The sequence below is a fragment of the Streptosporangium sp. NPDC002721 genome (assembly GCF_042888905.1).
Taxonomy (GTDB): domain Bacteria; phylum Actinomycetota; class Actinomycetes; order Streptosporangiales; family Streptosporangiaceae; genus Streptosporangium.
The window spans coordinates 24726-81290 of the sequence record NZ_JBIAQI010000001.1 but is presented as its reverse complement, the minus strand read 5'-3'; the positions used below and the strand labels follow the sequence as shown (position 1 = coordinate 81290).

51 protein-coding genes and 1 pseudogene are annotated in these 56565 nt (G+C 72.2%); 23 read left to right on the top strand and 29 right to left on the bottom strand.

All coding sequences use genetic code 11. The annotated features are described in order from the left end of the window. Positions 1–337: 337 nt before the first annotated feature. The 3 genes from ACFYWM_RS00365 to ACFYWM_RS00355 all read left to right on the top strand — a co-directional run bounded on the left by ACFYWM_RS00365 (position 338) and on the right by ACFYWM_RS00355 (position 3997). Positions 338–1582, top strand: a complete 1245-nt coding sequence (locus ACFYWM_RS00365) for an arginine deiminase (protein WP_389906814.1) — start codon at positions 338–340, stop codon at positions 1580–1582. 572 nt (positions 1583–2154) lie between these two features. Next, a complete protein-coding gene (locus ACFYWM_RS00360; protein ID WP_329424589.1) occupies positions 2155–2649 on the top strand; it encodes a transcriptional regulator in 495 nt (164 codons plus the stop codon). Between the two features lie 217 nt (positions 2650–2866). Further along, on the top strand, positions 2867–3997 hold the full coding sequence (locus ACFYWM_RS00355; RefSeq protein WP_389906811.1) for a PP2C family protein-serine/threonine phosphatase: 1131 nt from the start codon (positions 2867–2869) through the stop codon (positions 3995–3997). 274 nt (positions 3998–4271) lie between these two features. Here the strand turns inward: ACFYWM_RS00355 and ACFYWM_RS00350 are convergent, their stop codons facing one another. Both ACFYWM_RS00350 and ACFYWM_RS00345 read right to left on the bottom strand, forming a co-directional pair. Further along, positions 4272–4718 (bottom strand): SAV_6107 family HEPN domain-containing protein, encoded by a 447-nt coding sequence (locus tag ACFYWM_RS00350; RefSeq protein WP_389906809.1) that lies wholly within the window; start codon positions 4716–4718, stop codon positions 4272–4274. Positions 4719–5324: 606 nt separating this feature from the next. Next, positions 5325–6146 carry a L,D-transpeptidase family protein gene (locus tag ACFYWM_RS00345; protein ID WP_389906807.1) on the bottom strand — a complete coding sequence of 274 codons (822 nt, stop codon included), beginning with the start codon at positions 6144–6146 and terminating at the stop codon, positions 5325–5327. Positions 6147–6265: 119 nt separating this feature from the next. On the opposite strand from ACFYWM_RS00345, the gene ACFYWM_RS00340 reads away from it, so the two are divergent. Together ACFYWM_RS00340 and ACFYWM_RS00335 are read left to right on the top strand one after the other, a co-directional pair. Then, entirely contained in the window at positions 6266–6742 is a 477-nt protein-coding gene (locus ACFYWM_RS00340; RefSeq protein ID WP_389906805.1) for a YbaK/EbsC family protein, read from the top strand. A 313-nt stretch (positions 6743–7055) separates the two neighbouring features. Beyond that, positions 7056–7604, top strand: coding sequence for a GNAT family N-acetyltransferase (locus ACFYWM_RS00335; protein WP_389906803.1), 549 nt, complete (start codon positions 7056–7058; stop codon positions 7602–7604). A 119-nt stretch (positions 7605–7723) separates the two neighbouring features. Here ACFYWM_RS00335 and metF read toward each other — a convergent pair whose 3' ends face one another. Further along, positions 7724–8656 carry a methylenetetrahydrofolate reductase [NAD(P)H] gene (gene metF / locus ACFYWM_RS00330; RefSeq protein WP_389906801.1) on the bottom strand — a complete coding sequence of 311 codons (933 nt, stop codon included), beginning with the start codon at positions 8654–8656 and terminating at the stop codon, positions 7724–7726. Between the two features lie 430 nt (positions 8657–9086). On the opposite strand from metF, the gene ACFYWM_RS00325 reads away from it, so the two are divergent. Next, on the top strand, positions 9087–10154 hold the full coding sequence (locus ACFYWM_RS00325; RefSeq protein WP_389906799.1) for a polyprenyl synthetase family protein: 1068 nt from the start codon (positions 9087–9089) through the stop codon (positions 10152–10154). Positions 10155–10370: 216 nt separating this feature from the next. On the opposite strand, the gene thiE is transcribed toward ACFYWM_RS00325, so the two are convergent. The 3 genes from thiE to ACFYWM_RS00310 are packed head-to-tail and all read right to left on the bottom strand — an operon-like array spanning position 10371 to position 12593. Beyond that, entirely contained in the window at positions 10371–11012 is a 642-nt protein-coding gene (gene thiE / locus ACFYWM_RS00320) for a thiamine phosphate synthase (RefSeq protein WP_389906797.1), read from the bottom strand. Continuing rightward, entirely contained in the window at positions 10990–11364 is a 375-nt protein-coding gene (locus tag ACFYWM_RS00315; protein WP_389906795.1) for an Rv2175c family DNA-binding protein, read from the bottom strand. Before ACFYWM_RS00315 ends, thiE begins: the two co-directional genes overlap by 23 nt. Positions 11365–11414: 50 nt before the next feature. Then, positions 11415–12593, bottom strand: coding sequence for an NAD(P)/FAD-dependent oxidoreductase (locus ACFYWM_RS00310; protein ID WP_389906793.1), 1179 nt, complete (start codon positions 12591–12593; stop codon positions 11415–11417). 326 nt (positions 12594–12919) lie between these two features. On the opposite strand from ACFYWM_RS00310, the gene thiO reads away from it, so the two are divergent. The 4 genes from thiO (at position 12920) to pknB (ending at position 17235) form a co-directional block, all read left to right on the top strand. After that, positions 12920–14158 (top strand): glycine oxidase ThiO, encoded by a 1239-nt coding sequence (thiO, locus tag ACFYWM_RS00305; protein ID WP_389906791.1) that lies wholly within the window; start codon positions 12920–12922, stop codon positions 14156–14158. Continuing rightward, the gene (gene thiS, locus ACFYWM_RS00300) at positions 14155–14355 is read left to right on the top strand and encodes a sulfur carrier protein ThiS (RefSeq protein WP_344745009.1); all 201 of its coding nucleotides are present in this window, start codon (positions 14155–14157) and stop codon (positions 14353–14355) included. The genes thiO and thiS overlap by 4 nt, the downstream gene beginning before the upstream one ends. Positions 14356–14406: 51 nt before the next feature. Then, positions 14407–15222: a thiazole synthase gene (locus ACFYWM_RS00295; protein WP_389907499.1), complete on the top strand. Its 816-nt coding sequence runs from the start codon at positions 14407–14409 to the stop codon at positions 15220–15222. A 75-nt stretch (positions 15223–15297) separates the two neighbouring features. Next, entirely contained in the window at positions 15298–17235 is a 1938-nt protein-coding gene (pknB, locus tag ACFYWM_RS00290; RefSeq protein WP_389906788.1) for a Stk1 family PASTA domain-containing Ser/Thr kinase, read from the top strand. A gap of 20 nt (positions 17236–17255) precedes the next feature. On the opposite strand, the gene alc is transcribed toward pknB, so the two are convergent. From alc to uraD, 9 genes are all read right to left on the bottom strand, one after another. Continuing rightward, the gene (gene alc, locus ACFYWM_RS00285) at positions 17256–18191 is read right to left on the bottom strand and encodes an allantoicase (protein ID WP_389907497.1); all 936 of its coding nucleotides are present in this window, start codon (positions 18189–18191) and stop codon (positions 17256–17258) included. A gap of 217 nt (positions 18192–18408) precedes the next feature. Continuing rightward, positions 18409–19722, bottom strand: coding sequence for an allantoinase AllB (allB, locus tag ACFYWM_RS00280; RefSeq protein WP_389906786.1), 1314 nt, complete (start codon positions 19720–19722; stop codon positions 18409–18411). After that, a complete protein-coding gene (locus ACFYWM_RS00275; protein ID WP_389906784.1) occupies positions 19719–20960 on the bottom strand; it encodes a glycerate kinase in 1242 nt (413 codons plus the stop codon). Before ACFYWM_RS00275 ends, allB begins: the two co-directional genes overlap by 4 nt. A gap of 252 nt (positions 20961–21212) precedes the next feature. Further along, positions 21213–22583, bottom strand: coding sequence for an 8-oxoguanine deaminase (locus tag ACFYWM_RS00270; RefSeq protein ID WP_389906782.1), 1371 nt, complete (start codon positions 22581–22583; stop codon positions 21213–21215). Further along, positions 22580–23053, bottom strand: a complete 474-nt coding sequence (locus tag ACFYWM_RS00265) for a (2Fe-2S)-binding protein (protein WP_389907495.1) — start codon at positions 23051–23053, stop codon at positions 22580–22582. Before ACFYWM_RS00265 ends, ACFYWM_RS00270 begins: the two co-directional genes overlap by 4 nt. Beyond that, positions 23053–23928, bottom strand: coding sequence for an FAD binding domain-containing protein (locus ACFYWM_RS00260; protein WP_389906780.1), 876 nt, complete (start codon positions 23926–23928; stop codon positions 23053–23055). The genes ACFYWM_RS00265 and ACFYWM_RS00260 overlap by 1 nt, the downstream gene beginning before the upstream one ends. A 5-nt stretch (positions 23929–23933) precedes the next feature. Next, positions 23934–24854 carry a factor-independent urate hydroxylase gene (gene pucL / locus ACFYWM_RS00255; protein WP_389906778.1) on the bottom strand — a complete coding sequence of 307 codons (921 nt, stop codon included), beginning with the start codon at positions 24852–24854 and terminating at the stop codon, positions 23934–23936. Positions 24855–24856: 2 nt separating this feature from the next. Beyond that, positions 24857–25195 (bottom strand): hydroxyisourate hydrolase, encoded by a 339-nt coding sequence (gene uraH, locus ACFYWM_RS00250; protein ID WP_389906776.1) that lies wholly within the window; start codon positions 25193–25195, stop codon positions 24857–24859. Further along, positions 25192–25806, bottom strand: a complete 615-nt coding sequence (gene uraD / locus ACFYWM_RS00245) for a 2-oxo-4-hydroxy-4-carboxy-5-ureidoimidazoline decarboxylase (protein WP_389906774.1) — start codon at positions 25804–25806, stop codon at positions 25192–25194. Before uraD ends, uraH begins: the two co-directional genes overlap by 4 nt. 219 nt (positions 25807–26025) lie before the next feature. Here uraD and ACFYWM_RS00240 point away from each other — a divergent pair, with 219 nt between their 5' ends. After that, the gene (locus tag ACFYWM_RS00240) at positions 26026–26865 is read left to right on the top strand and encodes a deoxyribonuclease IV (protein WP_389906772.1); all 840 of its coding nucleotides are present in this window, start codon (positions 26026–26028) and stop codon (positions 26863–26865) included. 944 nt (positions 26866–27809) lie between these two features. Here ACFYWM_RS00240 and ACFYWM_RS00235 read toward each other — a convergent pair. The 3 genes from ACFYWM_RS00235 to ACFYWM_RS00225 all read right to left on the bottom strand — a co-directional run bounded on the left by ACFYWM_RS00235 (position 27810) and on the right by ACFYWM_RS00225 (position 30543). Further along, the gene (locus tag ACFYWM_RS00235; protein ID WP_389906770.1) at positions 27810–28598 is read right to left on the bottom strand and encodes a LytR/AlgR family response regulator transcription factor; all 789 of its coding nucleotides are present in this window, start codon (positions 28596–28598) and stop codon (positions 27810–27812) included. Between the two features lie 76 nt (positions 28599–28674). Beyond that, positions 28675–29880 carry a histidine kinase gene (locus ACFYWM_RS00230; protein WP_389906768.1) on the bottom strand — a complete coding sequence of 402 codons (1206 nt, stop codon included), beginning with the start codon at positions 29878–29880 and terminating at the stop codon, positions 28675–28677. 48 nt (positions 29881–29928) lie between these two features. Further along, positions 29929–30543, bottom strand: coding sequence for a molybdopterin-dependent oxidoreductase (locus ACFYWM_RS00225; RefSeq protein ID WP_389906766.1), 615 nt, complete (start codon positions 30541–30543; stop codon positions 29929–29931). 377 nt (positions 30544–30920) lie between these two features. On the opposite strand from ACFYWM_RS00225, the gene aroF reads away from it, so the two are divergent. Further along, entirely contained in the window at positions 30921–31958 is a 1038-nt protein-coding gene (gene aroF / locus ACFYWM_RS00220; protein ID WP_389906764.1) for a 3-deoxy-7-phosphoheptulonate synthase, read from the top strand. A gap of 116 nt (positions 31959–32074) precedes the next feature. Here aroF and thiI read toward each other — a convergent pair whose 3' ends face one another. The 3 genes from thiI to macS all read right to left on the bottom strand — a co-directional run bounded on the left by thiI (position 32075) and on the right by macS (position 35312). Continuing rightward, positions 32075–33277, bottom strand: coding sequence for a tRNA uracil 4-sulfurtransferase ThiI (thiI, locus tag ACFYWM_RS00215; protein WP_389906762.1), 1203 nt, complete (start codon positions 33275–33277; stop codon positions 32075–32077). Between the two features lie 135 nt (positions 33278–33412). After that, complete coding sequence (locus ACFYWM_RS00210) at positions 33413–34051, bottom strand: response regulator (protein ID WP_389906760.1); 639 nt, start codon at positions 34049–34051, stop codon at positions 33413–33415. A gap of 151 nt (positions 34052–34202) precedes the next feature. Next, on the bottom strand, positions 34203–35312 hold the full coding sequence (gene macS, locus ACFYWM_RS00205) for a MacS family sensor histidine kinase (RefSeq protein WP_389906758.1): 1110 nt from the start codon (positions 35310–35312) through the stop codon (positions 34203–34205). A gap of 77 nt (positions 35313–35389) precedes the next feature. Between macS and ACFYWM_RS00200 the strand changes: the two genes are divergently transcribed. Continuing rightward, on the top strand, positions 35390–36247 hold the full coding sequence (locus tag ACFYWM_RS00200) for an MHYT domain-containing protein (RefSeq protein ID WP_389906756.1): 858 nt from the start codon (positions 35390–35392) through the stop codon (positions 36245–36247). 136 nt (positions 36248–36383) lie between these two features. Here ACFYWM_RS00200 and ACFYWM_RS00195 read toward each other — a convergent pair whose 3' ends face one another. Beyond that, positions 36384–37409 (bottom strand): 6-phosphofructokinase, encoded by a 1026-nt coding sequence (locus ACFYWM_RS00195; RefSeq protein ID WP_389906754.1) that lies wholly within the window; start codon positions 37407–37409, stop codon positions 36384–36386. A gap of 338 nt (positions 37410–37747) precedes the next feature. After that, positions 37748–37918, bottom strand: a complete 171-nt coding sequence (locus tag ACFYWM_RS00190; protein ID WP_389906752.1) for a type II toxin-antitoxin system Phd/YefM family antitoxin — start codon at positions 37916–37918, stop codon at positions 37748–37750. Positions 37919–37928: 10 nt separating this feature from the next. Here ACFYWM_RS00190 and ACFYWM_RS00185 point away from each other — a divergent pair. After that, positions 37929–38853, top strand: a pseudogene (locus tag ACFYWM_RS00185) (RNA-guided endonuclease InsQ/TnpB family protein). A 43-nt stretch (positions 38854–38896) separates the two neighbouring features. On the opposite strand, the gene ACFYWM_RS00180 reads toward ACFYWM_RS00185, so the two are convergent. Beyond that, a complete protein-coding gene (locus ACFYWM_RS00180; protein ID WP_389906750.1) occupies positions 38897–39967 on the bottom strand; it encodes a lactonase family protein in 1071 nt (356 codons plus the stop codon). Positions 39968–40120: 153 nt separating this feature from the next. Between ACFYWM_RS00180 and ACFYWM_RS00175 the strand changes: the two genes are divergently transcribed. From ACFYWM_RS00175 to ACFYWM_RS00150, 6 genes are all read left to right on the top strand, one after another. Beyond that, the gene (locus ACFYWM_RS00175; RefSeq protein WP_389906748.1) at positions 40121–41032 is read left to right on the top strand and encodes a GNAT family N-acetyltransferase; all 912 of its coding nucleotides are present in this window, start codon (positions 40121–40123) and stop codon (positions 41030–41032) included. 337 nt (positions 41033–41369) lie between these two features. After that, on the top strand, positions 41370–42452 hold the full coding sequence (locus ACFYWM_RS00170) for an LLM class flavin-dependent oxidoreductase (protein WP_389906746.1): 1083 nt from the start codon (positions 41370–41372) through the stop codon (positions 42450–42452). Then, positions 42449–43282, top strand: a complete 834-nt coding sequence (locus ACFYWM_RS00165; RefSeq protein ID WP_389906744.1) for an ABC transporter permease — start codon at positions 42449–42451, stop codon at positions 43280–43282. The genes ACFYWM_RS00170 and ACFYWM_RS00165 overlap by 4 nt, the downstream gene beginning before the upstream one ends. A gap of 11 nt (positions 43283–43293) precedes the next feature. Then, the gene (locus ACFYWM_RS00160) at positions 43294–44328 is read left to right on the top strand and encodes an ABC transporter substrate-binding protein (protein ID WP_389906742.1); all 1035 of its coding nucleotides are present in this window, start codon (positions 43294–43296) and stop codon (positions 44326–44328) included. Beyond that, positions 44309–45160: an ABC transporter ATP-binding protein gene (locus ACFYWM_RS00155; protein ID WP_389906740.1), complete on the top strand. Its 852-nt coding sequence runs from the start codon at positions 44309–44311 to the stop codon at positions 45158–45160. The genes ACFYWM_RS00160 and ACFYWM_RS00155 overlap by 20 nt, the downstream gene beginning before the upstream one ends. A 267-nt stretch (positions 45161–45427) precedes the next feature. Continuing rightward, positions 45428–48739: a P-loop NTPase fold protein gene (locus ACFYWM_RS00150; protein WP_389906738.1), complete on the top strand. Its 3312-nt coding sequence runs from the start codon at positions 45428–45430 to the stop codon at positions 48737–48739. 2 nt (positions 48740–48741) lie between these two features. Here ACFYWM_RS00150 and ACFYWM_RS00145 read toward each other — a convergent pair whose 3' ends face one another. From ACFYWM_RS00145 to ACFYWM_RS00130, 4 genes are all read right to left on the bottom strand, one after another. Further along, positions 48742–50181, bottom strand: coding sequence for a hypothetical protein (locus ACFYWM_RS00145; protein ID WP_389906736.1), 1440 nt, complete (start codon positions 50179–50181; stop codon positions 48742–48744). Between the two features lie 104 nt (positions 50182–50285). Next, on the bottom strand, positions 50286–50702 hold the full coding sequence (locus ACFYWM_RS00140) for a nuclear transport factor 2 family protein (protein ID WP_389906734.1): 417 nt from the start codon (positions 50700–50702) through the stop codon (positions 50286–50288). A 165-nt stretch (positions 50703–50867) separates the two neighbouring features. Next, positions 50868–51095, bottom strand: coding sequence for a DUF397 domain-containing protein (locus ACFYWM_RS00135; protein ID WP_389906732.1), 228 nt, complete (start codon positions 51093–51095; stop codon positions 50868–50870). Positions 51096–51275: 180 nt separating this feature from the next. Next, the gene (locus tag ACFYWM_RS00130) at positions 51276–52013 is read right to left on the bottom strand and encodes a GntR family transcriptional regulator (protein WP_389906730.1); all 738 of its coding nucleotides are present in this window, start codon (positions 52011–52013) and stop codon (positions 51276–51278) included. A gap of 264 nt (positions 52014–52277) precedes the next feature. On the opposite strand from ACFYWM_RS00130, the gene ACFYWM_RS00125 reads away from it, so the two are divergent. Next, positions 52278–52625 carry a hypothetical protein gene (locus ACFYWM_RS00125; protein ID WP_389906728.1) on the top strand — a complete coding sequence of 116 codons (348 nt, stop codon included), beginning with the start codon at positions 52278–52280 and terminating at the stop codon, positions 52623–52625. A 69-nt stretch (positions 52626–52694) separates the two neighbouring features. Here ACFYWM_RS00125 and ACFYWM_RS00120 read toward each other — a convergent pair whose 3' ends face one another. Then, positions 52695–53162 carry a DNA starvation/stationary phase protection protein gene (locus tag ACFYWM_RS00120; RefSeq protein ID WP_362845301.1) on the bottom strand — a complete coding sequence of 156 codons (468 nt, stop codon included), beginning with the start codon at positions 53160–53162 and terminating at the stop codon, positions 52695–52697. A 126-nt stretch (positions 53163–53288) separates the two neighbouring features. Here ACFYWM_RS00120 and ACFYWM_RS00115 point away from each other — a divergent pair, with 126 nt between their 5' ends. Then, positions 53289–54086, top strand: a complete 798-nt coding sequence (locus ACFYWM_RS00115; RefSeq protein WP_389906725.1) for a MerR family transcriptional regulator — start codon at positions 53289–53291, stop codon at positions 54084–54086. Beyond that, on the top strand, positions 54083–56431 hold the full coding sequence (locus ACFYWM_RS00110; protein ID WP_389906723.1) for a VIT domain-containing protein: 2349 nt from the start codon (positions 54083–54085) through the stop codon (positions 56429–56431). Before ACFYWM_RS00115 ends, ACFYWM_RS00110 begins: the two co-directional genes overlap by 4 nt. Positions 56432–56565 lie beyond the last annotated feature (134 nt).

The following is a 56565-nucleotide window of genomic DNA, read 5'->3' as shown; positions in this document are numbered from 1 at the left end:
GTCCGCCACGCGAACACCGAAGATCCGCCCGGCGATCTTCTCAAAAGTGGATAAATATCATGATCTTCGCTGACTTCCCCTTGGTTCTCCGGGTATGCGCTTTACATCCGCACCGACCCGCACCGATCCGCACTGAGCACCGAGCACCGAGCACCGAGGAAGGCACGACGATCATGCCCCGGGCGTGGGCGGCCCGGCGGCCTCCCGGCGAGCCCGCCACCGGCCGTACCGTCACCGGACACACCCCTCACCAGACGCACCCGCCGCCGACCCCGCCCTACCGCCGGCCCCCATCGATCATCACCAGCCGTGCCCGTCACCAGCCGAAGGAAGAGAAATGGCCTTTCACGTCGACTCCGAGGTCGGCCGGCTCCACCAGGTCCTGCTGCACAGGCCGGAACTCGCCCTCAAACGGCTCACGCCGTCGAACAAGGACGACTTCCTCTTCGACGACGTGCTGTGGGTGCAGCGTGCCGTGGAGGAGCACGAGGAGTGGCAGAAGCTCCTGGTCGACCAGGGCGTCACCGTCTACATGCTCTCCGACCTGCTCCGCGAGACGGTGGAGATCCCCGAGGCGCGCAAGCACATCCTGGACGGCGTCGCCGACGAGCGCTACTTCGGCCCGATGGCCGTCGACGCCGTCCGCAACGCGCTGGACTCGATGGACTCCGTCGTGCTCCAGCGCTATCTCACCGGCGGCATCACCAAGCGCGAGATGGTGGAGATGGGCACCGACCCCAAGAGCCTCGCCTTCCACACGCTCAAGCCGGACGACTTCGTCCTGCCCCCGCTGCCCAACCACCTGTTCACCCGCGACACCTCCTGCTGGATCTACGACGGCGTCTCGATCAACGCGATGCGGAAGAAGGCCCGCCGCCGCGAGACCGTCAACATGGAGGCGATCTACCGCTACCACCCGGCCTTCGCGCCCGGCTACGACCGGCCCGGCGAGGGCGGCTACAACGTCTGGATGCCCGGCATCCCCGCGGCGCCCGCCACCATCGAGGGCGGCGACGTGCTCGTCATCGGCCGGGGCGCGGTGCTGGTCGGGATCAGCGAGCGCACCCAGCCCCAGGCGGTCGAGATGCTCGCGCGCAGCCTGTTCAAGCGAGGGGCGGCGACGAAGATCGTCGCGCTGGACATGCCGAAGGCGCGGGCCTTCATGCACCTGGACACGGTCATGACCAACGTGGACGTCGGCGTCTTCACCAAGTTCGCGGGCCTGGGCATGCTGCCCTCCTACATGGTCGAGCCCGGCGACAACGAGAAGGAACTCAAGATCACCGACCATCCCCCGGAGGACATGCACCGGGCCATCGCGCGGGCGATCGGGCTGGACGACATCAAGGTCCTCAGCGCGAAGCAGGACGTGTACGCCTCCGAGCGGGAGCAGTGGGACGACGGCTGCAACGTGCTGGCCCTGCGTCCCGGCGTGGTGGTGGCCTACGAGCGCAACACCACCACCAACAACCACCTGCGCGAGAACGGGATCGAGGTCATCACGATCCGGGGCAGCGAGCTCGGCCGCGGCCGGGGCGGCCCGCGCTGCATGAGCTGCCCCCTCGAACGCGACGGCATCTGACGTCCCTCACGACGACCGCCCTTCACAACGGCCGCCCCTCGCAACGGCCGCCTCTCACGACGGTCGGCCCTCGCGACGACCGGCCCTCGGGACCCGGACGGCGGCCGGGGCGGCACGGGGGCCCGGACCGGCACGCGGGCACGCCTCCGCCCGTACGGGACCGTCGCACCGAGTGTTCCCCGCCGCCGCGTCGCCGCCGTGCCGTTCAAGATCATACGCCCGTCGCCACGCCCGGGGACGACGTCCCCCGGGATCCCGGAGAAGCGGCGGGAATCTTGCCGAAGTGCCGTAAAAACCGGAGGTTTCGCGATGCGGGGTAGGACAAGTGCGGCGTTTGAGGCGGATCCCACCGGACCGGATTCGGCATCTTTTTTCCAATCAGCTTGACCTTAGGCGCCCACAGCTTTACCGTCACTGTCCGTAACCACACCTCGTGGCGTTATCGGGTGAACCCCGACGCATCGGTCACCGAAGGTGCCTACCCCGGGCGCCAACCCGGTGAACGGGGCATAAGTTGCGAGGTAGCACAATCAAGTTGAGAGCACTACATAACAGAGCCGGGGGGCCACACCATGCCGTCTGAGTACGCCAAGTCGCTGGGTGCACGACTCCGCGCCATTCGCACCCAGCAGGGCCTGTCCCTGCACGGAGTCGAAGAGAAGTCCCGTGGGCGCTGGAAGGCGGTCGTCGTCGGCTCCTACGAGCGTGGCGACCGTGCTGTCACCGTGCAGAAGCTTGCCGAACTGGCTGATTTCTACGGAGTGCCGGTCTCGGAGTTGTTGCCGGGAGGGGCCGCTCCGAGCCCCCTGGGCCCGACACCGAAGCTTGTGATCGACCTTGAGCGTCTCGCCCAGCTCCCCAAGGAGAAGGCGGGCGCGCTCGCCCGTTACGCGGCCACCATCCAGAGCCAGCGTGGCGACTACAACGGCAAGGTGCTGTCCATCCGCCAGGAGGACCTGCGCTCCCTCGCCGTGATCTACGACAAGTCCCCCAGCGAGCTCACCGAGGAGCTCATCAGCTGGGGCGTCCTGGACCCGGAGGCTCGCCGAGCCGTCGAGTCCTTCTGACGACCCCTGACCGGTCGTGGGTGCGCCGGAACCGGCGTGCCCACCCCGCAGAGATTCCCGGCTCTCAGCAGAACGTGCTCTTCGTCCCGCCCCTGGCCACCGCCATTGTGGTAGGAAAAGGCAAACACGCGTTTAGCGAGATGTGGTGGTCATGGCTTCGAGAGATGATCGGCTCGATCACTCTCGATCAAGCCGGAAGAACCGCCTCGGCGCCGTCATGGCGTCCCTGGGGTCGACCAAGACGCGCGCCTTCCTGCGGTTGCTGACCTCGATCGGCACCACCAAGACCCAGGACACCCTGAAACTCCTGCCGTTCGTCGTCATGGCCGTGGTGGCCCTGATCGACTTCGGCTCGGGCCCCACGTCCGGCCTCCTGCCGCTGCTCGCCCTCGGCCCGGCCTTCGCCAGCGTGGCGTGCGGCCTGGCCCGCACCACGGTGGTCGGCGTCGTCGCCCTGGTGCTGTGCTTCGCCCTCGGCGTCTACAACGACATCCTCTGGATGCCCCGCACCGACATCACCCTCCTCGCCATCCTCGGCGTCACCGTGGCCAGCGTGCTGGCCAGCGCCGGGCGGCTGCGCCACGAGCACCAGCTCGCCGACGTGCGCTCGGTGGCCGAGGCCGCCCAGCGGGTGCTGCTGCGCCCGGTGCCCCGCCGCGCGGGACCGGGCATCGGCGTGGCCGTCTCGTACACCTCCGCCACGGCCGAGGCCAGGATCGGCGGCGACCTGTACGAGGTCGTCACCACTCCGCACGGGGTGCGGATCATCGTGGGAGACGTCCAGGGCAAGGGCCTGGAGGCCGTGGAGACGGCCGCGGTGGTGCTCGGGGCCTTCCGGGAGGCGGCCCACGACGAGAGAACGCTCCAGGGCGTCGTGGCGCGCCTGGAGAACGCCCTGACCCGCGAGCTGTCCGGCGAGCAGTTCGTGACCGCCGTGCTGGCCGAGATCAGCGGCGGTTCCACCATCACCGTCATCAACTGCGGCCACCCGGCGCCCATGGTGCTCGACGCCGAGGGCGGGATCTGGTTCGCCGACCCGCCGGACGAGGCGCTCCCGCTGGGCATGAGCGCCCTCAAGGCCAATGAGCCGCAGCCGCACCACATCCCGTTCGAGCCGGGCGACCAGGTCCTCTTCTACACCGACGGGGTCATCGAGGCGCGCGACGGGGAGGGCGAGTTCTACCCGCTGCTGGAGCGGGCGCACCTGCTGGACGGCGACGACCCCCAGGGCTCCCTGGACGCCCTGCGCGCCGACCTGCTCGGCCACGTGGGCAGGCCGCTGGGCGACGACGCCGCCATGCTCCTGCTGCGCCACCGCGCCGCCCGCCAGAACTCCACGGCGGCGTGAGAGCGGCCGGCACGGGAACGGGCGACATGGAGACGACCCGCCCGAGGACGAGCGGCGTACGAACGGGCGCCTTGAAGACGGGTCGCTTGACGAGCGACGTACGAACGGGCACCTTGCGGACGGGCCGCTTGAGGACGGGTGGCCCGGGGGCGGGCGACGCGAAAAACGTCCCCGTACGTCCCGCGCCTGCCCGGGAGGACCGGTGGCACCGGGACGTACGGGGACGGCGCCGGTGAGCCCGAACGGCGCCCCCGAACGGGAAGCCGCTCCGGCTCTAACCGGCTAGAGGGACCTGGCCGGGGAGCATGGGCTGGCTCGGCACGCCGAGCAGCCTCTCCACGGTGGTGACGAAACGCTCCGCCTCGGAGACGAGCTCCTCCGCGTCGCGCGAGGACACCGTGCGGGTCAGGCCCGCCTCGGCGGCGGCCCGCTTGGCCGCGCTCGTCTCGAAGTAGGGTGCCCACTCGGCCAGGCGGGGCTCGGCCTCGGGCAGCAGCTCCCAGGCGCTGCGCAGCCTGCGCCTGCGGCCCTGCATCGGACGGGGACGGGCCGCCAGGACGGCAGCGGCCGCCCTGAGCGCGGCGAGGTGGGCCGCGACGTAACGCGCGGCGGAGGTCCGGGCAGCGGCGGCCTCTTCGAGGCAGTCGCGCGCGTCTGTGAGGTGCGCCCGCACCGTGGGGGACAACCGGGGCCCACCGGAATCGCTGAGCCGAGGGATCATAGTGCTTCAGCCTCCTTGGTCGCAAGCGGCTCCGGCGTTTTCGCCGGTGGTATCACACTCGCAGACCCCACCGACAAATCCACCGGACGGCCGGACGAGGAGCTTCCCCTCTCCCCGCCCGTCCTGACCTGGCCCGATCGTCTCCGCCGACGACGAGGACCTGATCGGCCGCCCTAGGACACGAGCCGCGAGCCCCGTGTCATCACATCGAACATAAATTCGATCACTAACACTGTCAAGTAAAACGGCGAACAAAAGTTCGATCTTCGGGTGTGTAAGCGCGCGAAGGGCCACCGGGAGATCGGTACGTGGGTGCGCGGAGGACCTTGGGGAGATCGGCGCGCAAGAGCACGCGACGCCCTGAGAAATCAGCACGGGAGCGCGCGAAGGGCCATCGGAAGGTCTGCGTGCAGGGACACGCGAGGCTCCGGAGAGATCGACGCGGGAGCGCGAAAGAGCACCGGAAGGCCGGCACGTGCCGAAATGCGAGGCCCCGGAGAAATCAACGCGTGAGTGGACACGAAAGGGCCCCGGGAGATCACCGTCTCCCGGGGCCCGGTTCACGACCGGCGGGGTCACTCCCGCCGGATCGCCTGTTCGACCGCCCTACCGGACGAACCTGCCCCGGACGTGCACCGGAACCCCGGTACCGAGCAGGCCGGGCAGGACCTCCGCCACGTGCATCGGCAGCCGTACGCAACCGTGGGAGGCGGGCGCCAGCGGCACCGAGAGCGCGCCGTGGAAGGCGATGCCCCCGTTGAAGAAGATCGGGTTGTAAAGCTGGCCCAGGTAGGACTTGTGCCAGCCGTCCCTGCGCCAGGTGGTCTTGTAGTCGCCCGTCGGCGTGCGGGCGTCACCGCAGAAGCGCTGCGACCTGCCCTCCCAGGTGGCCGTCTCGCAGTAGGAGACGCCGCTGCCGGAGGACGTGTGGCTGATCAGTTTCACCGCGCCGCCGACGTAGAGGACCATCACCTGCTTGGCGAGGTTGACCTCCACCCGGGTCGGCTTCCCGTTGGGGACGAGCACCTTCGGCGCCAGCGGGGCCTCCAGGGCGTCCCAGGTCCTGCGCGCCACGGTGCTGGTCGGGGTGACGCCGTTGACCTTCTGGAAGGCCCAGACCGCCGCCAGGGTCGCCCCGCCGTAGCGGCCGTCGATCCTGCCCGGGGCGTAGCCGAGCTCGGCCAGCCGGGTCTGGAGCACCTTCACCGTGGCGCCCTTCGCGCCGAGCTTGAGCGTCTTGCCCGGTGCGGCGAACGGGCTCGCCCCCGTCGCCGTGCCGGACGTGCCCGCCGTGACGGCCGAGGAGACCGGGGAGGCCGAGGTCTGGGCCGCGGCGGCGCCCGCGGAAAGGGTGACGCCCGCGGAAGAGAGGAGTACGGCCCCCGCCGTCATCAGTGCGGCCACTCCCCGCCGCTGTCCAACCCCCACTTTCAATCAACTCCTCATATCACTATGGATCGGGTCAAGGGACCATAGCGCACGGCTTCCCCGTGCAGGACGCCGGTTATGAAGCGGCAATCAACGGTCAATCTGTTTAGAGTGGCCGCGTGCCAGAAAAGTTGCATCCGAACATCGAGAAGGTCGCCGCCGTCCTGCGCGAGCACGACGTTCCCGGCGAGATCGTCATCTTCGCGGAGGCCACTCCGACCGCCGCCACCGCGGCCGCGCAGCTCGGCTGCGAGGTCGGCGCCATCGCCAACAGCCTGATATTCGACGCCGACGGCGAGCCGCTCCTGGTGCTGACCAGCGGAGCCCACCGGGTCGACACCGGCCTGATCGCCAGGACGGCCGGCGTGGCGAAGGTGAAGCGCGCCGACCCCGCCTTCGTACGGGCGGCCACCGGCCAGGTCATCGGCGGCGTCGCCCCGATCGGCCACCCCGCGCCGGTCAGGACGCTGGTCGACACCTGGCTGAGCAAGCACGAGGTCGTCTGGGCCGCCGCCGGCCATCCGCACACCGTCTTCCCGACCTCCTTCGAGGAGCTCGTCCGCATCACCGGCGGGGTCCCCGTCGAGGTCGAGTGAAGACTCCCCGCGTCGCCTGAGCCCCGTACTCCCAGAACACCCCGTACTCCCGAAACACCCTGCACTCCTGAAACACCCTGCGCACGAGACGCCGTGACCATGGCGCGGTGCCGGGCGAGGTCCGCACGCCGTCGCGCGAGCCGCGAGGGGCCGGTCAGGCTCCTCGCGGGCGGGTCCGCGAGGAGAGCGGGAGCGGCCGGGAAACCTCCGGGCGAGCGCCGGGCACCGCTCCCGCGCCTCGGGGAGAGCACCGGGCACCGCTCTCGCGCCTCGCGCCGACCCGCGCCACGTCCGCCCTGCTAGGGTGCGACGCGTGATCGGACTGCGACGGATCGGCCCCGACGAGTTCACACTCCGGCTGGACGCGGTCCTCCGCGTCTACACCGAGGCGATGAACCCGCCCGCCGACCAGATCGCCGGGCGCAGGCTCATCATGGGAAACCACGCCACCCATCCCGCCTTCACCTGCCTGTTCGCCGAGCTCGCCGACGGCACGCCGGTGGGCATCGCCTACGGCTTCCACGGGGTTCCCGGCCAGTGGTGGCACGACGTGGTCAGGCGGGCCCTCGTGGAGAGACACGGCGAGGGCAGCGCCCGCGGCTGGCTGGGCAACGCGCTGGAGCTCGCCGAGATCCACGTCCACCCCGACTACCAGGGGAAGGGCATCGGCCGGGCGATGATCACGGGTATGTGCGCGGGCCGCCTGGAGCGCACCGCCGTGCTGTCGACCCGCGACCAGCCCACCGCGGCCCGGCACCTCTATCGGAGCATCGGCTTCGTGGACCTGCTCACGCAGTTCGTCTTCCCGGGCGGGAACGAGCGCTACGCGATCCTCGGGACCCCGTTGCCGCTGGGCGGCTGAGCCACCGGACGGCGACTCCGGGCACCCGCCGGCGGGATGCCCTCCGGGTCCGGGCGCACCGCGTACGCCCGCGACGAGCCCCTGGCGGCCGGGCAGGCCGCCGGGGGGACACCGCGGCGTCAGACGGACAGCGGAGCGGGCTGCGACGTGTGATCGAGGGCCTGGAAGACCTCGCGGGTCGCGCTGGAGCGGTTGAAGGTGATGAAGTGGATGCCGGGCACGCCCTCGTCGAGCAGGGTCTGGCAGAGCTCGGCGGCGTGCTCGATGCCGAGGCTGCGCACGGCGGCCGGGTCGTCGGCGACGGCCGCGAACCTCTCGGCCACCTCCGGCGGGAACGGCGCCCCGGAGAGCTGCTCGGACCTGGCGATGGTGCTCATCTGCGTGACGGGCATGATGCCGGGGATGATCGGCGTGTCACAGCCACTGGCCGCCACCCGGTCGCGCAGCCGCAGGTAGTCCTCCGCGCGGAAGAACATCTGGGTGATCGCGTAGTCGGCGCCCGCGCGGCACTTGCGCACGAAGTACTCGGTGTCGGAGTCGATCGAGGCCGACCTGGGGTGCTTGTACGGGAAGGCGGCCACGCCCACGCAGAAGTCGCCCGACTGGCGGATGAGCCGGACGAGCTCCTCGGCGTACTGGACGCCCTCGGGGTGGCGCACCCACTCGCCCGTCACGTCGCCGGGCGGGTCGCCCCGCACGGCGAGGATGTTGCGCACGCCCGCCCCCGCGAAGCGGCCGATCAGGTGGCGCAGCTCGCGGACGGAGTGGTTGACGGCGGTGAAGTGGGCCACCGGGGTGAGCGTGGTCTCGTGGGCGAGCCGCTCGACGATGTCGACGGTGCGGTCACGGGTGCCGCCGCCGGCGCCGTAGGTGACGGACACGAAGGTGGGGTGCAGCGACTCCAGCTCGCGGACGGCACGCCAGAGCTGGCGCTCTCCCTCGTCGGTCTTCGGCGGGAAGAACTCGAAGGAGAACGAGCGGGCACCGGCGGCGAGGAGCTCGCGGACGGTGGCGACACGATCGGGGAGGACAGATGCGCGACCCAGAGCCATGGGGCAAGGATACTTCCCCGGCCGCCCGAGTGCCCGATCAGATCATCTTCGCCGCCCGCAGAACGACCTTGTGGCAATTACCGCGCAAAACAACCACCCCTCTAGATCGAAATGTCCCCTTGGACCGTTAATCTCATTACCTGACCTCCTCCCGCCGCCGAAGGCGGGGGATTCCAATTTTCATAGATTGGGTTTCCTGCCTCGCCGCCAGTCGCAAGGAACCCGGAGGTGTCGTGCCCCACATCGGCTCCACAGGCGTTCCACCTCTCCACCGGCCACCCCTGCACCGGGCCGGCGGAGAGGATCTTGTCGATCATGCGTACGGTGGTCGATGTGTCATCACCGCCGGTCAGGTTGCTGTGACGTACGGCGACATGCCGCGTTTTCCCCCCAGAGCTGAAGCCCAGGGTCTCCACACTGGAGGTATTCGATGATCACTTCTGCAGCCGCGCTGGACACGATCCGGTCCGAGGTGGACCGCTCCCTTCGGCAGTTCGTCGAACGGCAGCGCCCGCAGGTCAGCGCCCCGGAGCTTGCCCCGCTCGTGTCGGCGGCCGAGGATTTCCTCTCGGGCGGCAAGAGGCTGCGACCCGCCTTCTGCTACTGGGGCTGGCGTGGCGCGGGCGGGGACGACGATCCCGCGCTCTTCGCCGCCGCGGCCTCGCTGGAGCTGCTCCAGGCCAGCGCCCTGGTGCACGACGACGTGATGGACGCCAGCGACCTGCGCCGGGGCATGCCCTCGGCGCACCGCAGGTTCGAGGAGCTGCACAGGCGGGCGGGCTGGCACGGCTCGGCCGAGCAGTTCGGCGAGGGGGCGGCCATCCTGCTGGGCAACCTGATGCTCATCTGGTCCGGTGAGATGTGGCGGAACAGCGGCCTGCCCGCCGACTCGCTGGCGGCGGCGCAGAAGGTCCACGACGACATGCGCACCGAGCTGATGTGCGGGCAGTACTTCGATCTGCTGGAGCAGGCGCACGGCGAGGGCACCTTCGACAGCGCGCTGCGGGTCGCCCTCTTCAAGAGCGGCAAGTACTCCGTGGAACAGCCGCTCCGGCTCGGCCTGGTGCTGGCCGCCCGGGGCAGGGAGCCGTGGATCGACCGGCTCTGCGAGGAGTACGGGCAGTCCGTGGGCATCGCCTTCCAGCTGCGCGACGACATCCTCGGCGTGTTCGGCGACCCGGACGAGACCGGCAAACCGGCCGGTGACGATCTTCGCGAGGGCAAGCGGACCATGCTTATCGCCCGCACGCTGGCCGTGGCCTCGGAGTCCCAGGCCCAGGTGGTGCGCACCACGCTGGGCGACCCCGGCCTGGACGAGGCCGGAGTCGACCGGCTGCGCCGGATCATCGAGGAGACGGGGGCCCTCGTGGCGTGCGAGGACCTGATCAAGGGATATCTGGAGAACGCCCTGGGCTCGCTGGAGGGCGCCCCGATCCTTCCCGAGGCCCGCGCGGCCCTGGCCGACCTCGCGGTGGCCGCCACCTCACGGCGGACCTGATCGCGGCGGACCTGATCACGGCGGACCTGATCACGGCGGACCTGATCACGGCGGACCTGATCACAGTGGACCTGGCCGAGACGGACCCGGGCGCGCGCCTGACCGGGCCCGCGCCAAGCACGCGACCAGCCCGGCCCAGAACGGGCCATGACCGAGCTCACCGACCGGGCGGGCCGCCCGGCGAAGGACGCGCTGTCCTCGCCGGGCGGGAGGACCTCAGGCGGGGGCGGCCAGCCTCCGCTTGAACTCCTCGGCCGCCGCCTTGGGGTCGTCGGCCTCGGTGATGGCCCGCACGACCACGATCCGGCGCACACCGTACGACATGACCTCGTCCAGGTTGGCGAGGTCGATGCCGCCGATGCCGAACCAGGGCCGGTCGGTCTCCAGGGCCGCGGCGTGCCTGAGCAGGCCGGGGCCCGGGGCGAACCTGCCGGGCTTGGTGGGCGTCGGCCAGATCGGGCCGCAGCAGAAGTAGTCGACACCGGGCTCGACGGCCGCGGCGGACGCCTCCTCGGGGGCGTGAGTGGAACGCCCGATGAGGATGTCGTCGCCGAGCAGGTCGCGGGCGACCGGCACCGGCAGGTCGTCCTGGCCGAGGTGGAGCACGTCGGGACGGATCGCGTAGGCGATGTCGGCCCTGTCGTTCACGGCCAGGAGGGTGCCGTGCCGGTCGCAGGCCTCGCGGAAGACGGCGAGGAGATCGAGCTCCTCGCGCGCCTCAAGCCCCTTCTCGCGCAGCTGCACGATGTCGACCCCGCCCGAGAGGGCGGCGTCGAGGAAGTCCGCGAGGTCTCCCCGGTCACGACGCCCGTCCGTACAGAGATACAGGCGGGCGTCAGAAACCGAGGGCCTGGGCACGTCTCTTCACCTCGGTGTGGCGACCCGCCACGATCGCGTCGACGGGCGAGCCCGGCAGCGTGTCGTCGGGGGTGAAGAGCCAGCGCAGGGATTCGACGTCGTCGTATCCGGCGTCCAGGAGCACCGTGAGGGTGCCGGGCAGGCCCTTGACGACGTCGTCTCCGGTGAGGAAAGCGGCGGGGACCTGTGGCTCACCGCCGCCCCTGCGCACTCCGATGAGCTTGCGGTCCTTGAGAAGTTGCTTGGCGCGACCGGCGCTCAGGTTGAGCCTTCTGGCCACCTCGGTCAGGGTGAGCCACTCGCCCACCAGCTGGTCGGTTTCCCGGTCGATCTGCGCAACAGAAAGCGTCACGAATCCACCACTACCACATCGAGCCCTTCGCCAAACACCTGGCGGCGAGGTTACGCCACCGTACAATCGCGCAACGCTATCGCAGGGTCGGCGAGGCGATCGACGTCGAGGCGCTGGCCGCCCTCGATGAGGCGGCGCCCCTGGACGAGATCGCGGGGGCGGTTGACGGAGAGCACCGCGGTGAGCCGGTCGTCGTCGGTCACCCAGCAGATCGCCCACCTGGGCTTGCCCTCGGCCGCCGGGTCGCCGCGCGTGATCAGGCGGGCGCCGTCGTGGTGGCCGGCGTACTGGACCATGTGGCCGAACTGCTCGGACCAGAAGTAGGGGACCGGGTCGTAGACCGCGGCGTCGCCGACGAGGGTGGCCGCCGCGACGTCCGGGGCGCCCAGGGCGGTGTCCCAGTGCTCGACGCGCAGGCGGATGCCGTAGCGGCGCGACCACCAGGCCGCGCAGTCGCCCACCGCGACCACGTCGGGCAGCGAGGTGCGCAGGTGCTCGTCGGTGACCACGCCGTTGTCGAGCCTGATGCCGGACCCGGCCAGCCACTCGGTCGCGGGCCGCACGCCCACGCCGGTGACGACCACGTCGGCCTCGATCGCCGAGCCGTCGGCCAGGGTGAGCCCCCCGTGGTCGACGGAGGCGACCATCGTGCCCAGGCGCAGGTCGACGCCCGCCTCGGCGTACCAGGGGGCGGTGTACGCGCCGACCTGGCCGAGCGCGGCGGCCAGCGGGGTGTCGGCGGCCTCGACGACGGTCACGGCGCAGCCCGCCCTGCGGGCGGCGGTGGCCACCTCGGCGCCGATCCAGCCCGCGCCGATCACGGCGACCGTGGTCTTCTCGCCGAGCAGCGAACGCAGGTGGAGCGCGTCGTCGATGGTGCGCACCACGTGCTGGGGGCCGTCGCCGCGCAGCCTGATCGGGCGGGCGCCGGTGGCGACGACCAGGCCGTCGTAGGCCAGCTCGCCCTCGGTGGTCTCGACCACGCCGGGATGGAGCCCCTTGGCGGACACGCCCGCGCGGAAGTCGACCTCGAGCGCGTCGAGGTCGGAGTCGACGACCGTGGAGTCGGTCTCGCCGAGCAGCACTCCCTTGGACAGGGGCGGGCGGTCGTAGGGCCGGTGCCGCTCCTCCCCGATCAAAGTGATCTTGCCGCCGAACCCGCGGGCCCGTAATGCCTCCACGCTGCGCACACCGGCCAGGCCGGCGCCAACCACCACGACATGATTCACACTTCCCGACCATAAGCGGGAACCCCGTACTCCTACCAACGGTCGTTGATAACGAAAACGGGATTTACCTCACATCCGACGCGCTAAGCGTGTTGCCCGAACCCTTAGGGTGGGGGTGAAGACGCGCGGGAGCCCGGAACGCACCGGGCTGAGAGGAGGGCTGCGGGCGGGGAAGGCCCCCGCGAGCCGGTGATGTGCGAGGAGACGCGCCCTGGGGCGCGACCCGGCACGGCACGGGAGCGCGAGGTCCGGAAAGCGTCCGCGAGCGAGCCCTCGACCGCCACGAACCTGATCCGGGTCATGCCGGCGAAGGGAGCGGAGCACGTATGGCGGACCATTTCGATCTTCTCGTCGTCGGCGGCGGCGTGATCGGCCTGTCGGTGGCGTGGCGCGCCGCCCGGCGGGGGCTGCGGGTGGCGGTGGCCGACCCCGCGCCGGCCTCCGGCTCCTCGCACGCGGCGGCGGGCATGCTCGCCCCGGTCAGCGAGGTCACCTACACCGAGGAGCCGCTGCTGCGGCTGGGCCTGGCCTCCCTGGAACGCTGGCCCGCCTTCGCCGCCGAGCTGGCGGACGCGAGCGGGCACGATCTCGACCACCGCACCGACGGCACGCTCGACGTCGCCTTCGGCTCAGACGACCTGGGGGCGCTGGACGACCTCGCCGCGTTCGTCTCCAGGCTGGGGCTGCCCGCCGAGCGGCTCACCGGCCGCGAGTGCCGCCGCCTGGAGCCCATGCTCGCCCCCGCCGTCCGGGGTGGCCTGCTCGCGGGCGGCGACGCCTGGGTGGACCCCAGGAAGGTCACCGCGGCACTCCTGGCGGCCCTGGAGCGGGCGGGCGGCGCCCTGGTACGCGCCCGGGTGGCCGGGCTGCTCACGACCTCCGGGACGGTCACCGGGGTACGCCTGGCGGGCGGCGAGAGCGTCGGCGCCGACCTGGTGATCCTCGCGGCCGGGGCCTGGTCGGGCTCCCTGGAGGGGGTGCCCCCGGAGGCGCTGCCCCCGGTGCGGCCCGTCAAGGGCCAGATCATGCGGCTGCGCTCCCCCGCGCCGATCCTGCGGCGGTGCGTGCGCGGGGTCGTCCACGGCTCGCACGTCTACCTGGTGCCGCGCGGCGACGGCGAGATGGTCCTCGGCGCCACCCAGGAGGAGATGGGCTTCGACACCCGCGTCACCGCCGGAGGGCTGTGGGAGCTGCTGCGCGACGCGCGCGAGCTCGTCCCCGGGGTGACCGAGCTGGAGGTGGCCGAGGTGGCCGCCGGGCTTCGTCCCGGCACCCCGGACAACCTGCCGCTGATCGGCCCCACGGTGTTGCCCGGTCTCCACCTGGCCACCGGGCACCACCGGGGCGGGGTCCTGCTCGCGCCGCTCACCGCCGACCTCTGCGCGGGCGAGGGCGGCGAGGCGGACACGGCTCTCTCGGCGCTCTCGGCGCTCTGCTCCCCCCTTCGCTTCGGGGAGCCCGGCTCCCCGCCACACGACCACTCCCGGGAGCGCGTCCTCAGCGAGCGTCCCGGGCACGGCGAGCACACCGGGCATTCTGAGCACACACCGCGGGAGCACCGATGAACGTGACCATCAACGGCGCCGCGCACGAGCTGCCCCCGGGGGCGACCGTCGCGCAGGCCGTACAGCGGCTGACCGGCGTGCGGAGCGGGGTGGCCGTCGCGGTGAACGACGAGGTCGTCTCGCGCGGCGCCTGGGAGTCCACGGCGCTCGCGGAGGCCGACCGCGTCGAGGTGCTCACCGCGGTTCAGGGAGGTTGACCGGCGATGACGGACACAGCAGACGTGACACAAGTGGCGGACATGGCGGACATGGCGGACGTGGCGGACGTGGCGGACGTGGCGGACGTGGCGGACGATCTGATCATCGGCGGGGAGAGGTTCTCCTCCCGCCTCATCATGGGCACCGGGGGCGCCCCGTCCCTGGAGATCCTCGACCGGGCGCTCGCCGCCTCGGGGACCGAGCTGACCACGGTCGCGATGCGGCGGCTCGACCCGGCCGCGCGGGGCTCGGTGCTCGACGTGCTGCGCCGGCGCGACATCAAGGTGCTGCCGAACACCGCGGGCTGCTTCACCGCGGGCGAGGCCGTGCTCACCGCCAGGCTCGCCAGGGAGGCGCTGGAGACGAACTGGGTCAAGCTGGAGGTCATCGCCGACGAGCGCACCCTGCTGCCCGACCCCATCGAGACCTTCGACGCGGCGGAGCGGCTGGTCGCCGACGGGTTCACCGTGCTGCCCTACATCGGCGACGACCCCGTGCTGGCGCGCAGGCTGGAGCAGGCGGGCTGCGCGGCGGTGATGCCGCTGGGCGCGCCGATCGGCTCGGGGCTGGGCGTCCGCAACCCGCACAACATCGAGCTGATCGTGGAGTTCGCGAACGTGCCGGTGATCCTGGACGCCGGGATCGGCACGGCCAGCGACGCGGCGCTGGCCATGGAGCTGGGCTGCGACGCGGTCCTGCTGGCGACGGCGGTCACCCGGGCGCAGCGTCCGGACCTGATGGCGCGGGCGATGCGCTCGGCCGTCTCGGCAGGCCGGGCGGCTCGTATGGCCGGGCGGATACCCCGGCGTCGCTACGCGGAGGCCTCCTCTCCCGCGATCGACGGCCCGCCTCCGATTCATCGATAGAAAACCACCACGTCTCGGCATCGGTTTGGGATTCGGGGACCCTCCCGGCGCCAAATCGCCCGTAAACTCGGCCACGTGGACACGACGCTTACGGACCCCCTGGTCGGGAAACTCCTCGACGGGCGTTACCGCGTTGAGTCCCGGATCGCCCGGGGCGGAATGGCGACCGTCTATCTGGCCCTGGACGTCCGGCTCGACCGCACGGTCGCCGTCAAGGTGATGCACCGCTCGCTCGCCGAGGACCCCGCCTTCGTGCGGCGCTTCATCGGCGAGGCCAAGTCGGTGGCCAGCCTGTCGCACCCCAACGTGGTGCACGTGTTCGACCAGGGCACGGACGGGGACAACGTCTACCTCTCGATGGAGTACGTGCCGGGGCGGACCCTGCGCGACGTGCTCCGTGCCCGGGGCAGGCTGCCCGCCCGCGAGGCGCTGGAAGTCATGATCCCCGTCCTCGCCGCGCTGGGCGCCGCCCACCAGTCCGGCCTCATCCACCGGGACGTCAAGCCGGAGAACGTGCTGCTCGCCGACGACGGCCGGGTCAAGGTCGTCGACTTCGGCCTGGCCCGCGCGATCGAGGCGAGCAACCAGACGCGCACCGGTGTCATGATCGGCACGATCGGCTACATGTCGCCCGAGCAGGTGACCTCCGGCGGGGCCGACGCCCGCAGCGACGTCTACGCGGCCGGCATCATGCTGTTCGAGCTGCTGACCGGCCGCCAGCCGTACGAGGGCGAGACCCCGATGTCGGTGGCCTACCGGCACGTGCACGACACGGTGCCCGTGCCCTCGGCGCTGCTGCCCGGCTCCTCCCCGCTGCTCGACACCCTGGTGGCCAGGGCGACGGCCCGCGACCCCGCGCACCGTCCGGCGGACGCCACCGCGCTGCTGGTCGCCGCCGTCGAGGCGCACCGGATGCTGCCCAGGGAGAGCGGCCCGGTGCCGTCCCTGCCCGTCGGCCCGCCGCACGGCCACGAGCCGGTGGCGCCCGCGCCTCCCGCCCCGGCCAACCACACGCTGATCCAGCCCCGCGCCGACCTGCTCACCGGCCCGGCCGGCGACCGCCCCGAGGCCGCCCCCAGGGCGCGCCGGAGCTCGGGGGCCCGCTGGTTCCTGATCGGGCTGGCCGTGGTGATGGTGATCGCGGTGGGGGTGACCGGCTGGCTGTTCTCGCAGAACACCTCCATCGTGGTGCCCGCCACCCTGGTGGGCAAGAACGTCACGGCCGCCACCGGCGAGGCCAGGCGGAGCGGCTTCACTGTCGAGACGGGCGAGGCCGAGCACGACGAGAAGGTTCCCAAGGGGATCGTGCTGCGCACCGAGCCCGTGGCGGGCACCGAGGTCGAGCCGCAGAGCAAGCTGATCCTCATCGCCTCGGCCGGCCCCAAGCGGGTGGCGGTGCCCAACGTGGTGGGCATGACCGACCCGCAGGCCAGGAGCGAGCTGGCGAAGTTCTCCCTCCGCGTCGACGACGTCAGGAAGCAGGCCAGCGAGACCGTGCCGCGCGGCCAGGTGATGCGGACCGTCCCCGCCGTGGGAAACCCGGTCAAGGAGAACAGCAAGGTCGACCTGGTCGTGAGCGCGGGCCTGGTCATGCCGGACATCAGGGGCATGCCCCGCGACCAGGCCGACGCGGTGCTGCGCGGGGCCGGGTTCGTCCCCGAGTTCGTCGAGCAGACCGACTCCGCCCAGCCGTGCACCGTCATCGCCCAGGACCCGCAGCCCAAGGCCGAGGTCGACCGGGGTGCCGTGGTCCGGCTGACCCTGTCGCAGTGCGGCGGCGACTGGCGCTGGCCCTGGGAGCGCGAGGGCGAGCCCCCGCCCGGCGACGACCAGAAGATCGTGGTGGTCCCGAACATCGTGTTCAAGGACTACCGCGCGGCGAGAGACGAGCTGCGCGCCGCGGGGGTCACGGTGAAGCTGAGGCGCACCCTGGGCAAGGGCAGGGTGCTCGCCCAGATCCCGGCGGGCGGCCAGGCGGTCCCGCCGGGCACCGAGGTCACCATCTGGTACTGACACTCCGGTGCCGGCGCGGGTCAGCCCCCGGTGAGGAAGCCGTGCAGGCGGATCCGGGCCAGGCCGCCGTCGGGGTGGATGTCCACCCTGGCGTACGCGGCCGCGGGCGCGTCCCGGACGCGGAAGCGGTGCCGGGTGTCGGGCAGCAGGCGGGTCCTGGGCAGCAGCGGGAACCAGGTGGTGCCGTCCGCGCTGCCCGTGACGGAGACCTCGGCGGGGGCGTTGAACACCAGGTTGGTGGTGTCGATCTCGGCGAGGCTGACGACGCCGGAGCCCGCCAGGCGGATCACCAGCCAGTCGTTGCCGTCGTCGCGGCGGCGGGCGGTCTCCCAGCCCTCGGCCTGGTGGCGGGCGAGACCGGGTGAGATGGCGTTGTTGGGCGAGGAGTAGAACTCGTTGGAGCAGGCGACGACGAGCGCGCCGTTCTCCAGGGCGGCCAGGTCCAGGCCGAGCCCCTCGTACAGGGACAGGTCGGGCCTGACCTCGCCGTGCACCCGCAGGCGGGCGATCCCCCCGTCGGGGAACATGTTCAGCCGTACGTGCGTGAAACGGCGCTCGCCGGAGACCGCGAAGAGGTGTTCGGCGTCCCCTTTGAGGTCACTCCTGGGAACGATCTCCGTCCAGCCGGCCGCCTCCAGCTCGGCGACCGTGGGGTAGCCCTCGACCTCGACGGCCTCGACGGAGGCGTACGGCGGGTAGTTGCCCTTGAACCAGGCGGTGTCGATCACGACGCCCCTGACCACGCCGGGCATGCCGAGCCTGACCAGGGCCCAGTCGTGGCCGGGCTCGCGGCGCCTGCGGGTCTCCCAGCCGTCGTAGACCTGGCCCTTGGCCCCGAAGGTGTGCGGCGCGAAGCCGGGGCGGCCCGGCCTGATGAGGCTCTCCTTCTCGGCGAAGGACTCGTCGTTGGCGGCGACGACCGAGCCGCCGAGGGTGCGCAGGGCGAGGTCGGGCAGCGCGGTGAACCCCGCCGGGGACTCGGTCGTGAACTCGGTCGGGGATCCGGTGGTGAACTCGGTCGTGAATTCGGTCAAGGAGAGAGCCTTTCTCGCGGGGAGCCGTCCCGGCCGCCGGGGCCGTTCCACAGGGTCGTCGCACGGACCGGAACCGTTCCGGCCGGATCGTCCCGCCAGGGCCGTCCAGAGGTCCGCGGGGTCGGCGGGGTCGGCGGGCCTACAGGAGGACGCCCCGGGGATCCCTACCCACGGCCCGGCCGCGCAGCCACGTCGTGCGCACCTCCCCCAGCAGCGTCCTGCCGTGGTAGGGCGTGACCGGGTTCCTGTGGTGCAGGGCGGAGACGTCCACGGTGTGGACGGCGCCGGCGTCGAAGGCGACCAGGTCGGCGTCCGCGCCCACGGCGATGGCTCCCTTGCCGCGCAGCCCGGCCAGCTCGGCCGGGTTCCCCGCCATCCAGCGCACGACGTCGCCCAGGCCGTGCCCGCGCCGTACCGCCTCGGTCCAGACGGCGGTGAGGCCCAGCTGGAGGGAGGAGATCCCGCCCCAGGCGGCGGCGAAGTCGGGCACCTTCAGGTCGGGGGTGGAGGGCGAGTGGTCGGAGACGACGCAGCCGAGCACCCCGTCGGCGAGACCGCGCCAGAGCTCGTCGCGGTTGGCCGCGGAGCGGATCGGCGGGCAGCACTTGAACTGGGTGGCCCCCTCGGGCACCTCCTCGGCCGTCAGCGTGAGGTAGTGCGGGCAGGTCTCCGCGGTGAGCCTCACCCCCTCCCGCCGGGCCCTCGCCAGCGGTTCCAGGCACAACGCGGACGACACGTGCAGGATGTGCGCCCGCACCCCGGTCTCCCCCGCCAGCGCGGCGACCCGTTCGACGGCGCGGCGTTCGGACTCCCCCGGCCGGGAGCCGAGGAACTCCGGGTATCCCGGCCCCCCGGGATCGGCGAGCAGCGCGGGGTCCTCGGCGTGGACGACCAGCAGGCCGTCGAAGGAGGCGATCTCCGTCATCGCGGCCCGCAGCCCGGCCTCGTCCAGCGGCGGGAACTCGTCCACGCCCGACGGGGACAGGAAGCACTTGAACCCGCGCACGCCCGCCTCGTGCAGCGGTCGCAGGTCCCCGGCGTTGCCGGGGACCGCCCCGCCCCAGAAGGCGACGTCCACCGCGCACTGCCCGTCCGCGGCCCGCCTCTTCACCTCCAGGGCGTCCGTGTCCACGGTCGGCGGCAGCGAGTTGAGCGGCATGTCCACGATCGTGGTCACCCCGCCCGCCGCGGCCGCCCGGGTGGCGGAGGCGAACCCCTCCCAGTGGGTACGGCCGGGCTCGTTGACGTGCACGTGGGTGTCGACCAGGCCGGGCAGCAGCGCGACGTCGCCGAGGTCGACCCGCTCGGCGGCCTCCGGCCAGGCGTCGTGGGCGTACACCCCGACGATCCTCCCGTCCCGTACGGCGACCACCGCCGGTCCCTCTCCCCCGGGCAGCACGACCCTGCGGGACCGGATGACCAGATCCGGTACGTTCTCGGCCTTCGCGCTCACAGGTGCCTCTCCGCGACCCTGCGGGCGAGCCGCTCCAGCAGCGGGCCCGCCTGGGACATGCACACGGCCGGGTCGGGCTCGATGTCGGTGAGGGCGTAGGCGGCCGTGATGCCCGCCGCGTTCAGCTCCTCGTCGCCGAGGCTGCGGCGCCCGCAGACCGCGACGACCGGGACCCCGGCCTTGGCCGCGGCGCTCGCGACCCCCGCGGGCGCCTTGCCGCGCAGCGTCTGCTCGTCGAGCGAGCCCTCACCGGTGACGACGAGGCGCGCGCCCTCCAGCCGGTCGCGGAAGCCGAGCAGTTCCAGGAGGTAGTCGATGCCGGGGCGGAAGTCGGCCGCCAGGAAGGCGAGCGCGGCGAAGCCCACTCCCCCGGCGGCGCCCGCGCCCGGCTGTCCCGCCACGCCCATCGAGCGGACGACGCCGTCGTGCTCGATGGCCCCGACCAGGCCGTGGGTGTGCGCGGCGACGGCGGCGAGCCGGGCGAGGGCCCGGTCGAGCAGCTTCACGTCGTCGGGACTCGCGCCCTTCTGCGGCCCGTACACGGCGGCGGCGCCGTGCGGGCCGAGCAGCGGGTTGTCCACGTCGCCCGCGACCACGAACTCGACCCCGTCGATCGGGAGGAGCCCGGAGGTGTCGATCCTCTCCAGGTCGCGCAGGGCCGCTCCCCCGAAGGGCAGGTCCTTCCCTTCGGCGTCCAGGAAGCGGACGCCGAGCGCCCGCATCATGCCCGTGCCGCCGTCGGTGCAGGCGCTGCCGCCGAGACCGAGCACGACCCGCCGGGCCCCGCGCCGTACGGCGTGGGCGACCAGCTCGCCGGTGCCGTGGCTGGTCGCGGTGAGCGGGGCCAGCTCGACGCCCTCGTGCGCGGGGGACCCCGCCGGGGCGGCGGGCCCGGAGGCGACCGGCAGCCGCCGCAGGCCGGACGCCTCGGCCAGCTCGACGACCGCCGTCGGCACGTCCCCTCCCGGGGAGCCGTCCCGTGGCGGGGAGGCGTCGCGCCAGGCGTAGGAGGCGAGGACCGGTTCGCCGACGGGGCCGGTGACCTCGACCTCGACGCGGGTGAACCCGCAGGCCACGACGGCGTCCACGGTGCCGTCGCCGCCGTCGGCCACCGGCAGCGCGACCGTGGCGACGCCGGGCCCGAGGCCCGCCGCGACCCGCGCGGCGACCTCGGCGCCGGTCAGCGAGCCCTTGAACTTGTCCGGGGCGATCACGACGTGTCCCGACGACTCAGACAACCCTGCTCCCTGGTGACGGATGGGCGGCACGCGTCCCCGGCCGGTGCGAGCGGACGGGAGGCGGATGCCGGAACCCGGTGAGACGGAGCACCATCTTGACATCCACCCCCGGACGCACCGGACGCCCGGTCCCTCGCCCCGGAACTCCCGGACGCCGGGTTCCCCCTGAGCTTCCCGGACTTCCCGGACTTCCCGGGCTTCCCGGTCGGCCTGTCCTCTCCGGCGGGACCTCCGGGCCGCCGCGCGGGAGGGTCAAGAGATCCCGAAGCCCTGCTCCGCGGCCAGGCGCATGAGGCGGCGGTGCGCCTCGCCTCCGGCGCGGCCGAGCTCGTCCTGGGCGACGGTACGCAGCTCGTCGTCCTCGACCACGGTCCGGCCGCCGACCAGCAGCCGGGCCAGCGAGGGCTGCCGGGTGCCGAAGACCAGGGCGCAGACCGGGTCGGCGACCGCGGAGGCGAAGGCCCCGGTGCGCCAGAGGGCGATGTCGGCGAGCTTCCCGGCCTCCAGGGAGCCGAGCTCCTCCTGGCGGCCCAGGTTCCTCGCCCCGCCGAGGGTGGCGATCTCCAGGGCCTGCCGGGCGGTGAGCGCGGTGGGCCCGTACCTGGCCCGCTGGAACAGCAGGGCCTGCCGCATCTCGCCGGAGAGCGAGGTCAGCTCGGCGGAGGCGCTGCCGTCCACCCCCAGGCCGACGTTCGCGCCCCGGTGGAGCATCTCGGAGACACGGGCGATCCCGGCGCCGAGACGGCCGTTGGAGCTGGGGCAGTGCGCCGAACCCGTCCCGGTCTGGGCGAAGACGTCGATGTCGCCGTCGCTCAGGTGGACGGCGTGGGCGAACCACACGTCCGGGCCGAGCCAGCCGAGCTTCTCCATGTAGTCGACCGGGCGCTGCCCGACCTGCCGCAGGCAGTGCTCCTCCTCGTCGAGGGTCTCGGCGAGGTGGGTGTGCAGCCGTACCCCCTTGGACCTGGCCAGCGCGGCGGCCTCGGTCATCAGGTCGGCGCTGACGGAGAACGGCGAGCAGGGGGCGACCGCGACGCGGAGCATCGAGGAGAAGGACGGGTCGTGGTAGGTGTCGACGGCCTCGGCCGTCGCGTCCAGGATCTCGTCGAGCCGCTCGACCACGACGTCCGGCGGCAGGCCGCCCTGCGACCTCCCCCGGTCCATCGAGCCCCGGGCGGGGTGGAAGCGCAGGCCGACCTCGCGGGCCGCCTCGATCTCCGCGGCGAACAGGTCCCCGCGCCCCTTGGGGAAGATGTAGTGGTGGTCGCTGGAGGTGGTGCAGCCCGACAGGGCCAGATGGCCCAGCCCCGCGCCCGCCGCCCCCCTGACGACCTCGGCGTCCATCGCGGCCCACACCTGGTAGAGCGCCGTCAGCCACTCGAACAGGGTGGCGTCCTGGGCGAGCCCCTGGGAGGCCCACTGGTAGAGGTGGTGGTGGGTGTTGACCAGGCCGGGGGTGGCCAGGCAGCCGGTGCCGTCGATCCTGGCCGCTCCCGGGACCTCCGGCGCCGGGCCCGCGCCCACGGCCGCGATCCTGTCGCCCTCGACGTGGATGTGCCCCGAGGCGATCTCCGGGCCCACGACCGGGGCGATGTGAACGTTCTCGATCAGGATGGAACTCATGAAGCCTCCGCCTTTCGCGCCGCGGCGAGGCGTACGGCGTCGAGGATCTTCTCGTAGCCGGTGCACCGGCACAGGTTGCCCGCCAGGGCCTCGCGGATCTCCGCGTCGGACGGCCGCGCGACCCGTTCGAGCAGGTCGTGGGCCTGGACGAGGAGGCCGGGGGTGCAGAAGCCGCACTGGACGGCGCCGCACTCGACGAAGGCCTCCTGGATCGGGTCGAGCCGGTCGCCGTCGGCGAGCCCCTCGACGGTGCGGACCTGGCGCCCCTCGGCCTGCCCGGCGGCGACCAGGCACGCGCAGACGGGGACCCCGTCGAGGTAGACCGTGCAGGAGCCGCACTCGCCCTGCTCGCACGCGTTCTTGGAACCCGGCAGGCCGACCCGCTCGCGCAGCACGTACAGGAGGCTCTCGCCCTCCCAGACGTCGTCGGCGGTCTCCGTGCGGCCGTTGACGGTGAAGGTGACGCGCATCATCCGGCCCTCCTCTCGAAGTGTCCGGAGCGGAACTCGTTCCACGCCCAGGTGAGGGTGCGCCGCGCCATCACCGCGACGGCGTGGCGCCGGTATCCGGCGGTGCCGCGCACGTCGTCGATCGGCGAGGCGGCCTCGGCGGCCAGCTCGCCGAACCGGCCGAGCACCGCGGGGTCGAGCCGCGCCTCCCAGTCGAGCTCGGCGGCGAGGAACTCCTCGGCGGCGACGGCGCGGCGGGGGGTGGGAGCGGCCGAGCCGATGCCGGTGCCGACCCGGCGCTCGCCGGGACGGAGCGCGATCGCGAACGAGCAGACCGCGATCACCATCGCGTTGCGGGTGCCGACCTTGGAGAAGTACTCGGGTCCGCTCGCGGGGCTCATCCAGAAGGCCCGGATCAGCTCGTCGGCCTCCAGCGCGCTGCGCTTGACCCCGAGGTAGAAGTCCGCGGCCGGGATCATCCGCACGCCCCGGGCCGCGGACTCGACCTCGACGACCGCGTCCCCTGCCAGCAGCGGCGGGTGGCTGTCCCCGGCGGGCGAGGCCGCTCCGAGGTTGCCCCCCACGGTGCCCCGGTTGCGGATCTGCGGCGAGCCGACCGTGCGGGAGGCCTGAGCCAGGCCGGGCAGCCGGTCGCCCAGCTCGGCGATGAGCCGGGCGTACGTCACCCCCGCGCCGACCCTGAGCCTGCCGTCCGGCTCCTCGCTCCACCCGGCGAGCTCGGCGACCCGGTTCAGGTCGAGCAGCGCGCCGGGCCGCCGCACGTCGAAGTTGAGCTCGACCATCATGTCGGTGCCGCCCTGGATGGGTACCGCGTCCGGCCGGTCGGCCCTGGCGGCGAGTGCCTCCGCCCACGTGGCGGGTCGCAGGAAGTCCATGGTCCTCACTCCCACGCGAAGCGGGCGTCGGGGGCGTCGTCGCGCAGCACGCCGCCCTCGATCAGCCCGTAGGGACGGTCGGCCGCGTGGAACACCTCGTTGGGGTTGTCCAGCCCGAACGGGGTGAGGTCGACCAGGAAGTGGTGCTTGTTCGGCATCGCCAGGCGCACCTCGCAGACCTCCTCGCGGGCGTTCAGCACCCGCTCGCCCATCGCGTAGAGCGTCTGCTGCAGCGACAGGCTGTAGGTCTCGGCGAACGCCCCGAGCAGGTGGCGGCGCACCTCGTCGTACGACTCCCCGTACGCCGTCCCCGAGGAGACCGAGGAGACCGAGGAGATCGCGCCGGGCAGGTGCCGCCAGCGGGCCGAGACGGCGGTGGCGAGGACGCGGTCCTTGGTGGGCGGGAGGGTGGTGTACTCGTCCTCGACGAAACCGGAGAACTCCGAGTCGGTCGAGTTGAGCACCACCAGGTCCCTCAGCCCGGAGACCACGGTGGTGGTGCCGTCGCGGTCGTGGTGGACGGCGCAGGTGCGCGTCTCCCGGCCGGAGCGGACGAAGGAGTGCCGCCCGCGCTCCCTCGCGACGTCGTCGGGCACCGGGATGCGGTCCCAGAAGTGCTCCTCGACCTCCACGCGGGCGTGGTGGACGGCAGGCTGCGACTCCACGTAGTGGCGGGCCAGCAGGATCGCGAAGTCCTCGATCTCGGCCACGCCGTACTTCCTGGCGAAGGCGTAGACGGTGTTCTTCTGCGTGTCGGTCGGCAGGACCGCGGCGTTGTCCCCGGTGAGGTGGACCGCCTCCATGTCGCCGGACAGCGCCGAGCCGACGGTGACGTCCTTGAGGTGGTGGACGCCGCCGTCCCTGACGACGCGGACCAGGCGGGTCTCCGCCTTGCCGTAGCGGTTGGGGCCGAGAACGACGGGCATGCTTAGCTCCCTCGGTACGTCGAGTAGGCGAACGGGCTGAGCAGCAGGGGCACGTGGTGGTGCTCGGCCGGGTCCGTGACGGTGAAGTCGATCGACACCCTGGGATAGAAGGCCTTCACCGCGCGGGCCGCGAAGTAGCCGCCGGTGTCGAAGACCAGGCGGTGCTCGCCCGCCCCGCAGGTCCATCCCGCGATCCGCCCGTCGGCGTCGGTGACCCCCTCGGCGAGCACCTCGCCGCCCCTCCCCGTGCCGTCCGGGCTTCCCGGTCTCTCCAGGCGTACGGCGACCCCGGCCGCGGGCCTGCCCAGGGCGGCGTCCAGCACGTGGGTGGACAGGCTCATCGGGCGGCTCCCAGGAGTTTCGCCAGCCGCAGACGGGTGATCTTCGCGAGTTCGGCCCTGACGACGTCCCGTTCGGTGTCCTCGTCGTTGCCGAGCCGTTCCGTGAGACGGGCCAGCATCTCCTCCGCCGACAGGCCGGTGGCGCAGATCAGGTAGACGTGGCCGAAGCGGCGCTCGTAGGCGCGGTTGCCCTCCGCCAGCCGGTCGAGGACCTCCCGTCCGGCCGTGTCGACCCCCGCCTGCTCCCCGCGCGACCAGGCCGCCTCCCTCGCCGAGTGTCCCTCCGGGGGCTCCGGGTGCCCCTCCGGACGCCGTTCCCGGCGGCCGGGCGGCCCGGAACCCGCCGCCGGGCCGTTCTCCCCGGGCGGCTCGCCGATCCGGGGGTGGGCGGCCAGCGCCTCGCCGACACCGGACCAGTCCAGCTCCCGTACGGCGGCCTCCGCCACCTCGGCCAGCCGGTCGAGGTCTCGGTAGGGGCGCAGCGCGGCCACCTCCCGGGCGAAGGCGCGGGAGGCGCAGCAGGCCAGCAGCCCGGCCTCGGCCTCCTCGGCGCCCAGCGCGTTGAACGCGGCCAGTCCCGAGAGCGGCGGCGCGGAGTTCCCCTTAGGCATGTGAGCAGTACACACACCCCCACCGTGCGCGGTCCAGCGCCACGAAGCGCAAAGTGAGCCATGATTTGCCCCAGATTTTCGTAACATGCTCCAAACTCACCGGACGGCGGGTGATTCGGGAGCGACGGCGCCGGGTGACGGCGGGCAACGGCGAGCGGCGGGAACACCGGCCGGCGGTGCTCGGTGGCCCCCCTGGGCGGCGCCTAAAATGGTGGCACTATGACCTCACACTCCCCCATCGGCGGCCACGTCTCCGTCACCGGCGGTCTCGCCAAGGGCGGGCTGCGCTACGCCGCGGACATCGGCGCCGAGATGATCCAGGTGTTCGTCACCAACCCCCGAGGCTGGGCGCTCGCCGCGGGTGACCCCGCCCAGGACGCCGCCCTGCGCGAATCGGGCACGCTGTCCTTCGTGCACGCCTCCTACCTCGTCAACATGGGTTCCCCGAGCCCCGAGACGCTGGAGAAGTCGGTGGCCACCGTGCGCCACAACCTGCTGCGCGCCCACGCGATCGGCGCGAAGGGAGTGGTCGTCCACACGGGGTCGGCGGTGAGCCAGCCCCGTGACGCCGCCCTGCGCCAGCTGCACGAGCACCTCCTGCCGCTCCTGGAGGAGATCCCCGACGACGGGCCCGACCTGCTGCTGGAGTCGATGGCCGGGCAGGGCGGGGTGCTCTGCGCGACCGTCCAGGACCTGGAGCCCTATCTGGAGGCCCTCGACTGGCACCCGAAGGCGGGCGTCTGCTTCGACACCTGCCACGTCTTCTCCGCCGGGCACGACCTGTCGACCTCCGAGGGCGTCAAGGAGACCCTGGACGCCCTGCACGCGGTCGCCCCGGGGCGGCTCAAGCTGGTCCACGCCAACGACTCCAAGGACCCGAGCGGCTCCAGGAGGGACCGGCACGAGAACATCGGCGCCGGCCACATCGGCTCCGCCCCCTTCGCCGAGATGATGCGCCACCCCGCGATGGCGGGGGTGCCGTTCTGCATCGAGACGCCGGGCGGGGCCGAGAAGCACCGCGAGGACGTCGAGGCGCTCAAGAAGCTTCGCGACACCTGATCCGGCGACCGGCTGCCTGCCGGTGGTCACCGGCAGGCAGGGCCCGCGTCCCCCTGAGACCGCGAGGTCGGACGGGACGCCCGTCCTCGTGATCCGGCCGCCCCCGTGTGGCCGGATCACGGTCCGGCCGCTGGCTAACGCGGGCGTCCCGTCACATCGGAGATCGGCGGCCCCTCCCCCTCCGGCCAAGGACCCGGCGGCCGAGTGACCGGATGTCTCCGGCTCTCGACGGTCACCCGGTGTCCGCGCGTCAGGCCTTTGCGAGCCTCGCGGCTCCGTGTCCCCCCTGACGCGGCGGGTCTCGCTCTCCGATGAGGGAACACTAGAGGCGCGTCCAGACGAGTGAGCGGCGCTTTCCCTCCAGCGCGATTAACGGTTCGTAGTTGTCGATGTGCGGAGAGTGGCGACACGACGAACGGCGGCCGGCGGACGACGAACGGTCGATCGGGGGCTTCCGGGACCCACGAGACCACCGGTGAGGAAGCGCACGGGTGTTACCCGCGAGACGCGTGCGGCGAGCGGGATCCGGGTTCGGAAATCCGGCAACGGCAGGCAGGCGTCCCAGGCGGGGCCCCGCGACGCCGTCAGGCATGGCCGGGCCCGGCGGCCCGGGGGTGGGCGTGCCGGTGTCCTCCCGGGCGTGAATCGCCGCACGGGGGCGTAGGAGGGCCCGAGGGGTTTCCTGTACGGCGAGGTCAACGGCCCCGGCCACAGGGCGGTCGTACGGCTCCGAGAGAGGCGGGGAACGGCCGCGGGACCCCTGGGAGCGCGCGGCCCGCCGGCGCGGCCGGAAGAACGCACGGCCCATCGGAGAAAGCCCGGCAGAGAACCCGGCGCGGGGGCGCGGCGGGGAGAGCGGAAGGCCCGGCGGGAAAGGGGAAAGCCCGGCGGGGAAAGGGGACTCGGGAGGACCCCGGACCCCGGGCCCCGGGGAAGGGGCGCCGCTAGCGGAGGGCGGCGGAGGGCAGGGACCTGCCCCGGGCCGCCCCGGGGACGGCCGGGCGGTCGCGGAACTGGCGGACGAGCCGCTCGCGGACCTGGCGGGTGTGGCGGCGGCTGACCGGGAGCGTCTCGGTGCCGACCCTGAGCATCACCCGCCCGCCGTCGAAGCGCAGCTCGCTCACGTGCCGCACCGAGACGAGCGTGCTGCGGTGCACCCTGATGAACCCCGATCCGGCCCAGCGCCGCTCCAGGGCGGCGAGCGGCATGCGGACCAGGTAGCTGCCCTCGTCGGTGTGCAGCCGGACGTAGTCGCCCTGCGCCTCGGCGAACCAGACGGCCTGCTGCGGCACGAACCTCGTCCGCCCGGCGAGCTCGACCGGGATGACGTCCTCGGGCACCGGGTCGGCCGCCGCGGGGGTCATCGCCTCCAGGCGGCGTACCGCCTCGGCCAGCCGGTCGGCCCTGAGCGGCTTGAGCAGGTAGTCGACCGCCTCCAGCTCGAAGGCCTGCACCGCGCACTCCTCGTGGGCGGTGACGAAGACCAGCCGGGGCGGGTTGGGGAAGCCCGCGACGAGCCTGGCCAGGTCGAGGCCGTCGAGGCCGGGCATCCGGATGTCGAGGAAGACCCCGTCCAGCCGCTCGCCCGCACCGACCATCTGGACCATGTCCTGGAGCGCGGTGACGCCGCCCACGGCGGTGGAGACGTGCTCGATCCGGGGGTCCTGGCGGAGGAGGTAGGCGATCTCCTCAAGAGCGGGGACCTCGTCGTCAACGGCCAGGACTCGCAACATGACCCTACGCTGCCCCCTCGACCACATCCGCCGCAAGCTTCATCGCGACTTCAGGTAATACTTTGACTACAAGTAGCTATTGGCGAGGGAGCTTGGGCACGCGGAGCCTCATCGTGGTGCCCGCGTTCGGGGCACTCTCCACGACCAGGCCGTAGTCCTCGCCGTAGATCTGCCGGAACCGCACGTCCACCCCGGCCAGCCCGACCCCCTCCTCGTCGTCCCCGTGCGGGCCCACCCGCGAGGCCGGGCGTGAGGAGCCGCCGTCGAGGAGCAGCCGGGTCCGCTCGGGGGACATGCCCGGGCCGTCGTCCTCCACGCTGATGTGCGCCTCGGGACCGGCGTCGCTGACCACCACCCGCACCTCACCGCGGCGTCCCGCCGCGGCCACCCCGTGCCTGACGGCGTTCTCCACCAGGGGCTGCAGGCACAGGAACGGGACGGGCAGCGACAGCACCTCCGGCGCGACCCGGAGGGTGACGCGCAGCCGGTCGCCGAACCTGGCACGTTCCAGGAGCAGGTAGCGGTCCACGCAGTGCACCTCCTCGGCGAGGGTGGTGAAGTCGCGGGCCCGGCGCAGCGCGTACCGGTTGAAGTCGGCGAACTCCACCAGCAGCTCCCGCGCCCGGTCGGGGTCGGTGCGGACGAAGGAGGCGATGGTGGTCAGCGCGTTGTAGACGAAGTGCGGGGACATCTGGGCGCGCAGCGCCCGCATCTCGGCCGCCATCGTCCGCCGCCGCGAGGAGTCGACCTCGGCGAGCTCCAGCTGCCCCGAGACCCACCGGCCGACCTCGGTGACGGTCCGCACCAGCGCCGTACTCACCACGGTGTCGTACGCGGCCAGCGCGCCGACCACCCGCCCGTCGACGGTGAGCGGCACGACGACGGCGCCACGGACGGCACAGCCTGGCGTGTCGCAGGCCAGTTCCTCCGCGGCCATCACGCGCGGGCGGGCGGAGGCGAGGACCGCACGGGCGTGCTCGGCCGCGTGCTCGCGGTGGCAGCCCGCCGCGCCGTCCCAGGCGAGCAGCCCGCCGGAGTCGACGACCGCGATGGCGCCGGTGCCCAGCAGGGCGCGCAGGTGGCGGACCGCCTTGCGGGCGGACTCGCGGGTGAGCCCGGCCCGCAGCGAGGGGGCCGCCATCGCCGCGATGTGCAGGGTGAGGAAGGTGGCCTCGTCCGTCAGGCCGCCGGAACGGTCCGGACGCTCCCGCCGCGAGCGCGGAAGGAGGAATCCGAGGAGGACGCTGAGGGCGCAGAGCAGCGCCCAGCCGGTCGTCGACATGCGGGAAACCGTAGTCAACACACCCCTCTGATCAGGGAAGAACGCCGATCACGGCGGGCCTTCGCCCGCTTCCTCCTGATAGGAGTAGCGCTGCTCGCGCCAGGGGTCGGCGATGTTGTGGTAGCCGCGCTCCTCCCAGAAGCCGCGTCTGTCCTCCACCAGGTACTCCACGGCGCGGACCCACTTGACGCTCTTCCAGGCGTACAGGTGCGGGACGATCATCCGCACCGGGAACCCGCGCTCCGGGGAGATGGGCTTCTCGTCGAACTCCAGCGCGAACATGGTCTGGGAGCGGACGAAGTCGCTCAGCCGGACGTTGGCGCTGTAGCCGTACTCACCCCAGATCATCACGTGCTTCACGTCGGGCGCGGGCGGGGCGATCGCCATCAGCGTCTCCGTGGACACCCCGCTCCACTCGTTGCCCATGATCGAGAACTTGGTGACGCAGTGGAAGTCGGCCACGATCGTGGTGCGCGGCAGCTCGGAGAACTGGGGCCAGGTGAAGCGGTGCTGCTCGCCCGAGGCGGTCGCCCCCATGACGTGCAGCTGCCAGGTCGCCGGGCGGAACGTGGGCACCCTGCCGTAGTGGATCACCGGCCTGCCCCGTGGGACGTACTGACCAGGGGGCAGGCGAGGCTCCTCCGGCGATTCGGACTGCTCCACCGTCACTCCCCTCGCCGTTTCCCCGCTGGCACGGGGTAATCCTGCCACCACCGGTTTCCCGCCACCTCGGTGGCCACCGCATTGCCCCCTTCCCCGCCCCGCCGCCGGGTCACGGGAGAGCGCGTTCTCGTCGTGCGCTATCATTTGCGGCTATGCGCACCGCGTTCTGGTTTTGGTATGGCGACGGACCCTTAGGTCGGACCGTTCGCCACCAGATGCTGCGCTGACAGCCTGGCGAACGAAAGGCCCCGGGTCCGGTTTTCGGACCCGGGGCCTTTCGCGTTTTCCGGCCCCTGTCAAGAACGCCACAACCAACGAGAACCATCGGAGTCCGCCGGGATCGGCGGGCTCCGGCGGGAAGATCGAGAGGCAGAGAAATGGTCATCGTCATGGGTCCCGGCGCCACCCGGGAGGACGTCGAGGCGATCGTGGAGATCATCGGCGCGGCGGGCGGCGAGGCGTTCGTCAGCCGGGGCGTGAGCCGCACGATCATCGGCCTGGTCGGCGACATCGCCCAGTTCGCCACCCTCGACCTGCGCGGGATGCCGGGCGTGGCCGACGTGATGCGGGTGAGCGCGCCGTACAAGCTGGTGAGCCGCGACAACCATCCCGAGCGCTCCACCGTGCGCGTCGGCGGCGTGCCGATCGGCCCGGACACGGTCACCCTGATCGCCGGGCCGTGCGCCGTGGAGACCCCCGGGCAGACCCTGGAGGCCGCCCTGATGGCGAAGGCGGCCGGGGCCACCCTGCTGCGCGGCGGCGCCTACAAGCCCCGCACCTCCCCGTACGCCTTCCAGGGGCTCGGCGAGGCGGGCCTGCGCATCCTCGCGGACGTGCGCGAGGAGACCGGGCTGCCCATCGTCACCGAGGTCGTCGACGCCGACGACGTGGAGCTGGTGGCCTCCTACGCCGACATGCTCCAGGTCGGCACCCGCAACGCGCAGAACTTCGCGCTGCTGCAGGCCGTCGGCGCCTCCGGCAAGCCGGTGATGCTCAAGCGCGGGATGAGCGCCACCATCGAGGAGTGGCTGATGGCCGCCGAGTACGTCGCCCAGCGCGGCAACCTCGACATCGTGCTGTGCGAGCGCGGCATCCGCACCTTCGAGACCGCCACCCGCAACACCCTGGACGTCTCGGCGGTGCCGCTCGCCCAGCGGCTGTCGCACCTGCCGGTGATCGTCGACCCGTCCCACTCCGGCGGCCACCGCGACCTGGTCCTGCCGCTCACCCGCGCGGCCGTCGCGGCCGGGGCCGACGGCGTGATCATCGACGTCCACCCGCACCCCGAGCAGGCCCTCTGCGACGGCCCGCAGGCGCTCGTCCACGGCGACCTGGAGGAGCTCGCCCGGGTGATGGAGCTCTTCCCGCCGCTGCTGGGCAAGGTCGCCGCCGGTGACCTCCTGGCCCCCGCCTGACACCTCCCGGCCCTCCCGGCCTCCCTGCCCTCTCGGCCTCTCGGCCTCTCGGCCGTGACGCTCCCGGGAGCCTGCCCGGCCGGGACCTCCTGACCCCTCGGGTGCGCCCGGGGGGATCAGGCGTCGATCTTGTACTCCTGCAGGGAACCGGCGAGCTGGACGGCGAGCTCCTCGGCGTCGAGGCGGCGCTCGATCTTCTTCAGGTCGGCGACCTTCGCGGCGGTCTCGGCCTTGCGGGGGGCCAGGAGCGTGCAGCAGTCCTCGTCGGGCAGCTCGGAGATCGCCAGGGTGCCGATGCGGCGGGCCTCGGCCATGATCTCGGTCTTGTCGAGACCGATGAGGGGACGCAGGATCGGCATGTCGACGGCGTCGTCCTGGGCGGTGATGTTCTGCAGGGTCTGCGAGGAGACCTGTCCCAGGGAGTCGCCGGTGACCAGGGCCCCGGCGCGCAGACGGCGGGCGACCTCCTCGCCGGTCTTCAGCATCAGCCGCCGCTGGGTGATGATCGCGAGGCGCTCCTGCCCCGAGGCCTTGATCGACTGCTGGGCCTTGCCGAACGGGACGACCCACAGCCGTGACCCGCCCTGGAACTTGTCCAGCGCCCTGACCAGGGCGTACGCCTTGTAGATGGACTCGGAGGTGGTGAAGGGGATGCCGGAGAAGTGCAGGAAGTCGACCCGCAGGCCACGGCGCATCATCCGGTAGGCGGCCACCGGGGAGTCGATGCCGCCCGACATCAGCACCAGGCCCCTGCCGCTGGTGCCGACCGGCAGCCCGCCCTGGCCCGGCTGCCCGCCGGTGAAGACGAACGCCTCGTCGCGGTCGACCTCGATGGAGACCACCAGCTCGGGGTTCTTCAGGTCGACCGGCAGGCCGTAGATGTCGTTGAGCTCGCCGCCGACCGAGCGGTCCAGCTGCATCGAGGTGAGCGGGAAGCGCTTGTCGCGGCGGCGGGAGCGCACCGCGAAGGAGACGCCGCGCCTGACGTCGTCGCGGTCGGCCAGCAGCTCGATGGCCGCCTTGGTGATCGCCGAGGGGTCCTTCTCCACCCGCCAGGCGCGGTGGACCCAGACCAGGCCGGGGACGTACGAGACGCGCTCGGCGACCGCGTCGGCGATCTCCGCGCCGCTGCCGTCCGGCAGGAAGAGCGCGATGACACCGTGGCGCTGCCGTACGTCGACCTTGACGCCGACGTCCTTCAGGGCGGCCTTGATGTTGGCCTGCAACCTGCGCTCGAAGAGCTCGCGGTTGTTGCCCTTGAGGACGACCTCGCCCAGTTTGAGCAGAACGCAGGGCTCGCCCAAGGCGGACATGGTCATGGTGCGACCTCCGGTGGAACTTCGAGGGGGACGGGGAGTCGGGAGACGCCGGGAACCCGATTTCGGGGAACCTCGGTCAAGTCTCTCGCGCGCTCACGCAAAGACAACGTCTCGACCTTGTCACTTTAGTCGCGCTCACGACCCGTCGAGGCCCTGCTCGATCGCGTAGCGGACCAGCTCCACCCGATTGTGGAGCTGGAGCTTGTTCAACGTGTTCTGGACGTGGTTCTGCACCGTCCGGTGCGAGAGCACGAGACGCTCGGCGATCTGCTTGTACGACAGGCCCTTGGCGACCAGGCGCAGCACCTCGGTCTCCCGCTCGGTCAGGCGGGGGGTCGCCTCGGGCGCGGGCCTGGCGGCCAGCCTGCGGTACTCCCCCAGGACGAGTCCCGCCAGGCCCGGGGTGAACACCGCGTCGCCCTCGGCGGTGCGCCTGACCGCGTCGAGGAACTCCTCCTTGCTCGCGGATTTCAGGAGATATCCGGACGCGCCCGCCTTGACGGCCTCCAGCACGTCCTCCTGCTCGCCGCTGGCCGACAGCATCAGCACCCTGGGCGGCGGCTCCGACGCGGCGAGCCTCCTGGCCACCTCGACCCCCGGCATGTCGGGCAGTTGCAGGTCGAGCACGACCAGCTCGGGCCGGACCGCCGCGGCCACCCGGACCGCCTGCCGCCCCTCCCCGACCGTCGCCACGACCTCGTACCCGGCCTCGGCCAGGTCCCTGGCCACCCCGTCCCTCCACATCGGGTGGTCGTCCACCACCATCACGCGCATTGGCTCACCTTAAAGCCGTTCTGTCCCACCCTGCCGGTCTTCTTCCCGTCACCCGCCCCGGAGGTCACCCGCCCACGCCACTCGTACACCACTCGTACGCCACTCGCACGCCACGACCGGAAGCCGTCGCGGCCCACCCGGCCCAACCGCCCTAACCCGCCGGAACCGACATCTCGATCTCGGTGCCCCGGCCGGGTCCGGAGATCACGGTGACCGTGCCGCCGAGGTCGGCGATGCGGCCCCTGATGGACTGCGCGACGCCGAGCCGCCCGGCGGCGGCGGCCTCGTCCAGGCGTCCGGGCGCGATGCCGGGCCCCTCGTCCCTGACGGTCACGGTGACCAGCCCGTCCTCGCCCTCGGCGAAGACCCACGCGGGCGCCCGCGCCCCGCAGTGGCGGGCGACGTTGTCCAGGGCGGCCCCGACCGCGGCGGCCATCTCGGCCGCGGTGGCCGCGGGCAGGGTGAGCGGGGTCGCCGGGGCCGAGACGGTGACCGTGGCCGAGCCGTACCTGTGCAGCAGGACGCACAGGTCGGCGGTGCCCAGGGCGGACGTCTCGGGCCTGAGCCTGACCAGCTCGCGCAGCGCGGCCTCCTGCTCGCCCGCGAGCCTGCCCAGCTCGGCCGCCTCGCCGCCGATCTCCTGCCCGCGCCGCTGGACCAGCGCGAGCACCTGGAGTACCGAGTCGTGGATCCCCCGGGCGAGCCGCTCCCGCTCCCGCCCGGCCGCCTCCAGCTCGATCGCCTGCTGCATGCGCTCCTCGGCCTTCTTGGCGAGCCGGGCCACGTGCCCGACGACCACCCCGGCGAGGAAGAGCAGGACGGTGCCGTTGATCGGCAGCATCCCGAGGTCGCCCCCGAGGACGCCGCGCAGCCACAGGTCGGCGAGCGAGACGATCAGCGCGGCCACCGCCCCCAGCCGCCGCCCGCCGTACACCGCCCAGGCGAGCACCGCACCGCCCATCCAGGTGCCGGTGATCGGCAGGCTGCCCTGCTGGTAGATGCCCTGCACGGCCGGAGTGGCGAGCAGGCAGCCCACGGTCACGAGCATGTCGGCGGCGAGCAGGGGCCGGCCGCGGAACTCCCTGATGGAGTAGGCGAAGATCGTCGCCACGGTCCACAGCGCCATGACGCCGATCACCAGCCAGCCGGTCGCCGGGTGGGCGTACCCCCCGGCCCGGACGAGCAGGAGCGCCGCGTACGCGAGGGACGCGACGCGGAAGACCGCCACCGCCCGCCAGAACGGATCCTCGATTCCGGTCACCGGCCACCCTCGCTTTTCGCCGCAAAGGTGACGAACTGCAATAATCCCCTGATTTCCCTCTTACGAGAAACCGGAACATGTCCCACGTAGATCACTTCTCCTATGGCCTGCTCACCCCCGTGCTGGCCTACGTCATGTCGAGCGTCGGATGCATGCTCGGCCTTCTGCTCACCGCCAAGGCCCGCGCGACGACGGGCGCGGCCCGCGCCCGCTGGCTGGCGGGCGGGGCGCTGTCCATCGGCGGCACCGGAATCTGGGTCATGCACTTCGTCGCCATGATGGGCTTCGCCGTCGGCGGTGGCCAGATCCGTTACGACGTTCCGCTGACGGTCGGCTCGGCGGCCCTGGCGGTCGTCATCGTGGGCGCGGGCCTGTTCCTGGTCTCCTACCGGGGGGAGAAGGTGCTCCCGCTGCTGTCCGGGGGCGTACTCACCGGTCTCGGCGTGGCGGGTATGCACTACATCGGGATGTTCGCGATGAACATGTCGGCGCAGGTCTCCTACGACCCGCTGCTGGTCGGGCTCTCGGTGCTGATCGCGATCGCCGCCTCCACGGTGGCGCTCTGGTTCACCCTGCGGGTCAGCGGCGCGCTCGCCACCGGCGGCGCCGCGCTGATCATGGCTCTGGCGGTCTGCGGCATGCACTACACCGGCATGTTCGCCCTCGAGGTACGGCCGCTGATCTCGCTGGCTCCGATCGAGGGGGCCCGGGGCGTCGACTTCATGCTGCCCACACTGGCCCTGGTGAGCCTGCTCACCCTCGGCCTGCTGCTGGCCGTCATCCTGGCGCCGTCGCAGCGGGAGATGGAGACCGACGCCGCCCTGCTGGCCAGGCTGGAGAACCGCCGCGACGAGGACCGGCTCCGCGAGCCGGCCGCCCCCGCCCCGGCCCCCGCGCCGAAGGGCCCGTCACTGTTCGACTCCCGGGAGCGGTGATGTACGGCTTGCGCCCCCGCTGGTGCCTGGTCAAGGCGCAAGCCGTACATGGAGGGGACTCGCGAGCGGCCGCCCTGCCGGGAGGCTAGGGGAGGCCGCTTGCAGAACACTTACCGGGGCCGAGACCCCGGGAGGCTCAGCCGAAGAAGACCTCGGCCTCCTCGTAGCGGCCGGCCGGAACGGTCTTCAGCTCCTTGGTGGCCTCGTCGAGGCCGACCCTGACGATGTCGGTGCCCTGCAGGGCGACCATCTTGCCGAAGTCGCCCTCCTGCACCGCGTCGATGGCCTGCAGGCCGAACCGGGTGGCCAGCACCCGGTCGAAGGCCGTGGGGGTGCCGCCGCGCTGGATGTGGCCGAGCACGGTGGTGCGGGCCTCCTTGCCGGTGCGCTTCTCGATCTCCTTGGCGAGGTTCTCGCCGATGCCGCCGAGCCGGACGTGGCCGAAGGCGTCGAGCTCGCCCGCCTGCAGCGCCATCTGGCCCTCGACCGGGTGCGCGCCCTCGGCCACGACGATGATCGGCGCGTACTTCGTCTTGAAGCGGGACTCGACGTAGGCGCAGACCTTGTCGATGTCGAAGGGCTTCTCCGGGATGAGGATGACGTTGGCGCCGCCCGCCATTCCGGCGTGCAGGGCGATCCAGCCCGCGTGGCGGCCCATGACCTCGCAGATCAGCGCGCGGTGGTGGGACTCGGCGGTGGTGTGCAGGCGGTCGATCGCCTCGACGGCGATGTTGACGGCCGTGTCGAAGCCGAAGGTGTAGTCGGTCGCGTTGAGGTCGTTGTCGATCGTCTTGGGCACGCCGACGACCTTCACGCCCTTGTCGAAGAGCTGCTTGGCCACACCGAGGGTGTCCTCGCCGCCGATCGCGATCAGCGCGTCGACCCCGCCCTTCGCGAGGTTCTCCTTGATCTTCTCAACGCCGCCCTCGATCTTGATCGGGTTGGTCCTGGAAGAGCCAAGGATCGTTCCGCCGCGCGGCAGGATCCCGCGTACGGCGTCGATGTCAAGCGGCATGGTGTCGCCCTCGAGGGGGCCCCGCCAGCCGTCGCGGAAACCGACGAACTCATGTCCGTGGACGCCCACTCCCTTGCGCACGACAGCGCGGATAACGGCGTTCAGGCCGGGGCAGTCGCCGCCTCCGGTGAGCACTCCGATACGCATGGCATCCTCCGGTAATGAGTTGGGTGACAAGATGGCCAGACTAAGTGGCACGGTCGGTACGGCGATGGGTTTTCGCCACCGACGCAACGCATTCTGCCCGCAGATGCGCCCAGTGGTCTAGACCAAATGAGCAGTCCGCGCCTGTCGTTTCCCGTGATCGGCGGGTGAGCCGCCCGGCGGGCCCGGTTCTCCCGCGTCCGGCCGGGCACACGCGTCACGGGCACCTCGGGAGGCGACGCCGGACGCGGGAGAGATGTCCCTTTTTGGGAATGCTACCGAATTGCGGGTTAGTGCTCCGGCCTTCAGGCCGGGGGTGAAGGCCCGCGCGGGAGTGCCCGCTAGGGCGCGAGCGTGCCTTGACCTTCCCGGTTTTGCTGTTCGGCCCACCACGTGTAGGAGACGAGGACGGCGCGGGGTTCGCCGTGGCGTTCCACGATGGTGGGTTCGCCGGTGAAGTGGGCGACGTCGATGCGGCGGCCTAGCTGGTCTCGGAGTTCTCGAACACTCATACGCTCAGTCATAAGGCATGGTACCGTTGGTACCGTACGGCTTCGATACCAGTACCGGCTCTACCCGACCGCCGACCAGCGCCACGCGCTGGCACGGGCGTTCGGGTGCGCCCGCGTGGTGTTCAACGACGGACTGCGCGCACGCCAAGACGCCCACGAGGCGGGGCTGCCGTACATCTGCGACGGAGACCTGTCCAAGCAGGTCATCACCCAGGCCAAGCTCACCGTGGAGCGCGGATGGCTGGGCGAGGTGTCCGCCGTCGTGTTGCAGCAGGCCCTCGCCGACCTCAACACGGCCTACCGCAACTTCTTTGCCTCGCTGTCGGGCAAGCGCAAGGGCCGCGAGGTCGCGCCGCCCCGGTTCCGGTCGAAGAAGAACAACCAGGGCGAAGAAGCTCCGCAAAGCCCAAAAAGCGCTGAGTCGCAAGGAGAAGGGTTCCGCGAACCGGGCCAAGGCCCGGGTGAAGGTCGCCCGCGCACACGCCCGCGTAGCTGACACCCGCCGGGACTTCGCCCACAAGCTCTCCGCCGTATTGATCAGCGACAACCAAGCTGTGTACGTGGAGAACCTGGCGGTGTCCGCTCTGGCGCGCACGAAGCTCGCCAAGAGCGTGCACGACGCGGGCTGGTCGCAGTTCGTGGCGATGCTGGAGTACAAGGCCGCCAGGTGCGGGCGGACCTTCGTGAAGATCGACCGATGGTTTCCCTCGTCGAAGCTGTGCTCAACCTGCGGCACCGTCGCCGAGGAGATGCCGCTGGACGTCCGGTCGTGGATCTGCCCGTGCGGGGCGGTTCACGACCGGGACGTCAACGCTGCGATCAACATTCTGGCAGCCGGACGGGCGGACAGGTTAAACGCCTGTGGAGGTGACGTAAGACCACCGCTCGCGGTGGCGGACGCCGACGAAGCAGGAAGCCTCAGAGGTGCCGCATGACGCGGCACCGACTGAATCCCCGGCCTTCAGGCCGGGGAGCGCGTCAAGGCAGGGGCAGCACGCAGGAGGGGGTGCCGACGGCGAAGACCCCTTCCACGGGCTGCGGTACGCCCCCCTTGAGCGGGAGCACGGCGATGTCGTCCGAGCGCTGGTTGGCCACGTACACGCGGTCGTCGGCGATGGCGAAGTGCCTCGGCCAGGCACCTCCGCAGGGGACCTCCGCCACCGGGTCCAGCCCGGGTCCCGCGAAGACCGAGATCGTGTCGGGTCCCCGGTTCGCGACGTAGACGAGCCCGCCGGAGACCTCCAGGTGCGAGGGCTGGTTGTGCCCCACCCTCCCGCTGGCCGGGACGGCGGCGATCTCGCGCCACTCCCCGCCGGAGGCGCCGGGCCCCCGGGACCCGTCGGACCCGTCGGACCCGTCGGACCCGTCGGAGCCGTCGGAGCCGTCGGAGCCGTCGGAGCCGTCGAGGCCCTCGGTGCCGTCAAGCCCGTCGGAGACCTCGTAGACGCGCACGGTGCCGTCCAGTTCCCCCGCCACGTACCAGTGACCTTCCCACCAGGCCATGTGCCGGGGGCCCATGCCGGAGGCGAGCCGCACCGGACCGGCGGGGTGCGGGACCACCTCGTCCCCGACCAGGTAGCGGCGGACCTCGTCGGAGCCCAGGTCGCTGACGTACAGCACCCCGTCGGGGCCGAAGACCGCCTGGTGGGCGTGGGCGCCCTCGCGGTAGGGGAAGATCCACACGTCGGTCAGCAGGCCGGATCCGTCGATACCGTGGACGCTGACCGTGCCGTCGCCGTAGTTGGCCACCGCGAGGCGCGTGCCGGTGGGGTCCACCGCCAGGTGACAGGGGGCCGACCCCTCGCTGGGCCGCTGCGCGAGCGGGCTCAGCGTGCCGTCCCCGGCGCGGGCGAAGACGCCGACCGTGCCGCGCTCGCTCTCCCCCACCGCGTAGAGGACCGGAAGGGTGGGGTGGACGGCGAGGAAGGAGGGGCCGGAGGACGCCGTCTCCCCGAGCCGCGCGAGGCTCCCCAGCTCGACCAGGGTGATCCCCGGCCCGGACCCGTTGGTGTCCGGGGTGTATCCGCCGACGTACGCGACCTCAGCCATCATGCTCCCACCATGGGCGCGGCACGCGCCGCCCCCGCTCATCATCCGTTCTCAGGCAAAGTGCGAAGTTAGCGCAGCCGACCGTGGATCTCACAGGAGGCCAGGTCGATTAGTTCATTGACTCCGTCAACGAATTGGTTGATTCTGTCAAGCATGGAGAGACACGTCGCGGACGTCCGCGCCTTCAACCGCTTCTACACACGGCTGATCGGCGTGCTGCACCAGGGAGTCCTGGACAGCCCCTACTCGCTGACCGAGGTGCGGGTGCTGTTCGAGCTGGACCGGGCGGGCCGGATGGAGACGGGCGAGCTGCGGAGGCTGCTCGGGCTCGACGCCGGATACCTCAGCCGGATGCTCGGCAGGTTCGAGGGCGAGGGCCTGGTGGTGCGCGCGCGTTCCGCCGCCGACGCACGGCGGCAGGTGGTCGAGCTGACCGCCGAGGGCAGGGCCAGGTTCGCGGGCTTCGACGAGCGCGCGGCGGAGGAGGTACGCGACCTGCTGGCCGGGGTGAGCGACGAGGACCGCGGGCGGCTGGTCGCGAGCATGGCGACGATCGAGGGGATCCTCGGCCGGGAGCCGAGGACGGACCGGCCCTACGTCATCCGCCCGCCGCGCGCCGGCGACCTCGGCTGGGTGGTCTACCGGCACGGCACCCTCTACAGCCAGGAGCAGGGCTGGGGGATGGACTTCGAGGCGATGGTGGCCAGGATCGTGGCCGACTACGCGGACGATCACGACCCCCGGCGCGAGGCGGGCTGGATCGCCGAGGTGGACGGCGAGCGCGCCGGGTGCGTCTTCTGCGTGCGCAAGGACGACGAGACCGCGCAGCTGCGGATGCTGCTGGTCGAGCCGTCCGCGCGCGGCCTGGGCATCGGCACCCGGCTCGTGGAGGAGTGCGTGCGCTTCGCCAGGGCCGCCGGCTACCGGCGGATGATGCTGTGGACCAGGGACGTCCTGGTGGGCGCGAGGCGCATCTACCGGGCGACGGGCTTCGAGCTGGTCGAGAAGGAGCGGGGCGCGGACGGCGACACCTTCGTCGAGGAGATCTGGGCCCGCGACCTCTGAGCGCCCCTCGCCCCCATCTGGACCCGCGCCCCCCGAGGGCCCTCGCCCCACCTGAACCCGTGACCCCTGAGGACCTTCACCCCCACCTGAACCCGTGACCTCCGAGAGCTTTCACCCTCACCTGAACCCGCGACCTCCAAGCGCCCTCGCCTTCGCGGCGAACCCGCCACGTGGGGCGGCGAAGGCTCCAACCGGCCCCCGGCCGGTCGGCCACCGGTTCAAGAGCCCTGCTCAGGGACCGTCTCCAACCCCGCCCTAATTCCCTCTTTATAGATAGGTATTATGTGGTTAATATCGGGGGCACCACCCCGTTCCGTATGAGCCCAATGAGGCGAAGATGCGCTTGCACTGGTTCCTGCCGACCACCGGCGACGGCCATCACGTCAGGCCCGCCACGACCACCGTCGCGGCGGGAGGCGCCGCGGCGAGGCCCGCGACGCTCGACTACCTGTCCCAGGTGGCCCGCGCCGCCGAGGCGGCCGGTTTCGAGGCGGCGCTGACCCCGGTGGGAGCGGGATGCCCCGACCCGCTGGTGGCGTGCAGCGCCGTCGCGGCCCGGACCGAGCGGCTCAAGCTGCTGGTGGCCTTCCGGCCCGGCTTCACCCTGCCCACGCTGCTCGCCCAGCAGGCGCAGACCCTCCAGGAGATCAGCGGGGGGCGGCTGCTGCTCAACGTGGTCACCGGCGGCGATCCCCGCGAGCAGCGCGCCTACGGCGACTTCCTCGACCACGACGCCCGCTACGAGCGCACCGGCGAGTTCATCGAGGTGCTCAGGCGCACCTGGGCGGGCGAGCCGTTCGACCACCAGGGTGCCCACTACCGGGTGTCGGGGGGAGGACTCGCCACACCGCTCCTCGACACCCCCGACATCTACTTCGGCGGCGCCTCCCCCGCCGCCGAGCGGGTGGCCGCCGCCGGGGCGGACGTCTACCTGATGTGGGGCGAGCCCCCGGCGATGATCGCCGAGAGGGTCGCCAGGATGCGCAAGCTCGCCGCCGAGGCGGGCCGCGAGCTGCGGTTCGGCATCCGGCTGCACGTCATCGCCCGCGACACCGCCGAGGAGGCCTGGGCGCACGCCCGGCGCCTGCTCGACGGCATGGACCCCGAGAGGATCGCCGCCGCCCAGGCGCGGTTCGCCCGGATGGACTCCGTGGGGCAGCGCCGCATGGCCGACCTGCACGGGGGCTCCGCCGACGCGCTGGAGATCTCGCCCAACCTCTGGGCCGGGGTCGGGCTGGTCAGGGAGGGCGCCGGAACCGCGCTGGTCGGCAGCTACGCGGAGGTCGCCGAGCGCGTCCGCGAGTACGCCGACCTGGGCCTGTCGGAGTTCGTGCTGTCCGGCTGGCCGCACCTGGAGGAGGCCTGGCGGGTGGGCGACTTCGTCCTCCCCCTGCTGGCGGCTCCCGCGCTCGTCGCGTGAGCGTTCTCACCTCCCCTCCCCGTTCCCGGCCCCGTCTCCAGACCCGTGCCCGTCCCGCGGCGGGGTTCTGGCGGGCCCTGGCGCTGCGGGCCGGGGCGATCGTCGCGCTGGTCGCGATCTGGCAGGCCGTGGCCATGGCCGGGATCTGGCCGCCGGTCTTCGTGCCCGAGCCCGTCGCGGTCTGGGACCAGTTCCTGCGCACCACCGTCGAGGGGGTGAGCGGCTACACCCTCCAGGAGCACCTGCTCACCAGCCTGCGCCGCATCCTGCTCGGCTGCCTGTACGGGGTGACCGGCGGCATCGCGCTGGGACTGCTGATCGGCATGGTCCCCACGCTGCGCGCGCTGCTGGGGCCGCTGGTCACGTTCGTGCGCACCCTGCCGCCGCTGGCGTACCTCAGCCTGCTGGTGATCTGGTTCGGCATCGACGAGGAACCCAAGATCTGGCTCCTGCTGCTGGCCGCGCTCCCGCCGGTCGCGGTGGCCACCGCCGACGCCGTGCGCGGGGTGCACGAGGACTACCTGAACGCCGCCCGCTCGCTGGGCGCCCGACGGCACGAGCTGCCCCTGCGGGTGGTGCTGCCGAGCGCGCTGCCCGAGATCATCACGGGGGTACGGGTGGCCGTGGGCGTCGCGTACACCACCGTGGTCGCCGCCGAGACCGTGAACGGCGTGCCCGGCATCGGCGGCATGGTCCGCGACGCCCAGCGCTACAACCAGACGGACGTGGTGGTGCTCGGGATCATCGTCATCGGCCTGTCCGGCCTGCTCATCGACTTCCTCCTGCAAACGCTGGACCGCCGCCTGGTGCCCTGGCGCGGCCGTACCTAGGAAAGACCCCCATGAAACGCATGATCCTCGCCCTGACCGCCGCCGCCCTCGCCCTGACCGCCTGCGGGTCCGGTACGGAGGAGGCCAAGCCCGCCGCCGACGGCTCCCCCGCGACCCTGCGCATCGGCTACCAGCTCATTCCCAACGGGGACCTGATCGTCAAGGACCAGCAGTGGCTGGAGAAGGCGCTCCCCAACACCAAGATCACGTGGAGCAAGTTCGACTCGGGCGGCGACGTGAACACCGCGATGATCGCCGGATCGCTCGACATCGGGCTGGCGGGCAGCAGCCCGGTCACCCGCGGCCTGTCGGCGCCCCTGAACATCCCGTACCGGGTGCCGTGGATCTTCGACGTGATCGGGGACAACGAGGCGCTCGTCGCCCGGGGCGGCGTGACCGACGTCAAGGGGCTCGCGGGCAAGCGGGTCGCGGCCCCCTTCGCCTCGACCACCCACTACAGCCTGCTCGCCGCGCTGGAGGAGGCCGGGCTGTCGGAGGCCGACGTGAAGATCCTCGACATGGAGCCGCCGGACATCCAGGCCGCCTGGCAGCGCGGTGACATCGACGCCGCGTACGTCTGGACGCCCACCCTGGCCGAGCTGCAGAAGAACGGCGGCACGACGCTGGTCACCAGCCGCGAGCTGGCCCGGCGGGGCAAGCTCACCGCCGACCTCGCGGTGGTGAGCGACGACTTCGCGAAGAAGTACCCCAAGGCGCTGCACGTCTGGCTCCAGCAGCAGGACCGCGCGGTCAAGCTGGCCAGGAGCGACAAGGACGCCGCCGCCGCGGCCATCGGCCGCCAGCTCAACCTCGACCCGGCGGAGGCCGGGCGCCAGCTCGGCCAGCTCGTCCTCCTCGACGCGAGCGAGCAGCGTTCCGCCGAGTATCTCGGCACCCCCTCGGCTCCCGGCAGGTTCGCCGAGAACCTGCGGAGCTCGGCCGAGTTCCTCAAGGGACAGAAGAAGGTGGACGCCGTACCGGAGCTGGGCGTCTTCCAGAAGGGCCTGGCCACGCAGGAGCTCGCGGATGCCTTCGCCGGAAGCTGAGACCGCCCGCGCGGGCTCGGCCCCCGGTGCGGCGAGCGACGTGAGCACGGCGGCCCCCCGGGACACGGCGCTCGCGCTCGCCGGGGTGTCGCACTCCTACCGGGGACGCGCCGGGACGGTCGACGCGCTCGGCCCGATCGACCTGGAGATCGCCGCCGGGGAGTTCGTCACGGTCGTGGGCCCCTCGGGGTGCGGCAAGAGCACGCTGCTGCGGCTGGTGGCGGGCTTCACCGCGCCGTCGGCGGGAGCCATCACGGCCTCCGGCGGGCCGGTGTCGGGCCCCGACCCGGCCAGAGGGTACGTGTTCCAACAGCACCGGCTCTTCCCCTGGCTCTCGGTCGAGGGGAACGTCGGTTTCGGGCTGCGCGGCCTGCCCAGGGCCGCGCGGCGCGAGCGGGTGGCCGAGCTGCTGGAGCTGACCGGGCTGGCCGACGTCGCCAGGGCCAGGCCGTACGAGCTGTCGGGGGGCATGCAGCAGCGCGCGGCGATCGCCCGCGCCCTCGCCCCCGGCCCCGCGCTGCTGCTGATGGACGAGCCGTTCGCCGCCCTGGACGCCTTCACCAGGGAACGCATGCAGGAGGAGGTCCGCGAGCTGTGGCGGCGGGCGGGCACGACGGTGGTGTTCATCACCCACAGCGTGGACGAGGCCGTCTACCTCGGCACCCGCGTGCTCGCGCTGAGCGGCAGGCCGGGCCGGGTGATCTTCGACCGCGCCTCGGACCTGCCCCGCGGCGACCATCCCCGCACCGACCCCCTCTTCGCCGGGCTGCGCGAGGAACTGACGGAGGTGGTCAGGGAGGCCGCGTCACCCGTCGGCGGAGGGGACCGGTGATCCAGCGGAGCCACGCCGCCCGTCGGCTGAAGGGCCGGTGATTCGGGAAGGCCACACCGCCCGGTGGCGAAGGATCCCTGTGATTCGACGAGACCGGGCCGCCCTGCGGCGGAGGGGCCGGTGACGCCTCCGGGCTCCCCCGCAGCAAACTTTGCAGAAACCTACGGGCAAACATCCGTCAAAACAGGTCGACCTATCGCCAAGATCGCCATCTGTCCCGTCTGACGCGTCCACAGTGGAATGACCGCCGTCAGATCGGGAGGACCGTTGAGCGAGGGACTCGCGTTCGCGAATCCAGTCTTCGAGACCACGCCCCACGTGGGCACCCGCCGAGCTCTCGTCTTCCTCGACTCTCCCCCGCCCTCACCTCCGGCCTCGTCCTCGGCCCAGACCTCACCCCCGACCCCGACCTCGCCGGACGCGCGGCTGGTGAGCGCCCTGCGCGCCGAGGGGTTCACCGTCGAGGCCGAGACCGGCGAGGGGGCGGGCGCCGACGGCGAGCGCGTGTGGAACCTGCTGCGCTCGGCGCGGGAGGGCGACCTGCTGGTGATCCGGCTGCCCGCCGACGGCGGCTGGACCTCGGGACAGCTGGGGTCGATGATCGGCGCGTTCGGGCGGCAGGTCGGCGAGTCGCTGGCGGCCGCCGTACTGATGATCGTCGACTTCGGCTGGAGCGCCCTGGACGGCTCCGCGGAACCGGTCAGGCAGCTCGCCGTGGCCGGGGAGCCGAGGGTGGCCGCGGCGGCCCTCACCCTCACGCTGAGGCTCGACGAGACGGTACCGGGCCCGGTGCGCACGCTGACCGACGTCATCGCGGAGGGCCTCACGACGCGGGCCGCCGACCTCGACGGGGACGGGACGATCAGCGTCGGGGACCTGCACGCCTACGCGCTCGCCCGCTACGCGTCCGTCTCGGCCGCCCGCACGCCCATCCTGATCTCGTACGGCGCCGTCGCGGGTGTCGCCCTGACCCCGGCGCGGGACACCGCCGCCGTGCCGCACGCCGCCTTCGCCCGCGTCCTGGCGCGGCTCGGCGACCACGCCCCGCCCGCCTGCGGGATCGAGATCGTCCGGCGGGTGTACGAGCTGCACCTGAGCGAGCCCGCCAGGGAGATCCTGCGCAGGGCGGCCCTGCTCGACGAGGACGAGCCGATCGACGAGATCCTCGGCGACGCCGCCGAGCTGAGGCACTGGGGCCTGCTGGGCGAGACGACCACGTTCGTCCACCCGGACGTGCGGACCTTCGGCCACTCGCGGCTGTCGGCGGCCGAGCGGGCCCAGACCTCCGCGCTGCTGCGCCGCCGCCGGGCGGGGCTGCGGACGGTACGGCCCAGGGCCAGGCTCACCGCCGACCGGTGGACCACCGAGGACCAGCTCGGGCACCGGGTCTACGCCGAGGCCATCGCCGCGTTCGTCCGCCACCCCGAGACCCGGCCCCCGCTCACGATCGGCGTGAAGGGGCCCTGGGGGGCGGGCAAGACCTCGCTGATGCGGATGATCCAGGACCTGCTGGACCCCGGGGCCGCCGGGGACGCCCCCGCCCCGATCCACCTGCCGGGCTCCCGCGCGGAGCGGACCCTGACCAACGCCGAGGTGCTCGCCAGGACGGGACGGCGCCCCCGGGAGAGCGCCGGGCAGGCCGAGCCGGGCCCGCTCCCGCTGCGTCCGGCGGACTGGCGGCCCACGGTCTGGTTCAACCCGTGGATGTACCAGAGCGGCGAGCAGGTCTGGGCCGGGCTCGCCCACGAGATCATCACCCAGGTCACCCGGCGGCTGCCCCGCGCCGAGCGGGAACGGTTCTGGCTGGAGCTGCACCTGTCCAGGATCGACCGCGAGGCGGTCCGCAGGCGCGCGTACCACCTGGCGATGACCCGCCTGGCGCCGGTGGCCCTCGGCCTGGTCGCCACCGTCGTCCTCACCGGGGCGCTCCTGGGCGCCGCCGCGCTGCTGCCCGCGCTCGGCGCCTTCCTGGGCAACGCCGCGGCGGCCGTCGGCTCCGCGGGGTCGGCGGTGGTGGTGGCCGCGGGCGCGCTGCGGCTGGCGCGGTTCTTCGGGGAGTCGGCGGACAACGCGTTCCGCGGCCTGGTCACCCAGCCCGACCTGCTCGGCCCCGGCGCGGCCGACGGGTTCGCCAACGAGGTCGCGCCCACCCCCGGGTACCGCTCCAGGACCGGTTTCCTGCACCTGGTGCAGACAGACATGCGGCAGGTCCTCGACCTCGTCGCCACCGAGGAGCGCCCGCTGGTGGTGTTCGTGGACGACCTGGACCGCTGCTCGCCGGGAACGGTGGCGCAGGTCATCGAGGCGATCAACCTGTTCCTGGCCGGGGAGTTCCCCAATTGCGTGTTCGTGCTGGCCATGGAACCGGAGGTGGTCGTGGCACACGTCGAGGCCGCCTACCCGGAACTGGCGGAGACGCTGCCGGGCGGCGGGCGGTCGGGGCTGGGCTGGCGGTTCCTGGAGAAGATCGTTCAGCTCCCGCTGAGCGTGCCGCTGCTGGACGACGCCGACCGGCTGCCCGCCTTCGTACGTGCCCTGCTGGGCGTGCCGGACGTCATGAGGCCCGCGACCTTCCCCTATGGTGCTCCCGAGGTACCCCCGGTCGCCCCGGACACCACACGGACACCGAATCCGGCCGGACCGCGTCCGGCGGGCCCCTCAGCCGCCCTGGAACGGCTCGACCCGCCACCGGATCCGGCCGGACCGCGCTCGCGCGGTCCCCTGCCTCCCGCACGGCCCTCCCCGCTCGACGCGGTCACACCGGGCTTTCCCGGCATCACCCCGCCACCGGGAGCGGCCGTGCCGGGACTGCGGGCACCGGTGCCCAGGTTGCGGACACCGGTGGAGATACCCGGGCTCGGGCTGCGGGCGACGATGGAGCTGCAGGGATTCGGGCCGGAGTCGCAGAGATTCGGGCCGGGGCCGCAGGGATCCGGGCCGCGAACGCCGGTGGAGACGCCCGGCCCCGGAGCGCGGGCGCCGGAACCGCCGGACCCGGTCCAGGTGAGCCGGTTGCAGGACGCCATCTGGGCGCTGCGCCCGACCACGACGACCCTCGACGAGGCGGCGCGGCTGGCGCAGGACGCCCTCGGCATCGAGTGCTCCGACGCCGTCGGCGGCCTGTGCGCGGCGACCCGCGAGGCCGCCGACCGGGTCTTCGACGACCTCTACAGCGACGAGAACGCCTACCGGGCGATCGAGTTCGTGCTCCCGGCCCTGACGTTCTTCAACCCGCGCGAGATCAAGCGGTACGTGAACGTGTTCCGCTTCTACTCGTTCCTGACCTACCGCCGCGCCCTCGCCGGGGCGGCCCCCGCCTCGGACGGCGAGGTCGCCAAGCTCGCGGCTCTGGCGGTCCAGTGGCCGCACCTGCTCACGCTGCTGGCCGCCGAGACGGACGGGGCGAGCGTGCTGCGGCGGCTGGAGGAGGCGGCGAACGACGACGGGGTCTGGGAGCGGGCCGTCCACGACACCGGCCTCACCGCCCACCACACCTTCGGCGACCCCCACCTGGACGCCCTGCGCGACCTGCTCTCCGGCCCCCACCCCATCGCCGACCTGGCCCGCTATCTCCTCTGAGCTCACGACAGGGAGTCGCGGTAGATCCTGGGCTCCTTCGCCTTCCCCGGAAACACCATGATCAGCAGCTGGACGGTGCCGTCGGGGACGTCGTAGTTCTCCCGTACGGCCTCGCGCCCCCGGACATGGACCCGGACCCGGTAGTCCCCCGGGCCGCCGGCCGTGAGATCGGGGAGTTCATGACCCTCGACGTCCACGATGGACAGGACTCCCGTCCCCGTCCGGTAACCGACCTCGACGACCTGTTCCCACCCCCGGGTCTCCACCGGCGGCCGACGCCGGTAGGACTCACCGGTCACGCACGCGTGACCGCCCTCATCCGCCGCCCAGATGCCCAGCGCGCCGGGTTCGCTGCCCACCAGGTCGGCCACCCGGCCGTCGACCTCGGCGCCCTCGTTCCCCTCGTCCCAGGCGTGGATCTCCCAGAACTCCGTCCACATGGTCGCGCGGGCCTGCCGTACCGGTGCGATCCTCGGCCGGTGCCGGGGATGGGCGGCACAGGCCCGCTCCGCCGCCGCGAAGTAGGCGTCACTCTCCTCTTGTGCCCGCCGCCCCTTCTCCTGCTGCACCTCGGCCACCTCGGGGCACAACAGGCTCAGCGCCCCCGCAAGCAGGTCGCTGTGCAACTCACCGATCGCCTCCGCCACGGCGGGCGCGTCGACGTCGCCTCCCCCGTGGCGCACCGCCAGGTCGCACAGCCCTCGGCCGTACGCGAGAAGATCGCGGTCGGGCATGTCCTCCAGCGCCGAGATGCCCCACCTGTAGTCGTCCCGGATCCGGCACAGGAACTCCTTCTCGCTCTTGTCCAGCCCCGAGACCGTACCGTCGCCGAATCCGGCGCAGTCGAGCGCCGACCCGTCGCTCACCTTCCCCCGCGCGGCGTCGCCCACCGCGCCGAGGAGCACCGCGATCACCAGCGGCACCACGATCGCCGTACGGGTGAGGCCGTTCCTCGGGGTACGGGAAGAACGGACAGCGAGGAGCACCAGGATCGCGGAGGCCAGGCGGCAGAGATCCCGCGTGACACCCCAGATCGTCAGTCCCGGCCCCCAGGCGTCCGCGCATCGGGGATCGCCGGACATGTCGATCACGAGCAGCAGCAGGGACGGGAGATAGCGAACGATCATCACCAGGGCGACGAGGCGTCCCAGGATCCGGCCGATCCTTGGACGTCCGGCACGTTCGCCCAGCAGCGAGCCTCCCCATGCGAGGACGATCAGCGGCGCGGATCCGAACCACAGGAGGGGGAGGTCCCAGAGCGGGTCGAGCAGCCCGTTCAGCCAGAAGCCGATCCGGTGCCCCTCGCAGGACGCGAACGTGATCCAGACGCCACCGCCGCCGCTCCCCGTGCCGGACGCCATCGCCTTGATCCGGAAATAGACATCGGGAGCCAGGGCGGCCAGAATCGCCGCTCCCCAGAGAATCGATGATCGTTTCGGCACGGGACGGGAGCCTACAGCCGGAATGCCGGGCCATCCTGGGATGGGAGTTCCGCCGGAACAGCGTGCGGCGCGGTATTACGGAATGAGCCCCTCGGCGATCGCGTTCAAGCGCCGAGGGCCCGCGCGACCGTAAGACTGTCCTCGTAGATGTGGAAGCGGGTGACGAGCCCGTCCTCGACGGTGAGATGCAACGCGAACGGTGAGGTGTACGCGGCCCCGCCGTCCCGTACCGTCTGCGCGATCTCCCCGAGCACGACGGCGTCCGCCCCGTCGACCAGGATCCGCGTCACCGACGTGCCGTTCAGCTCGGGTACGTGATGGGCCTCCAGCGACCGGAAATGGTCCGCCACCTCGGCCCGGCCGGACCGTGGGCGAATCCACGGCACCGCCGGATGCCCCTCGGCCGGCCAGGCGAGCCGCCAGTCGACCGGCTCGGCGAACAACTCCGCTGTACGGTCGTGATCGCCCTCGGCCATCCGACGCAGCAGTTCCTCCACGATGTCACGGGTTTCACCACTCATGCCGCAAGCCTCTCGGTTCCGGGCGTCGCCCGTCGATTACCACCGAGGTAGAACGGAGCTCGTAAAGGGCGGGACCAGCAGGCGCCCGTCGAATTCGATCGTGTCCAATCGTTCCGAACCGCCGGACCGTCATTCGAGGTCGCGCCTTGTCGTGAGCCGGTACGGTCAGCGGGCGGGGAAGTCGAACTCCCCGTCCTTGACGCCGCCGACGAACGCCTCCCACTCGGCCCGGCTGTAGACGATCACCTCGGCCTCGGGACGGCGGCTGTGCCGTACGGCGACACGTCCGCTGCCGTCGGCTAACGGACCGGCCTCGACACACTGACCGTTGCTGTCGGCGCTCCTGGTGCTGATGTGCCAGGCCACATCGGCCAGTTCCTCAGGACTGATCATCACGTGCTCCTCCCTCTCACTCGTCTGAGATGGCTGGCCACAGCTCGGATGACGGTCGCGAACTCATCCGTAATGAGAGCGGCACTTCGCGGGGATCGTACGCTCACGCGAAGCTCGCGACATCGATCTCTCGGACCACACTTTTGTGAACGCCGATATCAGCGATGGAGAAAAAGAGGGCTACTCCAGGGTGTGGTCAGCCGAGAGCTCGCGGCCGGGGCCGAGAAAGTCCACGGCGTACTCGGTCACCTCGTCGTGCTGGTCCCAGTAGAGATTGGTCATGGTGAGTGCCGGCAGACCGCTTTCCACGCCGAGGATCGGGGCGACGTCCTCGGGAACCGGCCTGATGGCGACGAGGTCGCGCCGCCGGACGGCCCGTCGGCCCGCCCTGTCCTCGACCAGCCCGAAAGTCATTCTCGGAAGTGGTTCCGCGATCAGCAGTTCGGGCACCACCTGGCTCAGCTCACCCGGAAGCCACGAGGTGGACAGCGCCACGAGCCCTCTGTCGTCGTAGTAGGCGCGACGGCGCTGGACGACGGCGGCTCCCTCTTCGACCCCCAGCGCGTCCGCGACCACCTCGGACGCCGGGACGAGGCCGGCGCTCAAGATCTCGACTCGCTCACCCTCGCGGTAGCCGCTCCCGCTCGCCCGCAGCATTCGAAGACGATCGGAACCTGCCGTGATCTTCTTCGGCAGGCTGGCCAGGGTGCCGATCCCCGGAACCGACTCCGCGTACCCCTCCGCCCGCAGCACGGCCGCGACCCGGGTGGCGGTCGCGGTGGACACCCCTTCGTCCCGCATGATCTCCCGCACCGACGGAACGCGGTCACCCGGCCGGATCTCCCCGCTCTCGATCCTGGCCCTGATCTGCGCGGCGATCCGCTTGTACGGAGCCATAGCCTGCGGGCGGTCAGCCATGTCGGAACCCCTGTTCTAGTGCACTCTGAATCAGCCATTGACTTCACTGGTGCTCTAGAACACCATAGAGCTGCCGCAGGCCAAAGAACAGGCAGGCCAATCCGCGTTTACATGACAAAGCCTCGGGCGACCCCTTCAAGGTCGAAGGATCGAAAGCCCCAAAATTGACGATGCGCCACAGACGCCACCTCTCCCTGCAGTTGACCGAAACGTGTTCAAATCGGGCGGCCTTCACAGGCGTCAGGCAGAAAGAGAGCACTTCTCGTGGAACGTTCCCTTGAGTTCGACCAACCGTCTGCCTGCCACGCTCCAGGCGTCGGCGACCATCTCACACACGACACGGAGCCGGAACACCCTCGCGAAGAAACGCGCCTTCCGACGGGTGAGCTACCGCGCCTGTTCGCCCTGATCCAGGAGTACGCGGGGGATGACGAAAAAGCCGTCGTGGAGGTGGTCGCCTACGGGCTGACGTTGCCCGGCGGGACTGCGGCGACCATCGGGGCGAACGGTCATGGGTTCGGCCGGTGGACGAGCGCGCGCAGTGCCGCGCGGCGGTTTCACTCCGAGCTTGTCTGGCTCGGGGGCGGCGACGCGAAGAACCTCATGCCATAGCGTCCGGAGGCGCCGGGAGCAGAGAAAGACGCCCCGGCCCTCACGGGCCGGGGCGTCTCGAAGGACGGTCTAGCGCTGGGCCTCGATCATCCAGTGGTGCTTCTCCAGGTCCTGCGTGATCTCGATGAGGAGGTCCTGGGTGACCAGGTCGGGCTGCTCGGCCGCCTCGATGCGCTCGCGCATCCGGCGGATGATGGACCCGAGGATGTCCGTCATGGCGGCCACGACCTTGCCGTCGTTGAGGTAACCCGACTCCAGCTGCGGCACCTCGCTGGTGCTCGTCAGCGTGGAGGCCCGGCCGTCGGGGTTGCACCCGAGGGCCACCGCGCGCTCGGCGACGGTGTCCGCGTGCTTCCTGGCCGACGAGACGATCTTGTCGAGCTGCAGGTGCAGCGACCGGAAGTTGTGGCCGATCACGTTCCAGTGGGCCTGCTTGGTCAGGAGCGACAGGTCGAGCAGGTCGACGAGAGCCCCCTGGAGCACGACGGCGATGGTCTTCTTGTCTTCTGGCGTGAGCGGGCTGGTGATCGCGGACATGAAGCGTCCTCCCCCTGTTTCGAGCTTAATTTCCCCTTTGGTACGCAATGTCCGTACCCACCCACCTGCACCTTTACTCCAGCCAGCATGTTGACACTGTCATGATTACAGTGTCACTATCGAGGCATGGAATGGACCATCGGTGAACTGGCTGAGCGGGCGTCCGCCGCGCTGACCCCCACCGCCCAGCTCAACGGGCGGGTGAGGGACATGCCCAATGAGCGCCTCATCCGCTGGTATTCCACGATCGGCCTCCTCGACCCCCCGCTGGCCCGCCGGGGCCGCGTCGCCGTTTACGGCAGGCGCCACCTGCTCCAGATCGTCGCCGTCAAGCGACGCCAGTCCGACGGCCGGACCATCGCCGAGATCCAGGTTGAGCTGGCCGGGGCCACCGACCAGACCCTGGAGTCGATCGCCCGGCTCCCCGAACCGTCACCGGAACCGGAAACCGCGCCGGAGCATCCGCCGGAGCATCCTCCCGAGCACTTTCCGGAGAACACCCCCGGGCGCCCGTCCGCGCCTCCGGCCGGGACCGGCTCTCCTCCGGCGGCGCGCCCGCGTTTCTGGGCCGGACCGTCCACCGCATCGTCGGACACCGGCCTCACGGCGGACGCCGTCGTCCCCGCTCCGGCGAAGCCCCCTCCGCTCTCGTCCGGTGAAGCCCCTGAAACTTCGACCGCCACGGCCCTGCCGATCCCACGTGCTCTGCCGGTCCAGGCCCCGCCCGCCCCGGAGAGCCCGAAGGCCCCGCACGCCGTGCTCGTCCACGGCGTGCGGCTGGCGCACGGCGTGACGCTGATGCTCGACACGGGCGGACACGCCCCCACACCCGATGACCTCGCCGAGATCGCCGCCGCCTCGAAGGGGCTCCTGTCGCTCCTTCGCGAACGCGGCCTCACACCTCCGGAAGGAACGCACGCATGACCACTTCGATCACCACACTGCCGCCGGAGGAGTGCCTGCCCGTCCCCGACGCCGGGATGGGGGCGCTCAGCACCGAGCGCGGCAACCTGCCACTGGAGAGCGTGGACGTCACCGCCGCCGTGTCCGGCCTGAGCGCCGGGGTCGAGGTGGTCCAGGGCTTCCGCAACCCGCACGACGTGGCTCTTGAGGCGACGTACGTCTTCCCGCTGCCCGACCGGGCCGCCGTGACCGCCTTCAGGATGGAGGCCGACGGCCGGGTCGTCGAGGGCGTGCTCAAGGAGCGCGGCCAGGCCAGGGCCGACTACGACCAGGCGATCTCCCAGGGCAAACGGGCCGCGATCGCCGAGGAGGACCGGCCGGACGTCTTCACCATGAGGGTCGGCAACATCGTGCCGGGCGAGCGGGTCACCGTGCACCTCACGCTGAACCAGCCCCTCCCGTACGAGGACGGCGCGGCCACCTTCCGCTTCCCGCTGGTCGTCGCCCCCCGCTACATCCCGGGCACCCCGCTGGACGGCGAGCGCGCGGGCGACGGCTGGGCCCCGGACACCGACGCGGTCCCCGACGCCTCCCGGATCACCCCGCCGGTGCTGCTGCCCGGCTTCCCCAACCCGGTCCGCCTGTCGCTCGCCGTCTCGGTCGACCCGGCGGGGCTGGAGCTGCGCGAGGTCCGTTCCAGCCTGCACGTGGTCCAGGAGGAGGGCACCGAGATCCGCCTCCAGCCGGGTGAGCGGCTGGACCGCGACTTCATCCTGCGCCTCGCCTTCGACGCCTCCACCTCCCTCGCGCTCGCCCCCGACGGGGACGACGAGAGCGAGGGCACGTTCACGCTGACCGTCGTCCCCGAACCGGCGCCCGCCGGGGGCCGGGCCAAGGACGTGGTGCTCGTCCTCGACCGCTCGGGCAGCATGACCGGCTGGAAGATGGTGGCCGCCCGTCGTGCCGCCGCGCGCATCGTCGACACGCTCACCTCGGACGACCGGTTCGCGGTGCTCTCCTTCGACACCGTCGTGGAGTACCCGGACGGCCTCGGCGAGGGGCTGTCCGAGGCGTCCGACCGCAACCGCTACCGGGCCGTGGAGCACCTGGCCAGGCTGGAGGCGCGCGGCGGCACCGAGATGCTGTCCCCGCTGGAGCGGGCCGCCGCGCTGCTCGCCGACTCCGCCAAGGACCGGGTGCTGGTGCTCGTCACCGACGGGCAGGTCGGCAACGAGGACCAGATCCTGGAGCGGACCGCCGCCGGGCTGTCCGGGGTGCGGGTGCACACCGTCGGCATCGACAGGGCGGTCAACGCCGGGTTCCTGGGCAGGCTGGCCGGGGCGGGCGGGGGCAGGTGCGAGCTGGTCGAGTCCGAGGACCGGCTGGACGAGGCGATGGAGCACATCCACCGCCGCATCGGCGCCCCCCTGGTCACCGACCTGTCCCTCAAGGCCGACGGGCTCGACCTGGTCACCGGGACGGTGAGCCACGTCGGCTCGATCTACCCGGGCGTCCCGCTCACCGTGCTCGGCCGCTACCGCGGCACGGCCACAGGGGCGCTGACCGTACGGGGCACGGGCCTCGACGGCTCGCCGTGGGAGCGGAGGGTCGCCGCGTCCACGGTGGACAATCCGGCCGTACGGGCGATCTGGGCGCGGGCGCGGCTGCGGGCCCTGGAGGACCGCTACGCGGCCGGTGACCGGTCGCTGGAGGCCGAGATCGTCGAGACCTCGCTCAGGTACGGCGTGCTCTGCCGGTTCACCGCCTTCGTCGCGGTCGACACACAGGTGGTCGCCGAGGGCGGCCCGGGGCACCGGGTGATCCAGCCGGTGGAGCTGCCCAGCGGCTGGGAGAGCCCGGTCGTCGCCGCCGCTCCGATGATGATGACCTCGATGGCCTTCGAGAGCGGGGCCCCGATCCCGCCCCCCGCGCCGATGGGACCGCCCGGGATGGCCACTCCCGGCGCCGCTCCGAGGTTCGCGGCGAGCCCGCTCGGCGGCGGCATCCCGCAGGACGCGGCGGCCGGGGGCTTCGACGACCGCGCCCGGATGCTGCGTCCCGCGCCCGCCGGGGCGGCCCCGAAGCAGGGCGCGCCGCAGGACCCGCCGAGGGAGCAGCTCGCCGAGGAGCTGAGGCGGCTGCGCGCCGCGGCCTCCCTGCCCGCCGCCGAACGGCTGCGCCTGCTGGAGGACCTGGGCAGCCGCCTCGCGGCCCTCGCCGTCTACCTCGGCGGCCACGCGGAGCTGGCCGCCCTGGCCGAGGAGCTGCGGGCCGGCGGGGACGTGGACGTCCTGTGGCGGCGGGCCGAGGAGGTCCTGGAGTCCCTGGCGGGCCCCGCCAAACGCCGCCCGTTCTGGAAGCGGTGATCCCGTCCCGGTGACCCGGTGGTGGGGGGGGGGGGGGGGGGGGTTTTTTTTTGCCCCCCCCCCCCCCCCCCCCCCCCCCCCCCCCCCCCCCCCCCCCCCCCCCCCCCCCCCCCCCCCCCCCCCGGCCCGGGCCG

Excerpts from the sequence above, each read along its gene's own strand:
- ACFYWM_RS00195 (WP_389906754.1), bottom strand. The coding sequence starts at position 37,409 with ATGCGTATCGGAGTGCTCACCGGAGGCGGCGACTGCCCCGGCCTGAAC.
- ACFYWM_RS00160 (WP_389906742.1), top strand. The coding sequence starts at position 43,294 with ATGAAACGCATGATCCTCGCCCTGACCGCCGCCGCCCTCGCCCTGACC.
- ACFYWM_RS00360 (WP_329424589.1), top strand. The coding sequence starts at position 2,155 with ATGCCGTCTGAGTACGCCAAGTCGCTGGGTGCACGACTCCGCGCCATT.
- aroF (WP_389906764.1), top strand. The coding sequence starts at position 30,921 with ATGGTCATCGTCATGGGTCCCGGCGCCACCCGGGAGGACGTCGAGGCG.
- ACFYWM_RS00210 (WP_389906760.1), bottom strand. The coding sequence starts at position 34,051 with ATGCGCGTGATGGTGGTGGACGACCACCCGATGTGGAGGGACGGGGTG.
- ACFYWM_RS00115 (WP_389906725.1), top strand. The coding sequence starts at position 53,289 with ATGGAATGGACCATCGGTGAACTGGCTGAGCGGGCGTCCGCCGCGCTG.
- ACFYWM_RS00135 (WP_389906732.1), bottom strand. The coding sequence starts at position 51,095 with ATGATCAGTCCTGAGGAACTGGCCGATGTGGCCTGGCACATCAGCACC.
- ACFYWM_RS00265 (WP_389907495.1), bottom strand. The coding sequence starts at position 23,053 with ATGCGCGTCACCTTCACCGTCAACGGCCGCACGGAGACCGCCGACGAC.
- ACFYWM_RS00110 (WP_389906723.1), top strand. The coding sequence starts at position 54,083 with ATGACCACTTCGATCACCACACTGCCGCCGGAGGAGTGCCTGCCCGTC.
- metF (WP_389906801.1), bottom strand. The coding sequence starts at position 8,656 with ATGGCTCTGGGTCGCGCATCTGTCCTCCCCGATCGTGTCGCCACCGTC.
- ACFYWM_RS00235 (WP_389906770.1), bottom strand. The coding sequence starts at position 28,598 with ATGTTGCGAGTCCTGGCCGTTGACGACGAGGTCCCCGCTCTTGAGGAG.
- ACFYWM_RS00130 (WP_389906730.1), bottom strand. The coding sequence starts at position 52,013 with ATGGCTGACCGCCCGCAGGCTATGGCTCCGTACAAGCGGATCGCCGCG.
- thiI (WP_389906762.1), bottom strand. The coding sequence starts at position 33,277 with ATGACCATGTCCGCCTTGGGCGAGCCCTGCGTTCTGCTCAAACTGGGC.
- ACFYWM_RS00155 (WP_389906740.1), top strand. The coding sequence starts at position 44,309 with ATGCCTTCGCCGGAAGCTGAGACCGCCCGCGCGGGCTCGGCCCCCGGT.
- ACFYWM_RS00190 (WP_389906752.1), bottom strand. The coding sequence starts at position 37,918 with ATGAGTGTTCGAGAACTCCGAGACCAGCTAGGCCGCCGCATCGACGTC.
- ACFYWM_RS00140 (WP_389906734.1), bottom strand. The coding sequence starts at position 50,702 with ATGAGTGGTGAAACCCGTGACATCGTGGAGGAACTGCTGCGTCGGATG.
- ACFYWM_RS00270 (WP_389906782.1), bottom strand. The coding sequence starts at position 22,583 with ATGAGTTCCATCCTGATCGAGAACGTTCACATCGCCCCGGTCGTGGGC.
- ACFYWM_RS00200 (WP_389906756.1), top strand. The coding sequence starts at position 35,390 with ATGTCCCACGTAGATCACTTCTCCTATGGCCTGCTCACCCCCGTGCTG.
- ACFYWM_RS00170 (WP_389906746.1), top strand. The coding sequence starts at position 41,370 with ATGCGCTTGCACTGGTTCCTGCCGACCACCGGCGACGGCCATCACGTC.
- ACFYWM_RS00175 (WP_389906748.1), top strand. The coding sequence starts at position 40,121 with ATGGAGAGACACGTCGCGGACGTCCGCGCCTTCAACCGCTTCTACACA.
- ACFYWM_RS00240 (WP_389906772.1), top strand. The coding sequence starts at position 26,026 with ATGACCTCACACTCCCCCATCGGCGGCCACGTCTCCGTCACCGGCGGT.
- pucL (WP_389906778.1), bottom strand. The coding sequence starts at position 24,854 with ATGCCCGTCGTTCTCGGCCCCAACCGCTACGGCAAGGCGGAGACCCGC.
- uraD (WP_389906774.1), bottom strand. The coding sequence starts at position 25,806 with ATGCCTAAGGGGAACTCCGCGCCGCCGCTCTCGGGACTGGCCGCGTTC.
- thiO (WP_389906791.1), top strand. The coding sequence starts at position 12,920 with ATGGCGGACCATTTCGATCTTCTCGTCGTCGGCGGCGGCGTGATCGGC.
- ACFYWM_RS00365 (WP_389906814.1), top strand. The coding sequence starts at position 338 with ATGGCCTTTCACGTCGACTCCGAGGTCGGCCGGCTCCACCAGGTCCTG.
- thiS (WP_344745009.1), top strand. The coding sequence starts at position 14,155 with ATGAACGTGACCATCAACGGCGCCGCGCACGAGCTGCCCCCGGGGGCG.
- ACFYWM_RS00295 (WP_389907499.1), top strand. The coding sequence starts at position 14,407 with ATGGCGGACGTGGCGGACGTGGCGGACGTGGCGGACGTGGCGGACGAT.
- ACFYWM_RS00230 (WP_389906768.1), bottom strand. The coding sequence starts at position 29,880 with ATGTCGACGACCGGCTGGGCGCTGCTCTGCGCCCTCAGCGTCCTCCTC.
- ACFYWM_RS00355 (WP_389906811.1), top strand. The coding sequence starts at position 2,867 with ATGGCGTCCCTGGGGTCGACCAAGACGCGCGCCTTCCTGCGGTTGCTG.
- ACFYWM_RS00325 (WP_389906799.1), top strand. The coding sequence starts at position 9,087 with ATGATCACTTCTGCAGCCGCGCTGGACACGATCCGGTCCGAGGTGGAC.
- ACFYWM_RS00120 (WP_362845301.1), bottom strand. The coding sequence starts at position 53,162 with ATGTCCGCGATCACCAGCCCGCTCACGCCAGAAGACAAGAAGACCATC.
- uraH (WP_389906776.1), bottom strand. The coding sequence starts at position 25,195 with ATGAGCCTGTCCACCCACGTGCTGGACGCCGCCCTGGGCAGGCCCGCG.
- ACFYWM_RS00260 (WP_389906780.1), bottom strand. The coding sequence starts at position 23,928 with ATGGACTTCCTGCGACCCGCCACGTGGGCGGAGGCACTCGCCGCCAGG.
- ACFYWM_RS00180 (WP_389906750.1), bottom strand. The coding sequence starts at position 39,967 with ATGGCTGAGGTCGCGTACGTCGGCGGATACACCCCGGACACCAACGGG.
- ACFYWM_RS00350 (WP_389906809.1), bottom strand. The coding sequence starts at position 4,718 with ATGATCCCTCGGCTCAGCGATTCCGGTGGGCCCCGGTTGTCCCCCACG.